This is a genomic window from Kitasatospora sp. NPDC058243 (assembly GCF_042882025.1).
In the GTDB taxonomy this organism is placed as follows: domain Bacteria; phylum Actinomycetota; class Actinomycetes; order Streptomycetales; family Streptomycetaceae; genus Kitasatospora.
Genome location: NZ_JBHVWW010000061.1, coordinates 1 through 51,773, shown reverse-complemented (window position 1 = coordinate 51,773; position 51,773 = coordinate 1). Strand labels below are relative to the sequence as shown.

Sequence of the window (51,773 nt, the reverse complement as noted above, 5' to 3'; positions counted from 1 at the left end):
CAGCCCCTCGGCCGGGCTGATCGCCGAGGCCACGCTGACCCTCGTCGGCGGTCTGGCCTTCGCCGCCCAGCGGCGCACCGCGCCCGCCCGGGCACTGCCCCAGCCCGGCGTGCGACGCGCCTCCGCGCTCGCCTCCCCCGGCGTCCGGCTGCTGGCCGGGGCCTTCCTCGGGGTGGGCGCCGTGTTCGGCGGCATGCAGGTCTCGGTGAACGCCTTCGCCGACTCGGTCGGGCAGCACGGCGCCGCCGGCACCGTGTACGGGATCTTCGCCGGCGGCTCGATGGTGGCCGGCGTGCTGTACGGCGTGATCGCCTGGCGGCGGTCCGTGCAGCAGCGGATGGTCATGAGCTACGCCCTGCTGGTGCTGGGCTGCTCGACGCTGTGGGCGATGCCCAACCTGGTCGCGCTCGCCGTCGCCGGACTGGTCTGCGGCCTGGCCATCGCGCCGACCCTGATCAGCGGCTACACCCTGGTCGAGACGCTCGTCGCGGACGGCGCCAAGACCGAGGCGTTCACCTGGCTGACCGGCGCCATCGGCCTCGGCCTGGCGGTCGGCCAGATGATCGCCGGGCAGCTGATCGACGGCCACGGGCCGTCCAGCGGGTTCCTGGTGCCGGTGGCCGGCGCCGGCCTGGGCCTGATCGCGCTGATATCACTGCGGCACCTGCTGACCGCGCCGGGCGGGCCTGGTCAGGTCGTCGCGGCCGCACCGGAGCGCGGCACCGCGGCGCAGCTGGTGGGCGCGGCCAAGGGCTGAGCGGGCACGCGGTGGCGCACCGCGCGAAGCCGTGGGCGGCGCGCGGTGGAAGCCGCGCGGAGCCGCGGTGGAGAAGTGTGCGCGGCTCGGCCACGGCTCATCTCACATCGGAGTCGCTGGACTGATTCAGCGGAATGCCGCATCATTGACCATCGTTAGCACTCATCAGGCGAGAGTGCCAGGAGGAAGACAAGTGCCCACGTACCAGTACCAGTGCACCGAGTGCGGCAACGGCCTGGAGGCGGTGCAGAAGTTCACCGACGAGGCGCTGACCACGTGCCCCGACTGCCAGGGACGGCTCCGCAAGGTCTTCTCGGCCGTGGGCGTCGTGTTCAAGGGCTCGGGCTTCTACCGCACCGACAGCCGCTCGTCCTCCAGCAGCACGGTGGGCGCAGGCTCCTCCGGTAGCTCCTCGGCGGCGTCGTCCGGCTCGACCCCGGCGTCGCCCTCGACGTCGTCGACGTCCTCGTCCTCCGGTTCTTCGAGCTCTTCCAGCTCCTCCAGCCCGGCTCCGGCCGCGAGCTGACCTCGGCGCCGGACGCCCGGCGCATCGACAGTACCCCCCCCCCCGCGAAGAACGCGGGGCGGCGGGCCTTTCGTCGTCCCGGTTCGCCGTCCCCGTTCACTGCCCCCGTGCGCTGTCCCGGCTCGTCGTCCCGGTTCGTCATCCCGGGCGGGCCGGATGCACTCGTGCGGGTGTACGAATTCATCCACAGGGCCCGAGTTGTCCACAGGCTGCGGATAACGGCTTTCCGGGGCGGCGCGCGGCGCACATCGTAGGGGTCGCCGGAGAACGACCGGCCCGCACAGGGGCGGCCCCCCACGACCTCGGTGGTGACCATGACGACCATGAGCCTCTCCGTACCGCTGCCCGCACCCACCGTGCCGCCCCGGCGGGAGGTGCCGCGCTTCCCCCCGATCCGGCGCGGGGCCGGCGGGTGGCACCGCTGGCGGCACGCCGTACGACGCCGGGCCGGGGTGCCCGCGCTGGTGCTGCTCGCGGTGGCCGCGGCGCTCGCGGTCGGGCCCGCACGGGCCGGGCTGCCGTCGCCGCCGGGCGGCCCGGTGGGCCGGACGGGTTGTCAATCCGGTCCGACGGAAGATCACCCGTAACCGGGCAACGACTTCGTCGTTCACGGCGGCATGAAAGGCTTCAAGCAATTCCTGCTGCGTGGAAACGTCGTCGAATTCGCCGTCGCCGTCGTCATCGGCGCGGCCTTCACCAACATCGTCAACGCCTTCGTCAAGGGCGTCATCAATCCGATCGTCGGCGTCTTCGGAACGAAGGACCTGGCGTCCTACAGTTCCTGCCTCAAGGGGCCCTGCGAGCTGAACGCCACCGGCGAGGTCACGTCCGGAATCCTCATCCTGTGGGGATCGGTGCTCAGCGCCCTGCTGCAGTTCCTGATCACGGCGGCCGTCGTCTACTTCGTCCTGATCGTGCCCATGAACAGGCTGGCCGCCAGGCGGAAGAGCACCGCCGAGACGCTGGCGGAGGCCGAGGCCAAGGAGGTCCAACTGCTCACCGAGATCCGCGACGCGCTGGTCGCCCCGCAGCGCTGAGCACCGCTCCTCAGTCCCCGTGGTGCGGCGGGCGCTGGCTCAGGTACCAGTCCAGTCCCCGCCCACCGCTCTCCCCCGCCCCGGGGCGCTCACCCCAGCCGGTGTCGGTGTCGTCCCGGGACTGCTGGTCCAGCGGGTCCCGGAAGACCAGCCGGGCCTTCGGCGCCGCCGGCCGCTGCTCCCGTCCCTGCTGCTCCCCCTGTCCCTGCTCCTGCTCCCGCGCCTGCCCCTGCTCGCTCACCCTGCTCACTTCCGCTTCCCGTCGACTGCCGTCCGGATCGTCCTGTCCCTCCAGCCTAAGAGCCCCGTGACACACCCCGGGCCCTGGTGCGGAGTGCTCCGCACCAGGGCCCGGGGCGGGGATGGAGCCGCAGGCAGTTGCTCGGGTTCTCAGGCGGCCTCGAAGCCCGCGTGGTCGGCGATCTTCTTCAGCTCGGCCAGCGCGTGCTTCTCGATCTGGCGGATCCGCTCGCGGGTGAGGCCGTGCTGCTTGCCCACCTCGGTGAGGGTGCGCTCGCGGCCGTCCTCCATCCCGTAGCGGGAGCGGATGATCGAGGCCGTGCGGTCGTCCAGCCGCCCGATCAGGCCGTCCAGCTCCTCGCGGCGGAGCATGACCATCACGGCGTCCTCGGGGGACGTCGCCCCGGTGTCCTCGACCAGGTCGCCGAACTGGGTCTCGCCCTCGTCGTCGACCGCCATGTTGAGGCTGACCGGGTCGCGGGCCCAATCCAGCACGTCCTTGATCCGGGCCTCGGTGGTGTCCAGCTCGGCCGCGATCTCGGCCGGCTCGGCCTCCCGGCCCAGCTCCTTGGACTTCTCCCGCTGCACCCGCCGGATCCGCCCCAGCTCCTCGACCAGGTGCACGGGCAGCCGGATGGTGCGGGACTGGTCGGCGATCGACCGGGTGATCGCCTGCCGGATCCACCAGGTGGCATAGGTGGAGAACTTGAAACCCTTGGCGTAGTCGAACTTCTCGACGGCGCGCACCAGGCCGGCGTTGCCCTCCTGGATGAGGTCCAGCAGCGGAAGGCCGCTGCGCGGGTACCGGCGGGCGACCGCCACCACGAGCCGGAGGTTCGAGCGGATGAAGACGTCCTTGGCGCGCTCGGCGTCCTCGGCTATCGCCTCCAGCTCCTCGCGCTTCACGCCGTCGGGGAACACGCCCTCCGCCAGCAGGTGCTGGGCGTACACGCCGGCCTCGATCCGCAGTGAGAGCTCGACCTCCTCGGCGGCATCGAGCAGGGGTGTCCTGGCGATCTCGTCGAGGTACATGCCGACCAGGTCGCGGTCGGCCTCAAGGTTGGTCGGGCGGGCCGCGCGAGTCCGGTCGGCCCTGTCGCGAACGACGGCACGGGTGGCCATGCTTGCTCCCTTTGCTGGAATTGCCGAGGTCTGCCTGCCTGCCCCCCTAGAGGGCAAGAAATGGGGGCCCCGCGGGGCTCACACGTAACGATCCAACGAACAGAATCCGGACAACATTCCCAAGTTACTCAGATTCTTCCCCGCGATGCAGTATCCTGCCGGTTTTCACCCCGGTTATGGACACCGGGTGACCGGTCGAGCACCTTAGGTGCCGTTTCCGCAACTGCTTCCGAGCGCTTCCGTCACGCCCCGCACACGCGCCCGCCGCCCCGCCGGCCGCCGTACAGGGTGAAACCCGCGAACGGGCACGCGCGTTCCCGCGCGCCCCCGCCTTCCGCCGGCGCCTTCCGCCGGCGCCCGCCCCCGGCGCACGCAGGTTCTCCCCACAAACGATGCCGAATCGCTATCACCCGTGGTCCTGATCGGCCCGGGACACTGGGAAGGTGTCAGCCATGCACCTGACCAACAGCTCGACCACCGTCACTGCGCGTCACCGCCGCCTCCTGCGGGATTCGGCGCTCGCGGTGGTCTGTGCCGCGCTGTTCGGCCTCCTGGCCGCCCTGGTGACCCGGCACTGGCATCCGCTGGAACAGCTCGACCAGAGCTGGATCGGCGAACTGCACACCTTCGCCCGGCAGCACCGGATCTGGACCGCCTCGGTGCAGACGCTCTCCGACATCGGCGGCACGGTCACGATGCGCACCCTGCTCGGCATCGCGGCCGTCTGGCTGTGGCTGATCGGCGCCCGGGTCCTGGCCGGCTGGGTGGCCGCCCAGACCCTGGTCGGCTGGGGCGGCCAGTGGGCGCTGAAGCTGGCCGTCGGCCGCCAACGCCCCTCCTTCGCCGACCCGGTCTCGCACGCCGGCGGCCCGGCCTTCCCCTCCGGGCACGCCATGGCCTCGGCGATCACCTGCGCGGTGCTGGTCGGCCTGGTCTGGTACCGGGTCCGTCGACGCGGACGGATCGCCGCCTGCGCGGTGGCGGCGGCGACGGTGCTGACCATCGGCTGGACCAGGATCGCCCTCGGGGTCCACTGGCCGAGCGACGTGGTCGCCGGCTGGCTGGCCGCCGGGTTCGTGCTGGGCGCCGTGACCGCCGTCGTCGAACTCTGGCGACCGGGCGCGCTGGCCCGCGACGTACGGCGGGTCAACTGGCGCACCCGGCCGAGGGTCCAGCGGATCACCGTGCCGTCGGTCCGGTCGCCGCGTGGCACCGACCCGCTGGGCGACGCCGCCACCGACCACCCGGACGAGGCCGTCCACTGAGACCACCGGCATCCGCGTGCGGTCGTCCGGGGCCGCCCAGGGCCGGTACAGGGCCGTCCGGGGCTGCCCGAAGCCGTCCGCTAGCGTGACGGCCATGTCTCCCGACCCGGTCCCCGCCGCCGCCGTCCGTCACCCCGAGCGCCCACTGCGGATCGCCACCGTCCAGGCCCAGGCCGTGGCCGGCGACATACCCGCCAACGCCGCCCAGGCCGCCGAGTTGGTCCGCGAGGCCGCCGCGGCCGGCGCCCGCCTGGTGCTGTTCGCCGAGAAGTTCCTCTCCGGCTACGAGCCCGAGCTGATCCGCACCGACCCGCTCAAGTGCGCCGTCCAGCCCGGCGATCCGCGCCTCGCGCCGATCGCCGAGGCCTGCCGCGAGACCGGCACCGCCGCGATCGTCGGCGCCGCCGCGCAGGTGGGCGACGAGCTGCGGGTCTCCGCCTTCGTCCTCGGCCCGGACGGCGGCCTCGTCACCCGCTACGACAAGCAGCACCTGTTCAAGGCCGAACGCGACTACTACCGCCCCGGGGCGGCCGGTTGCACCCTGGAGCTGGACGGCTGGCGGCTCGGCCTCGGCGTCTGCTACGACTCGGGCTTCCCCGAGCACGCCCGCGCCGCCGCGCTCGACGGCTGCCACGCCTACCTGGTCGGCGCGCTGTTCAGCGTCGGCCACGGCCACCACGAGTCCCGCACCTGGTTCCCCGCCCGCGCGCTCGACAACACCCTCTACACGGTGCTCGCCAACCACATCGGCCACACCGGCGGTTGGCACACCTGCGGTGGCAGCGCGGTGTGGGCCCCGGACGGCCGGCTGCTCGCCGAGGCGGGCGAGGACCGGCGCGAACTCGTCGTCGTCGACCTCGACCCGGCCGTCCTGCGCGCCGCCCGGGAGAGCGAGACCATGCTCGCCGACCTGGCCGCCGCCAGCGCCCGCCCGACTGCCCCGCGCGCGCTCTTCGCCCTGGCCTGAGCCGGTCGACCTCCGTGCCCGGCCGCTCCGGGCAGGCCGGGTGGCCCGGCCGCTCCGAGCCGGGTGCGCTGGCCGGTCAGGCGGTCCGCATCGCGTCCACCACGGTCATCCGGCCGACCCGACGGGCTGGCAGGACGGCGGCGGCGAGCCCGGTCAGGACGGTCAGCCCGAGTGCGGCCAGCACCAGCACCACCGGCGGGCCGCCGACCGTCCCCACCGTGGAGGTGAGCGAACGCGCGGCCGCCCAGCCGTAGCCGACGCCCAGTCCGGTGCCGGCCAACGCCCCGGCCAGCGACAGCAGCACCGCCTCCAGGGTGAGCATCCGGCGCAGCTGCCGCCGGGACATCCCGATGGCGCGCAGCATGCCGATCTCGCGGGCGCGTTCGCTGACGCTGAGCATCAGGGTGGCCGCGACGCCGAGCCCGGCGATGGCGACCGAGAAGGACAGCAGGGCCATGCTGACGGTCGTCATCCGGTCCAGCAGCAACCGCAGCGTCTCCGCCTGCGCGCCGGTGTCGGTGACGGCCACCTCCGGGTGATCGGCGAGCGCCCGGTCCAGCGCCCGGCGGGCGGTCGACCGGTCCTCGCCCGCGCCCGGGCTGATCCAGACCGTGGTGACGGCCGCGCCGGGGGCGAGCCGGTCCAGGGTCGCGGGGGTCACCAGCAGCGTCGCACCGGTCTGCAGGGTGAGCGGCAGGCTGCTGCGTCCGGGTTCGACCCGCAGGTCGGTGCCGGGCCCGCCCGCCGGGCCCCCGACCCGGCGCACCCCGCCGCCGCCGAGACCGCTCAGCGCGGCGCCGTCGGCGAGCGCCCCGGCCTGGTCGACGCCGTCCGCCGAGGGGTTGAGCCGGGCCAGGTCGGCGGCCGCGACCAGGGTGGGCCGGCCGTCGAGTTCGACGGTGGCCGAGCGGACCGGCGTGACGGCGAGCCCGCGCTGCGCACCGAGCGCGGTGACCGCCCCGGCGGGCAGCGCGCCGCCCCCGGTGACGACCGCCGAGAAGACCCCGGGCTGGCGCGCGGACACCGCCGGCACCAGGGAGTTGGAGGTGATCTCCAGCGCGGTGACCGCGCCGACCATCACGGTCACGCCGAGCAGCAGCGCCGAGCCGGTCGCCCCGGTGCGGCCCGGGTTGAGCCGCAGCTGCTGGGTGGCGAGCCGCCCGGCCGTCCCACCGAGCCGCCGGGCCGGGCCGCCCAGCACGCCGACGACGGCGGGCAGCAGCCGGTCGGCGAGCCGCAGCACGCCGAAGAAGCTGACGATCGCGCCGACGGTGACCGCGAGCAGCGACAGCGGCGGCGGGGCCACCGCGCCGGCCACCAGCAGCGCCGTCCCCGCGCACAGCAGCACCGCCGTCCACACCGCCGCCCGGGCCTTGGCCGCCCCGCCGACCGGCCCGTGCGTGCCGCCGAGCGCGGCCACCGGCGGCACCGCCGCCGCGGCCTTCGCCGGGCCGCGGACGGCCAGCAGGGTGAGCAGCACGCCGAACAGCCCGGCCAGCGCGCAGGTCAGCGGGGCCGGCGCCAGCGAGAGGTGCACCGGGCCGAGGTCGAGCGTGCCGACGACCACCGTCCCCGCCGCGCACAGGCCGACCCCCAGCAGCACGCCCGCCGCCGAGGCTCCCGTCCCGAGCAGCAGCCCCTGACGGCGGATCAGCTGGCGCAGCTGCCGCCGGTCGGCGCCCACGCAGCGCAGCAGGGCGAGTTGGCGGGTCCGCTGGGCCAGCACCACCGTGAAGGTGTTGCCGACCACCATCCGCGCCACCGCGAGCGCGATCAGCACGAAGGAGAGCGCGGCGATCAGCACCACCCCGTAGAGGGTCCGGCTCTGCCGGGTCGCCTCGGTGACGGAGGCGTCTCGGGTGCGCACCTCGACGCCGTCGCCGAGGACGGCGCGCAGCGCCTCGACGGTCCGGGCCCGCGAGGCGTCCGGCCGGACCCGGACGTCCAGCTGGGCGGTGGTGACGCCGGTCGCGTACTGGGCGACCGCACCGGCCGGGACGCCGACGATCGGGCGCCCGGCGAGGCTGGGCGCGCCCCGGCCGTCCAGGACGCCCGCCAGCCGGGCGGTGGCGGCGGAGCCGTCGGCCCGGGCCAGCCGCACCTCGGCCCCGGGGGCGGCGTCGAGCCGGTGCGCGGTGTCGGCGTCGAGCAGCACCTCGCCGGGCCCGGCCGGCCAGTGGCCGCCGGTGAGCAACTGCCAGCGCAGCGCCGGGTCGTCGGCGACCGCGCTGACCGCGGCGGTCTGGTCGAGCGGGCGCCCGTCGGCCGTCAGCACCGATCCCTTGCCGACCAGTCGCGGCGCCACCCCGGCCACCCCGGCCGTCCGCCGGGCCCGCTCGGCGGCGGCGTCCAGCCCACCGCCGGCGGCGGTCCTGGTCACCTGCACGTCGCCGGGCCCGACCTCGGCGGCCGCGGTCTGGCTGAAGGAGTCCACCAGCGCCCCGCTGCCGCTGACCGAGGCGATCAGGAAGGCCACCCCCAGCGCGATCGCGGCCCCGCTCAGGAGCAGCTGCCGCAGTTGCCCGCGCAGCTCGGCCACGGTGTATCGGTACGTCGTCATCGCTCCCCGGCTCGTCCGCCCTGACCAGGCACGACGCACTGGCAGGGGCCTCACCGAGCCTAGGGTCCGCACCCGCCCCGGCCCGTCAGCACGAGGTCTCCTCGATGATCACTCCGAGGACGGACGGCCGACCGCGCCCCCTCCTCCCCGAGAGGTACGCCGCCCCCGACCCGGCCCGGCCCCGGAAACGCCGTAGGCCCCCCGCCCTGGTGGGCGGGGGGCCTACGGCGACACACGCGTCTCTGGTGCCCCAGGCAGGATTCGAACCTGCGACACCGGCTTTAGGAGGACCGGGCTATCCGCCACCACCCATCGTGTCTGCCTGCGGTGATGGCCACTCAAGCGCGAACATGAAGATCGTTTGGGGGAAATTTCGGTGATCAACTCTGCGGGAGCTCCAGATTCACCGGAAGGCCCCACAGGGTCTCCTTCCCCAGACCCAGCATGGCCCTCACGAAGACCTCCTGCAAGCCATCCAACCGGTGCCGCCGCATCCTCACCGTCGGGTGCTGATACACCCCCTTGATGCCAGACGGCTTGTGACCGGCCTGCTCGTACGCCAGCGACGCCGCCACCATGATCTGTTCCTGCAACGTGTCGTGCGTGTGCCTGGCCCCACGCATCGTCAGGCCGGGCGCGAGCGGCTCCCAAGCGTCCCGCGCAGCCGCTCCCTGCCGCCGGGCTCGCGCCGGGCGCCCGTCCGCCGCCGGCCGCAAGGTCTTGCCCCAGTTCCCGCGGCGCCACCACGACCCGCTCTCCGTCGACAGCAGGTACTCGTGCACCCACACCTCGGCCCGGTACTGCCACAGCCCTGCCAGGAACGGCGGTAGGTCGACGTCGCGGATCCGGTGCTCGTTTTTGAGCGGCTCCAGGGCCAACACCGTACCGAGCTTCTCCCCGTCCGGGCCTCGCTGCTCGTACTCGGCTACCTCCTGAACGACTCGCAGTATCGGACAGGACCACGCCGAACCGTCATCGTCCAACTGGCGCCGCTCTAGGATGTGCATGCGATCCAGGCCCTGCCCCTCACCCCAGTTGACGCCAGTGAAGGCCGCGGACAGCAACTGGAAGCCGTCGGCCCAGCCAAGTCGCTCCGCGGTCTGGATAATCGCTGCCGGCGGGTGCCACTTCGACTCGTCGACACGCCGCGGCACCGCGCCGAGGACCATGACCGGTTTGGTCCGCCGGCGACCCATCAACGGGTTGACCAGGAGGTGCCGCGCGTCCACCGCGGCGGTGAGAATGGTCGACATCAGCGACACGACGTGCCCCTTGGTCACGTCGTCGACCTGCAGATCGTTGAGCTGCCAGGAGTCAACGGCGAACCAGTTGATGTCACGCAACGGCACATACTGCCACCGCGGGAAGATGTATCCCGTCAGCTGCTTCCAGCGGGTGTCGACAGTCTGGCCACGTTTCGGCCGCGCCTTCATGAACTCGGCGGCGAAGATCCCGAAGTGCGTGCCGCTCAACTTCGGGTCCACCCAACGACCGGCCCTGACGGCGGCTTCCTGCTCCTGCCCGTACTCCTTGGCCGTCTTCTCGGTGGCGAACCCCGATGCGCTGCCGTAGTTGATCCCGTCGGGCAGCAGGAACTTCGCCCTCCAGCTGAACTGTTTGGTCTTCTTGCCGTTGCGGACCTTATAGACCTTCTCGGCGTACGCCAAGGTGCACCCTCCCTTGTCTTGGCAGGCGGGGCCTGCCGTCCCGCATGCCCCGCCGTGCCAAGGATGGTGCTGCTACACGTCGGTCTCGCCAAGCGTCCAGAGAAGGTCGGGGTCCTCGCGGAGCCGCTGGCCGAGCCGGAGCGCCTGGGCCTCGGTGACGAGGCGGGCGTTCAGCAGGACCACCGGCGAGCCGGCCTTCAGTTGGACGGCAGCTAGGCCGCCGTGGGGGATGTCCGGTACGCGCAGGATCCGCATCGGCGGTCCCCCCTCTTACCTGGTTGGGTCGACCCCCCTCACAGGTAAGCGGAATCTTTGCACACCGTTGGCATATGCGCGCGGGTTTCGCGGGTGTGTCGTGTGATTTTCTGCTTACTCTGAGTCCTCAGAGAAGATCTCGTGAGCCGCGCGCTGCAACTTGGACCACTTTCGCCTCAGATCGCGCTGTTGCTCGGGCGTGAGGTTTTGACTCTCGCCGCGCTTCCAGATCAGGACCACGCTGCCGTCCTCCTCGGAGTCCAGCTCAATCGCGGTGGCGTCGGCGACCTTGCCCCCGAGGAGGGTCTCGCGGACTCGCTCAGTCAGGTCGTCAAGAAGATCGTCAACCTCGCTGGCTTCGATGTCGGTGCTGGGCTCGGCATCACCGGGCGAGGTTCGAACGGTCGGGCCGCCGCCACCCAGTACCGCCTCGATGCTGCCATCGGTCCAGTTGAACCTTCGACCGACCTCGCGATGGAGCGGCGTGACCTTCACGTACTGGTGCCCGCTCTCAAGTTTCTGAACCGATGAGCGCCCGACGCCTAGCGCGGATGCTAGCTCGGGCTGCGTCAGCCCAAGGTCGTCGCGCGCGGCAGCGATCGCGCGTGAGAGGCGGGCCCAGTCTCTGTCCATGGCACACATCATGCCGCATGCTCATGCAACCGAAGAGCCTGGATCCAGCCGTTTGACCTGCATTTAAAGCTGGCGCCGGTTGCATGGAGGGTGCCACGCAGGCTCGTCAGCTCGTAATTCACGCCTGAGACTGCACCGAAAGTGTGCCGAGACTGCTTGCATCTCAAGCCTGCACATGGTTGTCTTCTCTCGTGACGCCGAACGGAACCGCAATACGAACCCTCCGAACTGCTTGCAATGTAAGCCTTCGGGAGCTTGCTTTGCGGACCGGGCGTGACCGCAGCTTCCTGTCCCGCATAGAGCGCGGCCTAGCCGGCGCCAGCGACGAAACGATCCGAACGATCGCCAAGGCGCTGAACGTTCCGACTGCTGCCATAAACCGAGAGGAACAGCCGTGACCCCGAGCAAGGTCGCGACTCCCGACCTGACCGCCGAGGAGCGACTCCGGCTCTACACGCCGGAACAGGTCATCGAGATGGGGCTCTTGCCCTACACCGTGCGGACCCTGAAGATCGCCGCTCACCAGCGCCGGATCCCGCACACCACCACGAACCGAAAGATTCGGTTCCGCCTGGATCACATCCTTGCGATCCAGCAGGCCGGCGAGGTTGACCCGGCCACCCGCGGCCGTCGTCGCGCCGCCTGATCTTCCCCAGACATGGGTCGGGCCCTCGCCCGGCAGACACCCGGATTGCGCCCGGATGCCGCCCGCGAGAGCCCTGGACCCCACCCCACACAGAGAAGAGGTGGACGTCGTGTCCCCCATCATCCCCTACACGTTGCCGGAGACCGCCACTGCGGTCCGGGGCGTGAGCGAGTTGGAGTTGAACGCGCTGCTGGACGCCTTGCTCGCGGAGATCGCGATGCCGGCGGCGCTGCTGGTGTTCGACGACCCGTGGCTGGACGTGCTGTACGGCCCGCTGCCGGAGCTGCCGGCGTGGTCGCCGGAAACGGTGGCGCTGGTCGCCGAGTACTCGGCGCGGACGGGCGGTGCCCGATGAAGGCCTACACGTTCTGGTCGGAGCGTTCGCACGCCCGGACCATCGACAGCGACGGATCGCTGTACATCGAACCGAACGGTACCGGTGGTGACGAGGTCGTCATCTACCGGAATCGGGAGATGACGGACGACCAGATGCTGGCCATCGCTGACCGGGTCCTCGCCGACGTGCGTCGGTGGCGGAACAAGGTCGCCGAGAAGGCCAAGCAGACGCACACCGTGCGCGACGAGTTGGCCGCCGCGCAGGCCCGCATCGCGGAGCTGGAACGCGCCACCAAGGGCGGTTCCCGATGAGCGCGCTGGTTGATGTGTCGGTGCTGCGGTGGCTGCCGGCCGAGTCGGTCGATGTGGCCGAGGTGCGTACCGCGGTTGCCGGGCTGGTGGCCCGGACGCCGGGCGCCGGAGTCGAGTCGGTGGACATCAGCCCGAACGGCCGGGTGGTGTCGCTGCAGGTCGCGTCGGTGGTCTCGCTGTCGGCCTGGTACGACCTGGCAGGCCGGGCGTCGGGTGGTACCGCGTCCCGTGAGACCGGTGGTCTGTCCTGGTTCGTGAGGCTCCCGCCGTTCATCGAGCTGCCGGACGTGCGGGTCGAGCTGACCACGGTGTCCGGGGAGTTCGAGGTGTTGCCCAGGTCGGCGTTGGTGCGGGCGATGTGCCCGTGGATGTCGCGCCGGTGGGCGGTCCAGGATCGCGAGGCCGCTGCTGCGGCTGCCCGACTGAGGGTGGCGGCGTGATGGCGCTGGAGCTGCCGGTGCGTCGGCCGATGCGGGACGCGGCCACGCTGGAGCGCGACTTCGAGTTGATGTACGGCCCCCGGTCGGGCTGGGCCGACGACGTGTCCCACGCGTACGCGGCGGCTGTGGCTGGCCTGCGGGAGCGGTGGCTGCGGGGTGAGGTCTGGTGACCGTCGAGCCCAGCAGATGCGCGCACTGTGATGTCCCGCGCCGCGAGCACATGCAGCGGTGGGTGTCCGCCTTCGGCTGGCACGGATGGGTGCAGCCCTCGAACTCCCAGATCCTCGCGCGGATGCAGGCCCACCGGTCCGCCCGTGCCTCCAACTCCCCGAAGGGCGGTACCCGATGAACCAGGACGGGATGTTGCACGGCCGCATCGACCCGATGTGGATGCACGTGGTCCTGCGGGCCCGCGGGCCGCGGTACGACACGCTCCGGACGCTGGCTGAGGCGTGGGGTGAGTCGCGGCAGCGGGTGATCGATGCGCTGGATGCCCTGGCGGTGGTCGTTGACGAGGGCGGGCCGGCGTGGGACGCCGCGGTCGACGACGTCGAGGCGGACCTGCAGATGGACGAGGCCGAGGTCGAGCTGACGCACCTGGACGCCCGACGGCTCGCGGACGAGCTGCTCGTGGCGGCGTCGTTGACGATGTCGGCCCGGCGCGAGGCGGCCATGGCGCCCGAGGTCATTACGTTCCCGCACCAGCACGGCCGCGGGGAGGTGGCGTGATGCTCGCCTTCGTGATCGCCGTCTCCTCCGTGGGCTTCCTGCTGATGGCGTGGTTCGACTGGTCGGCGCGGCGCCGAGTCCGGGCGATCCGGGCCGCCGACGTGGAGCGCGTTCCGTACGCGACGTTCCACTCTGAGGAGGACGTCCAGTGATCCGCCGTCTCCGCGCCCTCGCTGCCCTGCGCGTCGTGCGCGTCACCTGGCCGTTCGCGGCCTTGGAGTTGGTCCGGCCCGACGGCCGCGGCTGGCTGATCTGCCGACTCCCCAAGAACTGATCAACCCCGGCCGGGGCTGCGACGCCCCGGCCGCTCTCCAACGGAGAACACGTTGAGCACTGACATCATGCGGTCCGGGGGCGCCCTCGCCATCCGGCCCGACCAGACCGACTGGACCCCCGAACAGTCCGCCGTCCTCCACCAGTCCGGCATCAGCAACGATGTGACCGCCGCCGAGCTGTCCGGGTTCCTGCACCTGTGCCAGCGCACCCAGCTCGACCCCTTCTCCCGGCAGATCTACCTGATCGGCCGCAAGGACAAGCGGGCCGGTCGCACCGTCTTCACCCCGCAGACCGGCATCGACGGGTACCGCGTCATCGCGCACCGCGTCGTCGCGGAGTCCCGGGAGAACTTCGGATACGAGGACACCCAGTGGTGTGACGGCGCCGGCCGTTGGCGGGACGTCTGGTTGTCCCCCGAGCCCCCTGCCGCAGCCAAGGTGACCGTCGTTCGCAACGGGCACCGCTTCCCCGCCATCGCGGTCTTCCGCGAGTACGTCCAAACCGGTTGGGAGAACAAGCCCGTCGGGCTGTGGGGCAAGATGCCGGCCGGCCAACTGGCGAAGTGCGCGGAAGCACTCGCGTTGCGCAAGGCGTTCCCGCACGACCTCGCGGGCGTTTACACCGCGGAGGAGATGGGGCAGGCGGATAACCCGGAACCGGAGGCCCGGCAGCAGCCGGAGCCGGTGACGCCGCAGCGTCCGGCGCGAAACTGGCTGGTGGAGGCGCGAGCGGCGGAGTCCGCCGACCAGGTACGCAATCTCTACCGCGAGGCGAGTGCGACCGGGGCCCGGGAGGTCCTGGAGGATCTGGCCGCGATCGGGCGCGAGAAGGCCGCAGAAGCCACGGTGGTTGAGGCCGAGGTCGTCGAGGACGACGAGCGCACGGCCGCCGTGGATGCCCTGCGGGGCGCCGCGCTCGCCGCCGGGGTTGCTGCCACCATCGGGCAGGACTTCCAGCAGTCGTACGGTGTGCCGATCTCCGAGGCGTCGGTCGAGCAGCTCGCCGAGATGGCTCAGCTGCTGGCGGGTGCGGCATGAGCCTCAAGGACACTGCTGGCCGCGCCGCCGTGCTGCAGGCCCTGTACGAGGAGATCGGCGAGCAGCTCAAGGCCGCGAAGGCCGAGCAGGCCGCAGGTATGAAGGCGGCCCGCCAGGAGAGCGGTACGACCCGGATCGAGGCGACGCTGCCGGACGGCACGGTCGTGGCGAAGGTGGCGTTGGTCGCTCCGCAGCCGGCCGCTGAGGTGGTCGACAACGCGGCGTTCCTGGAGTGGGTGCGGGACAACCGGCCCGACCAGATCAAGCGCGAGTTCGTCACCAGCGTTCGCGAGGCGTTCGTGAAGTCGCTGCTCAAGGAGCTGACTGCCGCGGGTGTGCCGCAGTGGGTGGATCAGGAGACCGGTGTGGTGCACGACGTGCCGGGGGTCCGGATGCAGCCGCGCGCCGCCCACACGCGGACGACGTGGGAGGCCGAGGGTCCCGGACGGGTTGCCGAGGCCTGGCGGTCCGGTGCGCTGGCTGCGCTGGTGCTGCCAGAGCTGACTTCGGGAGGTGCCGAATGAGGCCCTGGCACTACCAGCCGCTGGTCGGCTTCGACTTGGAGACCACGGGCGTCGACCCGTTGCGGGACCGGATCGTGACCGCCGCGGTGCTGCGGGTGGGCCCGCAGCGGTGGACGGCCCGCGAGGACAACGCCGGCCGCTGGCAGGCTCTCGATCGGTTCGGCTGGATCGCCGATCCGGGGGTGGAGATCCCCGAGGGCGCCGCCGCGGTACACGGCATCACGACCGAGCGGGCCCGCGAAGTGGGCCGTCCGGCCGCGCGGGTGGTGCAGGAGATCGGCATCGTCCTGGCTGAGCATGTCGCCGAGGGAACGCCGGTCGTCACGATGAACGCGCCGTTCGACTTCACGATGCTGGACCGGGAGTTGGAGCGTCACGGCTACCAGCCGCTCGCTGTGCAGGCCGGCCGCCCCGTGCTGGCGGTGGACCCGCTGGTCCTGGACCGGCAGGTCGACCGGTACCGGCGGGGGAAGCGCACCCTCGGCGCGCTCTGCGACCACTACGGGGTCCGCCTCGACGGTGCGCACGAGTCCGCGGCCGACGCGCTCGCCGCCGTGCAGGTGGCGTACGAGATCGCCGAGCGCCACCCCGCCATCGGCGAGGCCTCGCTGGCCGACCTCCACGCGGCACAGGTCGTGTGGGCTGGCGAACAGGCCGCCGGGCTGCGGCGGTACCTGACCGACCGGGGCCGCGACGCCGCTGGCGTTCACGGGCACTGGCCGCTGATCCCCCGGCAGGAGGTGGCGTCGTGATGACCGAGCAGCCTGGTGACACCGCCGAACGCCTGTTGCCGATTGCGGCCGGCCTGGCGTGCATCGTTCGGGGCGAAGGCGGCCCCCGCGAGATCGCCCACATCCTGGGCGAGTTGGGCGACCACGAGCGGGACGTGATGATCGTCGTCCTCGCCGGCCTCGTGGACCCCGACCGGCCGGTGGCCGAGGTACTCGGCTACCTGACGTGGGACGAGCACGGTCGGCCCACGTCGGCGCCGACGTTGGACAAGACGCTGCGGGAGATCGCGGTCATGCCGAACCTGCCGTCGCCGCTAATCAGCTGGCTCAAGGCTGAGCGACAGCAGGAAGCCCGCATGCGGTACCGCACTGGCGAGACGCAGGGCGAGATCGCCCAGTACATGGGTGTTGACGTGCAGACCGTCGGCCGCTGGATCCGCGCTGGAGTAGCGGCGTGACGGCCCGGAGGCGCCTGGACCCGGCGGATCGGGCGGAGGCGTACGGCGCCTCGCTGACGACCACTGTGGTACCCGAGGAGAACCAGGAGAGCGCCCGCCGGTATGTGGCCCAACGGGCCCGGGGTGAGGCGGACTTGTCCCTGCTGCTGGCCGCTCTTGGCCTCGACCAGCCGGCCGGATGACCTGCGGCCAGTGGCTGCCCGCGGTGCGCGAGTACTGCGGGCAGCCCGCCCGGCCCTACATCCAGGGCCCCCGATGCGCCAGCCACACCCCGGCTGCGTAGGCCGGGCACCCCGAACCGCCAGACCCGCAGGAGCTGAAGTGAACGACGACAAGACCGTCGCCTTGATCCAGCAGGCCATCGGCAGCGCCGCCCACGGTGACGCCGACACCGCTGCCCGCGCCCTCGAAGCCCTCGGCCAGAACTGCGACAACACCCGCATGTACGGGGTGTGCTGCGCGATCGCCGCCGCCGGGACTCACACGCTCCGGCTGCTGTACGGCTCGCAGGCCCCCACGGCCGACAACGGCGCGATGTGGGCAACCACCGAGTTCGTTCCCGGTGCGTTCGCGGCCGACCCGGCCGAGGCGTTCGCGATGCGCTTCCTCGTGGCCTACAGCAACGGCGACACGGATACCTGCCTGGCCCTGTTCGAGACCGCGTTGCGGGCGGAGGGCGAGCAGTACGTCGCCTCGGTCTGCGCGCTGCTGACGGCGGTCGGCCGGCTGGTCCGCCTTGCGCTGGACGAGAAGGCCGCCGGGCGTCTGCTGGCCTGATAGGCCCCACGTCTGCCTGGGGCGGGGTGACCGTCCCCCGCCCCAGGCCGCCAACCCTCACCCGCACCAACTGACCGGAGACCAGCACATGCCGTGGGTCAAGCTCGACGACCGCTTCCCCTCGCACCGCAAGGTCGTGCTGCTGTCCGACAAGGCATTCCGTCTGTACGTCTCCGCCCTGTGCTGGTCCTCGGAGAACCTCACCGAGGGACACGTCCTTGACCGGGAGCTGCCGGTCATCACCCGCATCCGCGGGGCAAAGTCCGCCGCCAAGGAGTTGGAGGAGGCCGGCCTGTGGGACCGAGCCGACGATGGCTGGGTCATCCACGATTACCTGATCTACAACCCGGATCGGGCCAAGGTGAAGGAGGAGCGGGCCGCCAACGCCGCGCGGCAGCAGGCGTGGCGGGACCGGAAGAAGGCGGAGAAGGAAGAACGTCGTAACGGTGACCGTAACGCCCTGCGTAACGGCGTTACGCCCAGCGCTGCGGAGACCGGAAACGACAGCTCGACGACGCCAACTCGACACGACGACGACATGACGACACGAGAAAGCGGTCCCGAAAACCGCGCATCGTCGCAGGTAGACGAGATTCGTAACGGCGTTAGTAACGCTGCCCCGTCCCGTCCCCATCCCCCTGTACCTCCTACGGAGGTACAGCTAGCTAGCCGCGACGACGCCCAGCAGTTGCCGACGATCGGTCCCCAGCCGCGGATCCCTGCGGCGTGCCAGCCCCTCGTCTCCGCCCTCACCAACGAGCAGATGGCGGTCGGATGGGACCTCGCCGCCAACGACTGGTTCCTCATTGAGGCGCTCATCAAGCGGTGTGGCATCCCGATGCTCGTCGACCACGCCCGCGGCCAGTGGCAGCACGCCAAAACGCGCCCCCGGGGCGGCAACTACTTCATCCCCGGCTGGCGCTCTCTCCCCGACGCCCCACAGGCCGGCCACATCCCCGCCACGATCCTTCCCAGCGGCCCCATGACCCGCAACCAGCAGAAGCGCAGCCTCTTCGACGAGGCCGCCGCCCGCATCGCCGGAGGCACCGCATGAACCCCGCCGAAATCGGCCCGTTCCTCAAGCGCGCCGCCCTCACCGACTCCCGCATCCTCCCCGACGACCTCGAAGAGGCCATCGCCGCCACCGCCCTGTGGGTCGTCGCCCTCGCCGAGGTCCCCTTCGAGTTCGCCGTCAACGCCATCGCCGAGCACTACGCCAAGAGCCCCTGGCAGATCCGGCCGTCGGACATCGCCGACCAATGGAAGATCCACGCCCGCCGGGCCGCCGAACACCACATCGACCCGATCCCGGACACCGGCGACCCGGCCGAGTACCAACGGCAGATCGCTGCCAGCCGGCGCCGAGCAGCCGCCGGTGAACCGGTGCCTGTCTCCCGCGCGATCGCCGCCATCGGTCCCGTCCCGGCGCCCGCCTGCGGCATGACCGACCTCACCGAAGACGACATCCGTGCGCTCCGCCAGCAGAAGGACCTCGCCCGGATGCTCAAGGAGGGCAACGCCCGCGCCCGCATTGACAGCGAGCGCCGCAAGCGCCTCGTCCTCGGCTACGAGGACCTGGCCGAGCAGCTCACCCAGCCGCCGCTCGCCTACGCCCGTCCGGACTGCTGGAACGGCGGCCTCGGCACCGACCAGATCCAGGACGGCCGCCCCAACCGCAGCCCCAGCTACCGGCAGCTGGCCGAGATCTGCGCCGAGGCCGAACGCCGAGCCGCCACCACCCAGCGTCACGCCGCCTGAACGGAGCCCAGCATGACCACCAGCCCGCTGCTGCTGTTCGTCGTCATCGACGGCGTCAACCACTCGCGGCCTGCCGCTGGGTCCGGTACGAGCCCAACGGCTGCGCCACCGGCTCCGCCCTCGGCACCGCGGCTACGAGCCCCGAGGATGCCGCCACCGAGTTTGAGCCCGTCCACCGGAACCGTGAACGCGACCACCGCCGCGGCGTCCGCTACCGCCTCGTCAACCCCGACCAGTGGCGCGACACCGTCAAGGCCTGCCTGCTCGGCGAATGCGTCCACCAGAACACCAACCGCCCCGCCGCCTGAGGAGACCCCAATGCCCAAGCGCTCCACCGACCCGACCGTCGCCGCCCGCACCGCCCGCGACGCCGTCGAGAAGCTCAACCACGCCACAGCCGAGACCGGCATCCCCGCGCCCGTCATCAGCGCCACCACCCAGACCGTCCTCAACCTGCTCCAGCACCTCCCGCAGGCCCTGGAACAGCTCACCTGGGAGATCGCCGCCCGCCAGCGCGCCAACGAGATCCGCATGGACGACGGCACCGACCCGGCCGACGCGGTCCGGGAAGTCGACGAGGCAATGCGCGCAACCGTTCGTGCCCTCCAGGTGGCCGCCACCCGCCTCCAGCGCGCCGCGACCCCGCTGTTCCACATGGCCACCCGCTAATCCGTCCTGCCACCTGAGGAGACGACCGTGACCACCCGCGAACTCCTGCTCGACGTCATCAGCTTCACCGAGTGCGCCAACAACGGCCGCACCCCGGAGGGACTCCTCGACGCCTACCGCAAGGAGGTACTTGCCGAGGCCGCCACCCAGCAGCGAGCCGCCTCGGACCGCCTCCCCGACCACCTCGCCGCCGCCCGCCCCCTGATCGGCACGGTCGCCGACCTGATCGACCCGGATGCCCTCGTCTGGTTCGCCCCTGCCCGCATCCGCGACGCCGCCTCCGAGCTGCTCGCCACCGAGGAGACCACCCGATGAGCCAGTTCATCTACCGCATCACCACCGCCGGGCGCCAGGTCCGCTACGGCACCAAGACCTGGACCGGCACCCCGCAGTCTCTCGCCGAACACCTCGCCGACGACACCCGCACATGCCGGCCCGACGTCGCCAGCCCGATCACCATCCACGTCTGGCCCCGCCGTGACGACGACCACTACCGCAGTCCGCACCCCGATGACGCCAGCACCTACAACTACCCGACCGCCACCCAGGAGCCCACCCGATGAGCACCTATCCGCACCGCCTGCGCCTCCACGGCGGCCGCAACACCCACGCCGCCAAGATCGCCTCCGGTCTCCCGGACAACCTCGTCACCGCCTGCGGCTACATCGAAGGCCCGCGCGACGAACGCAAGGACGACGACGCTCCGATCACCTGCCGCAACTGCACCCGCATCGAGGAGACCAGCCGATGAACCAGCCCCAGCCCGAGGCCGACCGCATCACCGCCTACCTCGACGCTCTCCCGCCCGTCACTGCCCAGCCGTTCATCCTCCGCCGCCACCACGACGTCACCGGCGTTTCCGGCACCGGCATCGTCGCGGACGGCGTCCTCTTCCCCGCCGCCGGCAAGTCCCGCGCCGTCGTCCGCTGGCGCGGCGAACGCGGCTCCACCGTCGTCTGGGACCACCTCGGCCACGTCAAGGAAATCCACGGCCACGACGGCGCCACCGTCATCGAACTCGTCCCCGTCGACGACCTGATCGCCGCGCTCAAGGCCGTCGCCGCGATCCCCGACATGACCGCCAACGAGGTCGGTGACGACGACCCCGAGTCCCGCGGCACCGTTGCGGGCTACACCGACGCCCTCTCCGACGTCCGCCACGCCATCACCGACGCCATCGAAGCCCTCCACAACCACGACGAGGACGACCGGTACGAGGGCGTCGACTTCTCCGGCACCACGATCACCGCCCAGGAGGCCTGACCATGACCCCGCCGCCCCTCGACCTCGACGCCATCCAGGCCCGGCTCGCTGCCGCCACCCCCGGACCGTGGCGCCGCGAACACTGCGGCCCGCTCGGCGAGGACACCCTCATCGGCCGCACCGGTGCCATCGTCGGCTCGCTCGTCTTCGGGGACGGCGAAGAAGCCGACGCTGACCTGGAGTTCGTCGTCAACGCCCACCAGGACATCGCCGTCCTCGTCGCCCGGGTCCGGGAGTTGGAGGACCGGCTCGACGAGCGCACCGCCGACGTTGCCGAGCATGCCCTGGAGAACGCCCAACTCCGCGCCGAGAACGAGCGACTTCGCACCGCCTGGCACTCCGCCAAGGCTCGCGCCAGCACCGCCCGCGAGCACCTCGACATCACCGAACACGGCCGCGACCGCGCCATCGAGGCCGTCGAACAGCTCCAGGCCGAGCTGGCGACCGAGCGCGCCGTCGCCGAGTCCAACCAGCGCGCCGCCCGCCTGCTCGCCGCCGACGTCCATCGCCTCACCGCCGAGCTGGCCGAGGCCCACGCCGCCACTGAGACCAACCGCGAAGTCGGCCGCGTCCTACTGACCGAACTCGCCACCCACCGGAAGCCCGCGACCTGACGGCCCCGTGCGCGGCCAGGACCGGACCCCTAACAGCCGCGCACGGCCACAGGCATCCCGAGTGCCACCCGACCGCCCACAGGCCCCAGAAGGGCCGCCACACACACCCACCACGGAGACCCGCGTGATCCTCGACGACCTCATCGCCACCCTCGAAACCGCCGACCCCGACCTCGTCATCACCGACGGCTTCACCAACCCGCACTCCTACCGCGGCTACTACGAGGACATCGCCTTCGAGCCCGCCGCCAACGTCCGCGTCGGCGACATGCTCGCCGAAGCCCGGGGAGCCCTCGGTAGCACCTACCAGGGCTGGAAAGGCGGCGACTTCACCATGCAGGGCTACGCCGACTGCTGGCTCGCGGAGCAGGGCAACCTCGGCGAGACCATCGGCGCCCTGCTGCTGAAGCTCATGCTCCAGCAGACGATCGCCCCCGCCGCCGGCGGTGCCCGGTGACCGGAACCCCGCCGCCCAACCTCCGCGAACGCCTGATCACCGCACTGGACGCCCTTGCCGCCGTCCGCCTGCTCCACCAGCCCCAGGACCACGCCGGCTGGCAGATCTGCACCGGATGCTCCCGCCGCGGCCACTACGTCGAACCGTGGCCCTGCGCCACCGCCACGGTCCTCGCCGCCACCCGCGACACGACCAACTGAGGACCCGCCACCATGCAGCTCCCCGAACGCCCCTGGAACGGCTACTGGCTCCTCGACGCCTACTGCTGCCAAGGCGGCGCCTCCATGGGCTACTACCTCGCCGGCTTCAACGTCGTTGGCGTCGACCTCCACCCCCAGCCCCGTTACCCGTTCCCCTTCGTCCAAGCCGACGCCGTCGAGTACATCGCCACCAACGGCGCCGACTTCGACGCCATCGCCGCCTCCCCGCCCTGCCAGCGTTACAGTGCCACCCAGCGCATCCAGGGCCGCGAGCATCCCGACCTCATCGGCCCTACCCGCCAGGCGCTGGAGTCCACCGGACGCCTGTGGGTGATCGAGAACGTCGAAGACGCCCGCCCCGAACTGATCGACCCGGTCACCCTGTGCGCCGCCACCTACGGCCTGCATACCTACCGGCACCGCCTGTTCGAGCCCGGCGGCGGCCTGCGGCTTGACCAGCCGATCCACCCGCAGCACACCGGTGCCACCGTCAAGATGGGGCGCCCCCTGCAGCCCGGCGACTTTTACCACGCGGTCGGCAACTTCTCGAACGTGCCTTACGTGCGCGCCGACATGGGCGTCGAGTGGATGAGCCGGGACGGCATCCGCGAGTGCATCCCCCCGGCCATGACCCGCTGGATCGGCCGACAGCTCGCCGAGCACCTCGCCGCCGTCCCCGCCGGAGCCGCCGCGTGAGCTTCTACATGATCCCGATCGTCCACTGCGACGTGCCCGGCTGCGAGAAGCCCGAGATCCACCACCACGCGGCGAGGACCGTCGCCGAGGTCCGTGCCTGGCGCAAGGCCGACGGCTGGCACCAGCGCCCCGGCGGCCGGGACATCTGCCCCGCCTGCTGGGAAGCCGGCCACCGCTGACACCCCGACGCCCGTCAACGCCGCCCGTAACCGCGGGCGGCCCACCCCCGGAGAGGCCACCACCGTGGACCACGACCAGCTCACCGAGGTCATCGAGACCGCCCTGAACGCCATCGAGGACGAGGTCGGCATCGACCAGATGGAGATCCCCGCCCTCGCCGAGGACCTGGCCAGCGCCATCGAGCGAGCCCAGTCCCGCTGACCCGCCCCGGCCTGCCGTCACCCGGCGGCAGGCCCAACTCCACTGCCAGGCTGGACATATGACCTACACGCCCGCCGAACTCACCCGCTGGGAACCCCGCTACACCGACCGCCTTGATGACGCCGGCGCGTCGCACATCATCCACCCAGACACAAGCAAGACCTGCTGTGAGGCCCCGGCCGGCCCTGAGCTGGCACCCGGAGTGCCACCGTGCCGCCCGATCTGCCGCATGTGCCGACTGCTGTTTTGCCAGCTCACGAACCGCGAGCGGCACGACGCGTACTGGTCCAACCAGACCCGCTGACTACCTACCCCGGCCTGTCGCCTACCGGCGGCAGGCCCAACCACCAGGAGGAACACACCGTGACCGACCTGCCCACCTGCCTCGCTGACGGCCCGAACCCCCTCGACGAACTCGCGACCACCGCATCAGCCCGGACCTCAGCGAACCCGTCGCCGCCCTGCTCGACGAGGCCGCCACGATGATCCGCAGCCTCACCTGGAACGACCCGGACCACGAGGTCCTGCACCGGGCCCTCGACGTGGCCCGCACGGTGCTCGGCCAGACCGGCGGCCAGCAGTGACCAGGGCCCTCACCACCTTCGAGGCGGACGTTCTCCGCCACCGCGCCCAGGGCTACAAGGACTACGAGATCGCCCGCGCCCTCAACCTCCCTGAGCGAGACGTCCGCAACGCCCGCCTCCGCGCCGTCCGCGCGCTCGGCGCCCACACCCTCGACCAGGCCATCCAGAACCTCAACCAGCCCCCCGGAGACCAGCCGTGACCGAACAACCCCGCCTCTTCACCCTCCAGCGCGACACCGACATCACCGGCATCAGCGGCACCGGCACCATCGCCCACGGCGTTCAGTGGCCCGATGGCGCCGTCACCATCCGCTGGACCGGCGACCGACCCTCCACCGTCCAGTGGACCGGCATCGACGACGTCATTGCCATCAACGGCCACGGCGGCCACACCCGCGTCATCTGGGACGACGCTCCAGGAGCCACTGGCGACGAACTGCCCCGTCTCCACGCCATCGCCGCCAACTGCTGCGGCATCAAGATCACCAACTTCGACATCCCCAGCCGAGCCCCCATCAAGATCGCCATCACCGCCACTCTCCTCGGCTGGACCCTGAGCCGAGACGGCGCGTGGACGTGCGTCGACCACACCACCGAACCCAACGCGTGACCCTCGACCCCCTACCGGTCCTGGCCGGCGCCCTCCTCGGCGCCGGCCTTGGGGCCGCCCTCCTCGCCCTCCACCCACACGGCCGCTCCCAACAACCACCCGAGACGACCGACCCCGTACGCCAGCAGGCCGAGACCAGCGGCCTCATCCCCAGGCAAGGAGCCAGCACATGATCAAGCCCCGCCAGATCTATACCGACTGCGACCCCCGAGGCGGAGCCACCATCCGCATCGTCGAATACACCCCTGGTAGCAACCGTGCTGACGTCGTCGACGCCACCACCGGAAAACGCCCCCGAAGCGTCCTCGCCAGCCGCCTCCACTCCAGCGCCGTTACCAAAGCCGGCAAGCCCCGCCGCGCCGGCTACGCGCTTGTCCAGGACACCGAGGAGCCGCAGCCGTGACCGTCCACGCCCGCCCCGGAGCCCCACTCACCGCCGCCGAGATCGAGGCTCTCGCCCTCGCCGCCGACGGCTACACCAGCGAGCAGACCGCCCGCCGTCTCGGCATCAGCCGTAAAGCGGTCCTCGACCGAACTTCCGCCTCGCGCCGGAAACTCGGCGCGCGCAGCACCACTCACGCCGTCGTCCTCGCCTACCGCACCGGCCAACTCAACCTCGACACGGCCACCCACCAGCCCAGGAGCGCAGCGTGACCGGCAACGACACCGGAACCATCCACATCGAACTGTGCCCCAACTGCCACCACCCCGCTCACCCGGCCGAGACCTGCGAGCAGGCCGCCCAACCGCAGGCCGGGCTGCAGGCCGCCCTCGCCGAATGCATCGCCCACATCCACCGCGAGCACACGCAGTCGTAACCCACATCGACAGCCACAGCCCACCTGAGGAGAAGCCCGTGACCACCGACCCGATCGACCGTGAACTCGGCATCGTCGCGGCCGAAATCGCCCGCACCGACACCAAAGCCTCCACCCTCCTGTCCGCCGGCGGAATCCTCGCCGCGGCTCTCGGCCTCACTACCAGCGGAGGCCACACCCACACGGCCTCCACCGTCATCGCCGCCGCCGTTCTCGGCGCGGCCCTGGTCCTCGCTGCCATGGTCATCCGCCCCCGCCTCGGCGGCGACACCAGCGGCAGCTACCTCCAGTGGGCAGACCTCCACCCCAACGACATCGCCGGGGAAGTGCAGCAAGACCGGCGCGCCGCCCGGTTGGTAGCTCTGTCCGGCCTGTGCGCCCAAAAGATGATCATTCTCCGCTGGGCTACCGACACGACCATCGCCGCCGTGATCGCCATAGCCATCGCTGCGGCACTCACCGCCGCCAACTGACCCACCACCAGACCAGCGCAGACCAGGAGACCGGATGCTCCCCGCCCCGCACCTCGACCGCCTCCGCACCCAGCTCGCCCAGCTGCCCGAGCTCATCGTGCGCGCTCACCTCGCCCTGCAGCCCGGTGCCGGCCGGCGCGGGGCCCGCGTCTCCGGCGCCACCCGCACCGCCCCGCTGCCCTGCAACGCTGCCACCCTCTCCCTGATCGGCCCCACCGCCCCCGAGGCCGTCCACGACGAATACGGCGACCAGGACCAGACACCCGGCCTGGACCTGCTCTCTTCCTGGGCCCGCACCGTCCTCAACGACCGGCAGCGCGCCAACGACTGGACCGCCTGGACCCGCCCCGCCGGCCACGACTGGGAGCGCACCGTCTCCGTCGCCGTGAAGACCCTGCAGCTGCACCTCGACTGGGCTGCCGCCCGCCCGTACGCCCGGGACATGGCCGCCGAGATCGGACGCCTCCACGGCATGCTCAACCGCGCCGCCGGCATGCCGATAGCGCCGCCAGCCCGCCGGCAGGTCTGCCCCCGCTGCCAGCTCCTGACTGTCGCGACCCGGCCGGACGGGATGCGCGAGTGCTCCGCCCTCGACTGCCGAGCCGTCCTCACCGTCGACGAGTACGCCGACCGCGCCGAGCGCACCCTCGCCGAACTCGCCGCGGCGTGACTGCCAACGATCGCCCGGCCAACCCCTGATACGCCGAGATGCGCGGCGGATGCGCTGCAGGTCAACGGCATGACAACGGCCCCACCCGAGACGTCGGGTGGGGCCGCGGTGCGCGGTGATGCGTCAGGCGGAAGGGGACCCCGGGGTGGCCGTCTTGGCGCTGACAACAGTGCGTTCGCGTAGGGGAGGGACGCCGCCGGCCTTGGCGATCCGGCCGACGTGCTGTCGCTCGTACGGAACGATGCGGGTCACTTCGGACGGACCGAGCATGCGGGCCTTGAGTACGACGACGATGCCGTCGTTGAGCGCCTCGCGGGCGGCTTCGAGCTTCGACTCGGCTTCGGCGTAGGCAGCACTGAGCTCGGCGAGCTGGTCGCGCGCTGCCTGCTGCGCTCTCTCGGTGCTGGTCATGCCCCGATGATGCCACGGTCGGGTGCGGCCCTGATAGATACGCTTCTTGCATCTCAATGATGCATCTTGACGTTGCAACTTCATGATGCAAGTATGGGTCGCGTAGGCACCAGCCGCCACCCCCAAGGGGAGGGAACCCATGCGCGTCACCATCAAGATCCGCGCCCGCAACACCACCCAGGCCCGTGACACCACCCGGGCCACCCAGTACGCCACCCTCAACGGCCGACTGCAGGCCGCCCTCGACCGCGGCGACCTCACCCGCACCGGCGACCACCTCACCCACCTCGGCATCCAGCTCCCCGACGGCCAGCAGTCCTGGTACGGCCGCCACGTCGCCAAGGCCCACCGCGCCACCACCGGCCACGACGCCCGCCGCGCCTGGGTCCAGCACCGCACCACCAGCCGCTGGATCGCCGTGTACGTCTACGCCCCCGACGCGCCCGCCCTCACCACCGGCCTCTGGTCCTACAAGGCCACCCGGGCCGCCGCCGAGCGCCTCTACGCGGAGGCCGCCTAGACCACCCAGGCCGCTGTCCTCCCGACCAACTGCCCCGCTTCCCCGGAGCTCACCACCATGACCACCACAGCCTCGCCCCCCGAGACCAGCGCCTACGGCTGGACCGCCGCCATGGCCCTCGTCCGCACCGCCGCCGCCCTCACCGCCGGCTGGTCCCTCTACGTCGTCGCCAGGCACTACCACGTCCCCCGCCCGCTCGCCCTCACCGCCGGCCTGGTTTTCGACGGCGTCGCCTACCTGTGCTTGCGATCCGCCAGCGAGGCCGTCCGCGCCGGACGCTCCGCCGCCGGACCCATCCTCGCCACCCTCGGCATGGCCGGCGTGTCGATCTACCTCAACTTGGTGCACGCCCAGTTCACCGACGGCGGCCGCCCCGCCGAAGTGCTGTACGCCGCTCCCGCCATCGGCCTCCTCGTCGTCTCCGCGCTCTCCTGGACCGCCGAACGAGCCACCGCCCGAGCGGCCCGCGGCGAGATTCCGATGCGCATGCCTGCCTTTGGCGCGCTCGGCTGGCTCCTTGCCGGCAGCAAGGCCTACGACGCCCTCAAGGGCCAGGCCGAAGCCCACGTGACCAGCAGCGCATCACCGGAGCATCAGACCGCAGCACCCCCCGCGGCCCGCACCGCCGAGGACATCATCGCCGCCGAGTTCGCCGAACTCGGACCCGCCACCGCCGTTCAGCGCGTCGCCGCCGCTACCCCCGGCGCCACTGTTGCCGAGATCGCCGACACCCTGGCCACCTACAAGGTCACCATTACTCCGGGGCAGGTCGCCCTGCTGCTGGAGCGCGCCGCAGTCCCCAGCGTCACCCTCGACCGGGTACCGCAGCCGCCAGCCGTCGACGAGCAACCCGCGCTCGACCCCGCCCGGGCGATGCGCGGCGATGCGCCCCAGGTCAACGGCATGAGCAAAGCCGATGCCGTGATGGAGATCGCCTGGTGGCTCGGCGGCTCGAAGCCGTCCCCCGCCACCATCGTGCAACACCTCGCACTTCAAGGCATGGCCACCGACACCGCGTACGTCCGCACTGCACTGCACCGCGCACGCAAAGCCGAAGAGGCCGCTGCAACGGCAATCGATGCCGAGGCCGAGCAGCAGCGCGCCGAGTACGAGCGCCGCCACGGCAACGGCGGATACGCCTGAAGGTACGCCTGAAGGACACCACCGCGGGTGCGGGCCCCGCCGAGCGACCCGCACCCCCAGCGCCCTCACGACCACCCTCCACGCCAGGAGATGACCATGGGCCTCTGGTCCAAGCTCACCGGCGGCCAGCCCGCCGAGTCCGGCCAGCAGCGTCGGGCCAAGGCGGTCCGCGACGCCGACCGCGCCGGACACGCCGCCATGAACGCCAAGACCCGCCGCAGCACCGCGCTCGACAACAACCCGCCGCCCCGCGCCTGGTGGCGCAACTCCTAACTTGGGAGACCTCCGTGCTGGACTGGCTCCTCACCATCGCCTGCCCCATCATCACCATCGCCGCCGGCCTCGCCGTCTGGCACCTCCGCAAGGGGGAGGAGCGGTGACCACCACGCCCCCGCCCCCGCCGCCGCCGACCGAGCCGCCCACCGCCGGTATGCCGACCCCCGAGCCGGTGGGCGAGTGGTGGCGCAAGTCCGGCCCCCGCATCCCGGCCCAGCCGGGCACCACCGTCTACACCCCGATCCCGGTCGGCGCCGCCCCCGCCGAACCGCCCTCGATGGAGGCCGCCGCCGAAGCATTCTGGGCCCCGGCCGGCAGGCTCTTCGCCGAGCAGGCCACGGCGATCGCCTCCCAAGTGGGGGAGCAGATCGGCCAGCTCCTGACCGAGACGCCCGCCCAGCGTGAAGCCCGCCAGCAGGTCGAGTACGAGACCAGGCTCGCCGCCGAGCGCGCCCGGATGGACGCGGCACTCGGCAAGGTCAAGGAGACCGCTCAGGAGCGAGCCGAGCGCCACCGCATCGAGGACATCCTCACCCCCACCTCGCCCGGCCGCCCGGACGACGTCGTCGGCATGCTCGACTACCTCGCCGACCGGATCACCGAAACCCCCGCCGACCGGGCGGAGCGCCTGGCTGCTGCCCGCGAGCTGGAGAAGCGGCGCGAGCGGGCCCGGGAGGACGCCGAGTGCGCCGCCGCAGGGGAGACGCCCCGTCAGCGCGCCTGGCGCCACCGCCGCCAGCAGCTCGCCGACCAGCGCGAGACCAGGGCGCGGGCCCGCCGCCAGCGCCGCCGCGCCGCCCGCCGCAGCGGCCCCGACGACCGGGTCCGGCGCTTCCGCCGCTGGTGCATCCTCACCGGGATCTCCGCCATCGGCGGCTACTCCACCGGCCTCATCCAGGTCATCACCCCCGGCGGCCCCTACGTCGGCCTGCTCCTCGCCGCCGGCGGATGGGCCATCGACCTCTACCTGCGCGAGCTCGGCCGCCTGCGTGTGAGCGAGGTCCGCGGCCCCGGCCCCCTGATGATCCTGATCGCCGTGCGCGTGCCCGTCGCCTCCGGCCTCGCCGTCGCCTTCGGCCTCGGCCCCCTTCTCGCCGCCCTCCCCCTCTACTAGCCCAGGAGCCACCATGACCTCCCTGCTCGGACCTATCACCGCCACCGGCCTGTGCCTCGTGATCATGGTGTGGCTGCTCGTCGGCCACCGGGGCAAGGGCACCTTGGCCGAACAGCACAAGGACCACCACACCGCCTGGTGGATGCTCCTGTTTGGCCTCTTCGCCCAGGGCGCCGGCCAGGCATTCGAAGCGCCGAAGGTGGTGGGCGACTCGCTCACCAACGCGATGAACCAGCAGTTCAACGCCGGGGCCGGGGCCACCGCCCTGATCCTCGTGATCGTCCTGTTCGGCACAAAGCCGCGCGTGTGGAAGGACGTGGTCGTCGGCGCGACGCTGCCCGCCGCCGCCCTGGCCTCCGGCTCGATCCTCTGCCTGCCGTTCACCGTCATCGGCAGCTTCCTCCACGGCCTGGTCGGTGCCTGAGATGTCCAACTACCTCCAGGACTCCCTCACCCTGCACGCCGAGACCCTCGCCGCGTGGAACGAGTCCCGTGCCAAGGCCCGCCAGATCAAGGATCCCAAGGAGCGTGCCGCCGCGCTCGAAGCCCTCAAGGGCCAGCGGCCCGTTCACCCGTACCTCGGCGGCATCTCGCTGGCCGCCCTCCGCTGGGGCAACCACCGCATGCTCTCCCCGCTGAAGACCCGCCACGCCGACGCCAAGGCGGAGCACGCCGAGACCCTCGCCGCGTGGAAGGAGCGACGCGCCAGGGCCCGGGAGATCAAGGACCCCGAGCAGCGCGCCAAGACCCTGGAAGACCTCAAGGGGGAGCGCCCCACCCACCCCGCCCTGATCGCCGCCGGGTGCGCGGTCGTCTCCGCCGTCCTGCTGGCCGGCGTCCCCGCCGCCCGCCACGCGGTCCACCACTACGGCGCCGTCAGCATCACCAGCGGCCTCACCCTCTGGGTGATCACCGCCCTCATCCTCGGCCAGAAGGCCACCCCCGACCACGCACAGCGGCCGCCCGCCAAGCAGGCCGGGAAGAACGCGCCCGAGGAGGCCGACCAGGAGGCCGAGGAGACCGTCCCGACTGCCGCCGAAACGCGCGTGCTGGCCGCCTCCCTGACGGCCGACGGGACCTCCGTTCTCCTCACCCGACTGGCGGCCGATCTGGCCTCCGCTCACCCCTTCTGGGAGACCTCCACCAAGGGCGTCCGGGCCCTCCTCTCCCAGGCCGGCGTACCGGTCCGCGAAGGAGTCCGCACCCCTCACGGCAACGGCCCCGGCGTTCACCACCAGGACGTGACCAAACTCCCATCCCCCTCCCAGGAGGGGGATGGGGCCCCCGTTGTTGCCAACGTTGGCGCAGGTCAGAGTGCCAACGCCAACGCCAACAACGCCGATGAGACCGAGCCCCAGCAGGAGTTCACCACCGTGCCCCACCCCACCGATCCGGCCCGCACGATCGTCGTCCACTCGGTCGGCGCCGCCTGACCGACCACCCCTCCGACCAGCCCATCACCCCGACCAAGGAGAGCCACATGGCCCCGACCATCCAGATCATCACCCTCGGCCTCGGCCACGCACCCGCCCCCGACACCGACCTGCCGCTCATCGACATGCGGCCCTACCTCGACCCCCACATCGACCCGAACATGCGCCAGCGCACCGCACTCGACCAGGACGTCGTCGACCACGTCCTCACCACCCCCGGAGTCCGCGAGCACCTCGACCGCGCCGTCGCCGACATCATCAACTACGCCACCGGCCCCGGTCGGAACCAGGCCAACATCACCGTGGCCACCGCGTGCACCGGCGGTCGCCACAGGGCACCCGCCGCCGGCATGCGCATCGCCGCCCTGCTCCTCAACCGCGGATGGACCGTCGACCTGCACCACCGCGACCTGAACCGGCCCGTCATCGAGCGCTGACCCACCGACCACCAATCCCTGAGGAGACCGGCATGACCAAGGATCAGCAAGCCACCCGTACCGCCATGATCGCCATCCTGCAGCGAACCTTCCGTCTCACCGACACCACCGCCAGTCGCCTCGTCGACATCGGCCTCGAAGCCGAGCGCAACGGCCAGCGACCCTGGCCCGCGATCAACGCCGCCGTCACCGAAGCCGCCGACCGCGGCGAGAACTGGGCCGTCGAGGCCCTGCACGCCAGCACCAACCTCTGACCTCGCCCCGGGGCGGCCGGCTTGCTGGCAGGCGGTGCGGCCGCCCCGGGCCCTCCACCCACCGCACAGCAGCAGAGGAGACCGCCATCATGGCGTACGCCAACGGCCCCGCCCAGCAGGACCCGCAGCAGCCTGAACCCATCGTTGTCGAACGCGGCAGCGGAGCCAGCGTCGTCTGGCCGCAGCCGAACCCGCAGCCGCCGACCAAGTAGGCCGACTACACCGTCCGCCCCGGTACTACCCGGGGCGGACGGACCCGCGAGAGGATAGACACATGACGCGCATCATCCGCAGTTGGATCCAGGCCCCCGGATTCGTGGAGGTCATGGCCAAGTCCGCATTCGCCGCAGCCATCTGGTGCAGCCTGATCGTCGCGCTGCGAGCGATCGGGTGACTGCTGACCTGGTGGCGTTCCTCGCCGCCCGCCTCGATGAGGACGAGCAGAATGCGCGCCAAGCGACTACCGGTCCGTGGCACGTACTCGGAGGCGGGAGCGACGAGTACGCCATCAGCACCACGCCGGACGGCAAGGTGCTGTCCGCCGAGGTTGCCGCGCCGGGCTACGACAGCGGCGGTATCTGGGAACGTGCTGATGCTGAGCACATTGCCCGCCACGACCCGGTCCGCGTGCTGGCCGAGGTCGACGCCAAGCGGCGGACAGCAGTGCGCTGCGAAGAGGCCCTGCTTTCGGCGAACGCCATGCTGGTGCACTTCGCACGACAGACATTGATCGAACTCGCCCTACCCTACGCCGACCACCCCGACTACCGGCCCGAGTGAGCGCCCGACGCCTGATCGGCGATGCCGCTTGCGGAGTGATCGCCTCCCGTTCTAACCTGATGTGCAGCAGGTAGCCCCTGCCCAGAAACATCCCTGAAGGCCCCGCAGCCGAGCAGCAGCCGCGGGGCCTTCGTGCTGCCCGGGGAGGCGCCATGGCCGTCCGTTACCCCAACCCGCCGCTCACCGACATCGACCCGGATGACATCGCCGACCGGACCCGCACCGCCGAGGCGTTCGGCGTCACCGAGTCGGGCGTGAAGTGGTGGGTCCACACCGGCCTGATCGAAGCCCTCCCCATCGGCGGCGGCCCGCACCTCTACCACCTGCCCACCGTCGCCCGCGCCGAGCACCACACCTGGCGCAACGGCGCCGACCGACCCGCACGCGGCGGCCGCCGGCCCGGATGGCGAGTCGGAGAAGTCGCGGCCTAACCCAGAGCGGCGGCGGCACGGCAACGCTGATGCAGTGTCCGGACAGCGCGGGATCACACACCCCGCCCGTGCCGCCGCCTGATCCCCGAGGAGGTGACCGTGCCCGGACGCAACCTCGGCCCCGTCACCGACGAGGTCCGCGCCGAGATCCTCCGCCTGCACGGCGAGGGCCTGTCCCGCAACGAGATCATGCGGCAGATCGACCGATCCGCCCGCGTCGTCACCAAAACCGTTCACGACGCCGGGCTCGGCTTCGAACGCTCCGGCCAGGTCCAACTTGCGACCGAAGCCCGCCGCATCGACCTCGAAGCCCGTCGAATCACGCTCGCCGAACAACTCCACGAGGACGCCGAACAACTCCGCGCCCAACTCTGGGAGCCCGCCATCGTGTATGCGTTCGGCGGCCGAGACGGCGAGTACAACGAGCACACCCTCGACGAGCCGCCACCGGCCGACAAGAAGGCCCTACTCGGCGCCGCCGGTATGGCCATTGACCGCTCGCTGAAGCTCGTTCCCCCGAAGGCCGCTGCTGGCGCCGACGACGCCCTGTCCATGCTCGGCTCCCTCGCGGCCGGCATCGCGCGCTATGCGGAGGAGGACAGCGAGGAGGGCTGATGCTCGACCAGCTCCCCCTCTCCCGCAAACAGCTCCGCTCGATCGCGCAGGCCACGGCCCGCATCAACATCTGGTCCGGGGCGATTCGTTCCGGCAAGACCATCGCGTCGTTGCTGGCGTTCCTCATTGCGATCTCGACCGCACCGACGACCGGCCTGATCGTCGTGGTCGGCCGCAGCCTGCAGACGATCGAGCGCAACGTCCTCGACCCCCTGCAGACGATCGAGCTGTTCGGCCCGCTCGCCCGCCAGGTCCACCACACCCGCGGTGCCACCACTGCCACGATCCTCGGTCGCACGATCCATCTGATCGGCGCCGCCGACGCTCGCGCCGAGGGCCGACTTCGCGGCCTCACCGCCTCGCTCGCCTACGTCGACGAGGCAACGCTCATCCCCGAGGGATTTTGGAACCAGCTCCTCGGGCGCCTTAGCGTCCCAGGCGCCCGACTGTTCGGCACGACGAACCCGGACGGCCCCGGCCACTGGCTGAAGAAACGATTCCTCGACCGCGCGAACGAACTCGACCTGCGGGCCTGGCACTTCACCCTCGACGACAACCCCTCATTGGCGCCCGCCTACGTCGCCGCTCTCAAAGCGGAGTACGTCGGGCTCTGGTACCGCCGGTTCATCGACGGCGCCTGGGTCCAGGCCGAGGGCGCCGTCTACGACATGTGGCAGCCCGACACCATGGTCGTCGACCTGCTGCCGCAGATGCAGCGGATCCTGGGCGTCGGCGTCGACTACGGCACCGTCAACGCGTTCTCCGCCCTGCTGCTCGGACTTGGTGTCGACGGCCGCCTGTACGTCGTCTCGGAGTACCGGCACGACTCCCGCATCACCCGCCGCCAACTCACTGACGCCCAGTACTCGCAGGGCCTACGTAACTGGCTGGAGGTCAACGACGCCCAGCCCGAGTGGCTGTTCATCGACCCCAGCGCTGCCAGCTTCATGACCCAGCTCTGGACGGACGGAGTACCCGGCGTTGCCAAGGCCGACAACGACGTTCTCGACGGGATCCGCTCCGTGGGTGTCGCGCTCGGCTCCGGCCGGCTCCTCGTCCACCGTTCCTGCCAGGGCCTGATCGACGAACTGCCGGGCTACTCCTGGGACGACTCGGCCGCGGCCAAAGGCATCGACAAGCCGCTCAAGGTCAACGATCACTCGTGTGACGCGCTCAGGTACGTGCTGCACTCCACCGCGCACGAGTGGCGCGGTCTCCTCCGAACCGACCTGCGACCAGCAGCATGACGCGAGGAGGCCAGCCCGATGCCGTTGCCCACCCAGGACATGGCGTGGCCGCCGACCGATCCCGCCGTACAGGAGGCGATGGCGGACTGGGACGCCTGGTACAGCAGCGACCCCGACCAACTCGTCGAGCGGTACCGCCTGCGCGGGGAACGCGGCTACCAGAACCGCCCATCGCAGCTGCGCGGCGGGGTGGTCGGCAGGTTCGCACGCTGGTGGTGGGGGCAGCCGACGGCGATCGGCGAGAAGCGGACGAAAATCCACATCCCGCTGGCAGCCGACATCGCCCGCACCTCATCCGACCTGCTGTTCTCTGAACCGCCCCGGGTCACCGCCGAGGCCGGCGGCCCCACCCAGGACCGCCTCGACCAGCTCATGGAGACCACCCTCTACCCGAGTCTCCTCGAAGGCGGCGAGGTCGGTGCCGCGCTCGGCGGCACCTTCTACCGAGTGTCCTGGGACACTGCCGTCGCCGACCGGCCGTGGATCACCACGGTCGCCGCCGACGGCGCCGCCCCCGAGTTCTCCTACGGACAGCTCACCGCAGTCACCTTCTGGCGCGTCGTCACCCGCGATGACCAGACCCTGTGGCGCCACCTGGAGCGCCACGAGAAGGGCGTCATTCTCCACGGCCTCTACAAGGGCACCCAGTACCGGCTCGGCAAGCAGATGCCCCTCACCGCCAACGACGCGACCAAGGACTTCCAGCCGACCGTCGAGACCGGCGCCCCCGGCCACCTGACCGCCTCGTACGCGCCGAACATGCGGCCCGCCCGCGGCTGGCGCAACACCCCGGCCGCCGCCTACCTCGGCCAGTCCGACTACCAGGGCGTCGAGGGTCTCTTCGACGCCCTCGACGAGACCTGGGCCAGCTGGATGCGGGACCTGCGGCTCGGCAAGGGCCGCATCATGATGTCCGGCCAGTACCTCACCAGCAACGGTCCCGGCATGGGTGTGACCGCCGACCTCGACCGCGAGGTCTACACCCCGCTCAACATCCCGCCCACGGCTGACGGCGGCATCACCGTCTCCCAGTTCCAGATCCGGGTAGCGGAGCACCGCGACACCGCGCAGGCCCTGCTGGAGCAAGCCGTTCGCCAGGCCGGCTACTCCGCCGCCTCGTTCGGCGCGGTCGGCGACGGCACCGCGGTGACCGCCACGGAGATCCGCGCCCGGCAGGGCCGCTCCATGACGACCCGCGCCCGCAAGGCCCGGTACCAGGCACAGCCGATCGCCGACATCCTCGCCGCGCTCCTCGCGGTCGAGGCCGGCCCGCTGTTCAACGTGCCGGGCCTCGACCTCGACCCGCCCCGCATCGATTTCCAGGACTCCATTCAGGAGGACCCGAAGACCGCCGCCGAAACCGTCAACCTGCTGCGGCAGGCCGAGGCCGCGTCCACCGACACCCTGATCCGGATGCTTCACCCGGACTGGGACGACGACCGGGTCGAGGCCGAGAAGGCCGCGATCCTCGCCGAGTCCGGCAGGGCCGTCACCGACCCCGCCGCACTCGGCGAGGGAGGCGACGGCCTCGAATCCCCAGGCGACGAGGCCGCGGAGAACGCGCCGTTCACCGGGGCGCCCACCGCAGGCTGACCAGGCAAGGGGGCCCGTGTGCCGGTCTCCCCAGCCGATGGCGAGGACTTCGCACGCGAGGTCGGAGCGCTCTACCAGGACGCCGAGGCCGGCTTGCTGGAACGCCTCGCCCGGGCCCTGGCCGACGGCATTGGCCTGCCGAACTGGGCAGAGCGCAAGCTCCGCGCCATTGGCAACCTTCGTACGGCCGTTGCCGAGACGACATCAGCCCTGCGACGGGATGCCGACGGTGCCATCCGCCACGCCGTCCAGCAGGCCTACCAGCGCGGCGACCAAGCGGCGGTCGCCGACCTCATGCTCCCGGAGGGCCTGCGCGCGGCAGCCCTCCGGGACCTGCCCAATGCCCGCGCCGTGGACCGTCTCGCCAACGCAGCCGTCGTCGAACAGGGACCCGTCTATCAGCGGATCCTGCGCGTCGTCCCGGACGCCTACCGTCGGATCGTCGCCCGCGTCTCGGGCAGTGTCCTGCTCGGTACGCAGACCCGCCAGCAGGTTGCCCAGCGGGCGCTCGACCAGTTCGCCGACCGCGGCATCACCGGCTTCGTGGACCGGTCCGGCCGAGCGTGGGACATGGCCAGCTATGCCGAGATGGCCACCCGGTCCGTCACCGGGCGGGCCGCTGTACAGGGCCACACAGACCGACTGGAGGCCATGGGCCAGCGGCTCGTTATCGTCTCTGATGCCCCGCTGGAGTGCCCACTGTGCCGCCCGTGGGAGGGCGCGATCCTGTCGTTGAGCGGCAACCCTGGCGACCGGACGGCCACCATGCCGCACGCCACCCGCGACGGCCACCCGGTCCGGGTCGACATCGCCGGCTCCCTGGAGGAGGCCCGCGCGGCCGGGCTCATGCATCCCAACTGCCGTCACAGCATCAGCCTCTACCTGCCAGGTGTCACCACCCCGGCCACCTCGCCGCCCCACCCGGGCGGTGCCACCTACGAGGACACCCAGCACCAGCGCTACCTCGAACGCCAAGTGCGGATGTGGAAGCGCCGACAGGCGGTGGCCATCGACGACCAGGCCACGCGCCTGGCCGGCCAGAAGGTCCGCGAGTACCAGAGGCGGATCCGTGAGCTGACCGCCGAGAAGCAGCTGCCGCGCAAGAGCGCGCGCGAGCAGATCGGCTTCGCTCGCTGAACCCTCAGGCCCGCCGGGAGCGGGCTCCTCTACGCGCCCCGGGAGGGCACGATGACGCACACCTCTTTCCGCCACCCGCTCGCCTCGCACCCGGCCGGCGCCATCCTCGGCTACCGACGCGACGGCCGCCCTATTCGTGTGATCGCGGGTGGCAACGGCGAGGGAGAAGGAGCTGGCTCCACGGCCACCGGTGACAGCGGCACCGTTCAGCAGGCCGACAGCGGCCAGCCGTCGGCCGCACCCGAGACACCGAAGCCCGGCCCTTCGGCCAAGGCTGATGACGACAGCGCGGCCACCATCGCCCGGTTGGAGCGCGACCTCGCCGCCGTCCGCAACGAGGCCGCGAAGGCGCGGGTCGCCAAGCAGACGGCGGCTGAGCAGGCCACCACCGACCTCACCCAGAAGCTCGCACGCGCGCTCGGCCTCGTCCAGGACGACACCCCGCCGGATCCTGCCGAGCTCACCAAGAAGATCGAGACGCAGACCGGCCGCATCGGCCAGCTGGAACAGGAGCTCCGCACCCGCCAGGTCGAGCTCGCCGTTCACGCCGCGGCCGTCAGGCAGCAGGCCAAGCCCGAGCTACTGCTCGACTCCCGCAGCTTCGCGAAGACGCTGACCGCCCTGGACCCGGCGGCCGCCGACTTCACCACCCAGCTCGACGCCGCCATCAAGGCCGCCGTCGACGCGAACCAGAACCTCCGCTCCGTGCCCCAGGCGGGCCGCAGCGGCGCCGACCTCACCGGCGGGACCGGCGAGGCCACCAAGACCCGCCCCACCACTCTCGGCGCCGCGATCCGCGGCCACTACGACACCTGACAAGGAGGCACCTCGTGCCCGTCACTCTCGCCCAGGCACAGCTCAACACGCTGCCGGACATCGACTGGACCGTCATCGACACCCTGCGCCGCAACTCGTGGGTGCTCGACAACATGGTGTGGGACGACACCGTTACGCCCGGTACCGGCGGCGGCTCCCTCACCTACGGCTACACCCGGCTCCTCGCCGCCGCCACGGCCAGCTTCCGCAACTTCAACGAGGAGTACCCCGCTAGCCAGGCAGCGAGGCAGCAGTTCCAGGTCCAGCTGCACCCCCTCGGCGGCTCGTTCACCGTGGACCGAACCCTCGCCACCCTCGGCAACGCGGCCACCAACGAGATCATGTTCCAGATGAGCCAGAAGCTCACCTCGGTCAAGACGCTGTTCCACCAGCAGCTCGTCCTCGGCGACACCGCCGTGGACGCCGCCGGATTCGACGGCCTCGACAAGTCCCTGACCGGCACGAACACCGAGTATCTGCCGATCAACGAGGGCAACACGACTGGCTACACCGACTGGTCCGCCGCCGCGATCACCACCGAGGACAAGGCCATGGCGGCCTTCGATTCGCTGGACGACTGGCTCTCGCGGATCCTCGCCTCCCAGGTCGGCTCCGGCGACGGCGGCTCCAGCGCCACCGGCTCCCTGCCGCCCGGCACCAAGGCCATCCTCGGCAACACCAAGTCCATCGCGCGCCTGCGCTCCCTCGCCCGCCGCGCCAGCCAGTTCACGTCCGTCAAGGACGACCTGGGCCGGCAGATCGACATGTACGGGCAGTGGGTCCTCGTCGACATGGGCGACCGGGTCGACGGCTCCGCGCCGATCATCCCGGTCCAGCCGCGCGACCCCGACGGTGGCGGCCCGGGCGGCAACATCACTGGCCTCACCGACCTCTACGCCGTGTCGTTCGGCCTGGACGCGATGCACGGCGCCAGCGTCACCGGCAAGCCCCTCATCCAGACCTGGCTCCCGGACTACTCCATCCCGGGCGCCGTCAAGAGCGGCGAGGTCGAGATGGGCCCGCTCGCCATGGTCCTGCGCAACACCCGCACCTGCGGCGTGTTCCGGAACGTGAAGGTGAGCTGATGAAGTACCTCGTGTCCGCGCCGCGGCCGGACTTCCAAGGAGCCATCGTCGGCGTCCACTTCCGCGACGGCGCCGCAACCGTAGACCCGACAGCTGACAACATCCAGCGGGCCGCGCTGCAGTACTTCCAGCGCGCCAACTACAGCATGGTCGCCGTCGAGGAGACGCCCGCCGAGCCGGAGCCCGGGTCTTCGCCCGAAAGCACCGAGGACCTCTTCGACCCCAACACGCGATCCGTCGAAGAGGTGCTCGCTCACCTTGCCGACGCCGACGCCGACGAGCAGGCCCGCGTCCTCGCCGCCGAGGCCGCGGGCAAGGCCCGGACGACCATCACCAGTAAGGGAGACCAGTCGTGACCGTTCAGGGCCGATTCCTCGGCGTCGTCCGGGATGAGCTGGCGCTCGCCTCCGACCAGGCGCGCCAGTCGCTGGCGGGCGCCGGGGAAGGCGGAGCGTTCTACCGCTCGAACATGCCCCGGCTGCTGGCCGGTGCGGACACCGGCGCGCTGACCACGCAGGTCATGACCAGCGTGCCGATCTACCTGCGCAAGGGCGACGTCGTGTCGGCGCTGACCTTCCGCTCCGGCGCGACGGCAGCGGCGACCCCGACGAACCAGTGGGCCGCCCTGTACAGCTCGGCCGCGACCCCCGTCCTGCTCGCGCAGAGCCCGGACGCCGGGGCAGCAGCGTGGGCCGCCACCACCAACAAGACCTTCACTCTCGCTGCTCCGGTGGCCATCACGGCGGACGGCTGGTACTGGGCCGCACTCATGGTCAAGGCCGCCACCGCTCCGACCCTGATCGGCATCTCCACCACCGCCTCGGCTGGCATTGCCGCGGGAGAGCGCAACCTCGCCCAGACCAGCGGCAGCGCGCTCGTCGCGACCGCGCCGGCCACGATCACCTCGCCGACCGCGGCGGCCACCGTGCCGCTCGTCATCGTCACCTGAGAGGAGCGGGACCGTGCCCCGTCTCGACATCACCGCCGTCCAGGCCGTCACCACCGCCGGCCTGAACCCGACCTTTGACAATGCCAACGCCTCCGGCGGCCAGCAGTTCGCGAACAACGGCCGCCGGATCCTGCGCGTGACGAACACCAGCGCTTCGGCGGTCACCGTCACGGTGAACATCCCGGCGACCCTGGACGGCGTTGCGCCCGCCAACGGCGGCAAGCAGATCACGATCCCGGCGACCACCGGCGACACCCTGATCGGACCGTTCCCGGCGACCACGTACAACCAGGCCGACGGCAAGGTCTACGTGGACTTCTCCGCGGCCGCGAGCGTGAAGTTGGCGGTGCTGGAGGTCCAGCCAGCATGAGCCGGGTGTACGCCACCACGGCGGACTACCAGGCCTACACCGGGCAGGCGCCGGACACGGACACCGCGAGGCTGATCGTCCGGGCCTCGCAGATGCTCGATGCCCAGCTGTTCCGCCTGTGCTGGTACGTCGCCGATCCAGCCACCGGCCTGCCGACCGACGCCCTGGTGGCCGCTGCCTTCCGCGACGCCGTCTGTGCTCAGGTGCAGTGGTGGACCGAACTCGGGGATCCGCTCGGCGTCGTGGGAGTCGGCTGGGGCACCGCACACATCGGGACCGTGCACCTGCAACGGTCGGTGACAGCCGTCTCCGGCGCGGACTCGCCATCACGGCAACTCGCCCCGCAGGTCTGGGACGTACTCACCGCGCCCGACCTGACTCCCGAGCGGTTCCGGATCGGATCGGTGACGCTCCAGTGAGCCGTATCCCCGGTTGGCTGCTGCGGCACCGCATCACGATCTTGCCCTACCTCGGCGACTCCGCCTACGGACCCAAGTACGGACCGCCGCAGCCCGGCGTCCGCTGCCTGCTCGACGACCAGACCCGGCTCGTACGGGCCGCCGACGGCCGCGAGGTCACGTCCACCAGCACCGCGTACTGCCTGCCCGGCACCACGTGCCCGGCAGGCAGCCGGGTCACGCTGCCATCCGGCCGACAGACCACCGTCATCGCGGCCCTCGCGCGGGACGGCGGCGGCCTTCCGACCCCCGACCATGTCGAGGTCCAACTCACCTAGGAGGCAGCGATGGCGGTCAACGCCGGCCGGTTCGAGTGGCGGGGCAGCGAGTATCTGAGGCGGGCCCGGGCCGAGGCCGCCGACGGGCTGGAGGCCGGCATGGAGCTCGTGCTGGCCGAGTCCCGCCAGGTAGTGCCGCTGGAGGAGGGCACCCTGGAACGCTCCGGCGCGGCCCACGTCGACCGGGCCGCGCTGCGGGGTGCCGTCTCCTACGACACCCCGTACGCGGTCCGCCAGCACGAGGAACTCGACTACAAGCACGCCCCGGGCCGCACCGCCAAGTACCTGGAGACGCCGTTCCACGCGTCGAAGCTGACGGTGTTGGCGCTGATCGCCGCCGCGATCCGCAGGGCCGACCACCGTGCCTGACCTCCTCGACGGCATCGCCCGCTATCTCCAGGCTCAGGGCCTGGTCACGTACGACCCGGACGGCACCGGCGGCGACTGCTTCATCGACACGCTGGCGCCCGTTCCGGACGGCGCCGTGGCGCTCGGCGCGTACGGCCTCGGCGAGCCGGACCCGCTGAGCGGCGACGACGAGGTCGGCCTCCAGGTGCGGGTACGCGGCGGTCCGGACCCCCGGCTGTCCCGCCGGCGGGCACTGGCCATCTACAGCGCCCTCCACGGCCTCGCCGGTATCGCCCTGCCAGACGGCACCTGGCTGATCCTCGCCGTGGCTCTCCAGACGCCCACCCCGCTCGGCACCGACGGCAACGGCCGCCACGAGCACGTCGTGAACTTCCGCTTGAACATCGTCAACCCGACCGCAAACCGCGGGTAAGGAGGTGGCCGAATGGCCACAAGCAAGATCGCCGCGAGGAACTACCTGTTCCAGGTCGCGGTCGGCGCCACCCCGACCTGGAACAGCATCGCCGGCCTCAAGTCGTTCAGCCACAACCCGGGCGACCACGACAGCCACACCGAGTCGACCGATTTCGACAGCCAGGGCCAGTACGAGGAGATCGTGCTGCAGCGCGGCGGCAGCCTCAAGTTGGAGGGCTTGCGCCGAATCGACAAGGTCACCGGCCTCGCCGATCCCGGGCAGGCCGCCCTCGACGCCCTCGCCCAGGGTCTCGTCGATGCCTCGATCGGGCAGATCCGGTTCAGGCACCAGAGCGAGACCCAGTGGCGGGTGTGGAACTGCACCGCCAAGTCGGCCGAGCTCGGTGGCGACACCAACGCCCTGGGCAAATGGGGCATGGAGCTGACCCGCACCGGTGCCGAGACCTACATGGCGGCGCCGTGACCGAGCACACCACCGACTCGGACGACCTGCACGACCTGCTCAACGACGCACGCGAGTCTCTGGACGAGGTGTTCGCGGACGCGGACGCGTTCTTCGCGGCCGAGGTCGAACAGGTCCGCTCCGCGACGATCCGCCTGTACGGCGTCGACTACGAGCTGCCCGCCCGAGTCCCGCTGACGTTCAACATGCTGCTTGCCCGACACGCCGAGGACGAGTCGATGGACGCGTTCGCCCGTGTCCTGGCGCCGCTGTTCGGGGCCAGCGCCCTGCAGCACTGGCTCGACTCAGGCATCGACGACCGGCAGCTCGGCATCGTCCTGGCCTGGTCGATCGCCAACATCAAGGCCCCCGGCGTCATCAGCCTGCGGCAGGCCGCCGAGGCCTATGACAAGCAGCAGACCGAGCGGGCCGAGGGAAAAGCGCCGACCGCGTCGGCGACCTCTGGCGCGGCGTCCTCCAAAACTGGGCCCTCCTCGAAGCGGACTTCCGGCGGGAGTACGGGCTCACGCCGCAAGCGCTCGCGGCGCTGAGCGACCGCGAGTTCCTCGTCTACCTCTCCGGGCTTAGCCCGGAGTCCCGTTGGCGTGAGGCGTACGCACAGATGCCCCGCCGCGCCGACACCCCTGCCGACATTGCCAGCGTGTTCGGTACTTACCTCGGCCCCGAGGCAGACAGCACCACCACCGGCGGTGACCCCGCCTCATAACTGAATAGCGGTCGGGGGTGGCGCCATGCAGGTTGGCGAACTCGTCGCCACCTTCGACATCGACGCCTCCGGCGGCGAGCGGGGCCTCGCTCGGGCAGAGCTGGCGATGGCCGGCCTTCAGCGCTCCAGCGACGGCAGATTGCGCGACCTGCGCGGGCGGTTCGCCTCCGAGTCACTGCTGCTCGGCCAGTCCATCGCCGACGGCGTCGAGGCCGGCACCCGGGCCGTGGCCGAGCACGCCGAGGAAGCCGGGCAGGCTGTCGCGACCAGCCTTGGCGAGGGTGCCCAGGAAGGCGCCCAGCGTCTCGTCGGCTCGCTCAGCGACGCCGAGTTGGCCGTGCACGGGTTCACCCGATCCGCCGACGGCCGCATCCGTGACCTCCGCGGCCGGTTCGTTAGCGAGTCGCAGACCATCGGCGAGGCCCTCGCCGAGCACGTCGGCGGCGGCGCCGAACACGCCGCCGAGCGGGTCGAGGAGTCCGGACGCCGGGTCTCCCACGAACTCGGCCGCGGCGGCGACGACGGCAACCGGCTCGGCCGGATCCTGTCCGGCATCGGCGACGCCGCCGGCCCGATCGGCGCGGTCGCCGGCCGGATCGGCATGGTCGCCGGTGCCGTGGGCTCCGCAATCCCACTGGTGGCGGGCCTGTCTGCCGCACTCGCGGCGATGGCCCCGGCCGCTGGAGTCGCGGCGACCGGCCTGCTGATGGTGGCCTCGGCGGGTGCCGCCATCAAGATCGGCTCGTCGGGGGTCGGGTCCGCGATCAAGGCCGCGTTCGCCGACGCCCCTGCCGCTGCCGGCGCGGCCAGCAACTCCGCCCGCCAGGTCGCCTCCGCCCAGCGCGCGGTTCAGGACGCCAGCGAGAACGCGGCCTACGCCAACAAGCAGTCCGCCCAGCGGGTGGTTGACGCCCAACGCTCGGTCGGCGATGCCGTCCAGGCCGCGGCTGATGCGCAGGAGCAGGCCGCCCGCCAGGTACAGTCCGCTCAGCGTTCCGTACAGGACGCGGTCCAGGCCGCATCGGACGCCCAGGTGCAGGGCGCCCGGCAGGTCGCGGGCGCCGAGCGGTCGCTCGCCGACGTCCAGAAGGTCAGCCTCCAGGCCCAGCAGGACCTGAACGACGCGCGCGCCGAGGCCGCCCGCGACCTGCAAGACCTGTCCAACCAGGTCGAGGACGCATCGCTCGGCCAGAGGTCGGCGATCCTGCGGCTGCAGCAGGCCAAGAGTGACCTCGACCGGGTCATGGCGAACCCGATCGCCGACGCCTACAGTCGGGCTCAGGCCCAGCTGGCATTCGACGAGGCCCAGCAGCACCTCAAGGAGCAGGAGCTTTCCTACCAGCGGCTGCAGGCCAAGGCCGCCGAGGCGAACCGCGACGGGGTCGACGGGTCCGCCAAGGTCGGCGCCGCGCAGGACCGTCTCACTGCCGCTCAACGTACGGCCGCCGACCAGGCCCAGGCCCTCGCCGACGTCCAGGTCAACGCACAGAAGCGCGTCGAGGCCGCCGAGCGGGATCTGGGCGACCGCCGTCAGGCACTGGCCGACGCGCAGATCGCCGCACAGAAGCGCGTCGGCCAGGCCGATCGGGAGATTGAGGACCGCACCCGGTCCCTCGCCGACGCACAGGAACAGCAGGCGCGTACGGCCAAGCAGGGCGCCGAATCCGTCGAGAAGGCCTTGGAGGCCCTGCAGCAGGCAGGCCAGTCAGCCGGTGGCGGTGGTGTCGATCCGCTGGCCCAGGCGCTGGCCAAACTCTCGCCGAACGCTCGCGCGTTCGTTGAGGAGATCATTCGGCTCCGGCCCGCATTGGAGAGCCTCAAGTTCGATGTTCAGCAGGCTCTTTTTGAGGGTCTTGCAGAAACGTTTCGCCTTACTGCTGTAACGACCCTTCCGGTACTACATACCGCGCTGACGGCCAGCGCGGGCCATCTGAGCACGATGGCCAAGGAAACCCTGGCCACCGCCGGGCACCTGTCCGAGAACGGCACGCTCGGCCAGGCATTGGCCTCGGCAAACGCCGGCCTCGGCTCCATGTCGCGCCTGCCGGCCACGATCGTACAGGGACTGATCCAGGTCGGCGCCGCCGCGGGCCCCGCGTTCGAGCGGATCAACGCTGCGGCTGGCGGCGGGATTGCCCGACTGTCCGAGCGCATGAATGCCGCGTTCTCCGACGGCACCATGCGGGCGGCGATCGAACAGGCCGTCGACCTGGTCGGCCAGTTCGGCCGGATACTCGGCAACGTCGGCAAAATCGTCGGCGAGGTGTTCGGCGCCGCCCAGCAGACCGGCGCAGGCTTCCTCGGCACGCTGGAGAAGTTGACCTCCGCCATCGCGGCGGCGTTCGCAACGCCTGCCGTACAGCAGGGCCTCACGGCCCTGTTCCGGACGATGAGCCTGCTCGCCTCCACGGTGGCGCCGCTACTGGGGCAGGCTCTCCAGGCTCTCGGCCCGGTCTTGAGTGCGCTCGCTCCGGGTGTACAGGCGCTGATCACCGCGTTCGGCCCCGCGCTGTCGCAGGTCATCGGTGCGCTGGGCCCGGTACTGCAGTCCGCGGCACAGGCGGTGTCGGCGCTCGCGGTCGCGTTGGCGCCGGTGCTCGGGCTGATCGGCACGCTGGTGGCCGCTCTGCTGCCGGTACTGACGCCACTGCTGGACGGCATCACCACGATCGCCCAGCAGTTGGCTCCGGTCATCGGGGCTCTGGCCACAGTGATCGGCGCCGTCCTGTCGCCAGTGCTCGCCGCGTTGCCACTCCTGATCACCCCGTTCGTGGCGTTGCTGACGACGTTGACAGGCGCTCTGCTGCCGCCGCTGACCCAGCTGCTGCAGGGCCTGCCCCTTGGGCAGTTGGCCCAGTCGTTCCTCCAGATCGCAACGGCCCTGGCACCGGTGCTCACTCAACTCGCCCAGCTGGTGGGGCAGCTGCTGACAGCGTTGATGCCGGTTCTCACCCCGGTCATCAATTTGGCGGTGAGGCTCGCGGGGGTGTTCGCTGGCGAGCTCGGCCAGGCCATCACGTCCGTGCTCGTGCCGGCTCTGCGGATGATCGGCCAACTCCTCTCCGGCGACTTCTCCGGGGCGATCGGCTCGGCGAAGCAGTTGCTCAGCGGCCTGGTGTCCACCGTGGTCGGGCTGTTCACGTCGTTGCCAGGTCAGGTCATGAGCGCCCTGGGAGACTTCGGTTCCCAGCTCTGGACCGCCGGATCCAAGATCATCTCCAGCCTGGTCGACGGCATCAAGTCGAAGGCCAGCGCGGTCAAGGACGGCATCAAGGACATCCTGAGCTCGGCCCGAAACCTGCTGCCGTTCAGCCCCGCCAAGGAGGGCCCGTTCTCCGGCAGCGGCTGGACGCTCTACTCCGGCCAGTCCATCAGCCAGGCTCTCGCCCAGGGCATCCTCGGCGGCCAGGGTCAGGTTCGCGCGGCTGCGGCAAGCCTCATGTCCGCCGCGCACGGCCCGCTCAGCGGCGGCCTCGGTGGCGGCTTCGGCAGCCCGCAACTGGCCATGGCCGGTGGCGGGTTCGCGGGAGGCGGCGGCAGCGGCTTCGGCGGCGGACTCCAGATCCAGAACTACTACGAGTCCGAGACCGGTTCCGCGCGGGCGACCGCCGAGGAGCTGGCGTGGATGGCCAAGGGCAGGGGGTGATCCAGTGGCTGGTGAGCTGGTTACCGGGCCCGGCCTCATCCAGTGGGGCGGTCTCCTCCTCGGCCGCCGCCAGGCCACCGGCACGATCACCCCGTACCGGTGGCGCACAATCAGTGGCTGGGAGGAAACCCCGGGCCTGGACTCCGGCACGGTCACCCGCTCGCAGCAGGACGGCGCGTGGCCTGGGCGCCTGCTGGCCCAGCCCCGCACCGTCACCGTCGACGGGGTGATGGTGCGGGCGCCGGCCGGGCAGATCGGCGCCGCCGTCCGCACCCTCAACTCGGCCTGCACGATCGGGCAGGACGAGCAGCCCCTGGTCATCCAGACCGACGACCGCGGGCCCATGCTCCTCAACGCCCGGCTCCTGCGCCGGAGCCTGCCGGTCGACCCCGCCTGGCAGCTGGGGTGGGCGGCCGGCGGTGCACTGCAGTGGCAGGCGACCGACCCGCGCCGCTACCAGCTCACCCAGCAGTCGGCCAGCACCGCCCTGCCCGCGCCCGAGTCCGGGCTGTCCTGGGGCAGCCCGACGGAGACCGGCCTGTCCTGGGGCAGCCCCTTGGAGACGGGCCTCAACTGGGGCTCGCCCGGCTCGACGGGCGACATCCTCGCCGTCAACGCGGGCGACGCCCCCGTGCACCCGGTGATCGAGATCCGGGGCCCGATCGACTCCCCGGCGATCACCATGCCGTCCACGGGCTTGGTGCTTGAGTACCAGATCAGCCTCGCTGCCAGCGACGTCCTGACGATCGACACCTGGGCCGGCACGGTCCTGCTGGCCGGCCAGTCCCGCATCGGCACCGCGTCACTCAGGGCCGCACCCGAGGGCTCGTTCACCCTGCCGCCCGGGTCGACCACGCTCTCGTTCCGGGCCGCCCCCGGATTCGTCAACCCGGCCGCCAGCGCCACCGTGCGCTGGCGCTCCGCCTACTGGTGATCAGGAGGACTACCCCATGACCGTGCGCTCCGCCTGGCACCTCAACCCAGGCCAGTCCCGCCAGGACACCAGGCTCTCCCCGGTCGGCACGATGGTGCCGCTCGACGCCACCCAGACCCGCTCCGGAGTTCTGCCCGGCGGCACCCCGCTGGCGCTCACCATGTCCGCGATGACGGCCACCATCGCCACCGGACGGGCCGTCGTCCAGGGCACCGCCACCCAGGGCGCCTACCCAGTGGTCGTGTCCGCCGCCGAGACCGTCACCATCGCCCCCGGGCACGCCTCCCTGGACCGGATCGACACCCTCTGGATCGTCGCGTACGACCAGCTGTACGACACCTCCGGGCTGACCGCCGCCGCTATCGCCTACACCCAGGGCACCCCGTCCTCGACACCGACGGCTCCGACTGCACCGGCCACCGGCACCGCCTACCTCCGGCTGTGGGACGTCCGCGTCCCGGCCGGCGCCTCCGCCGGAGCCCCGCCGAACTGGGTGGGTGCCGGCCTGCTGACCGACCGCCGGGTCTACACGGCCTCGCTCGGCGGCATCACCCCCGACGGCGGCACCATGGGTGCCTACGCCGGTCAGTACCGGGACGGTGGCACAGCCACCGGCCTGGAGCGTTATACCGGTACCGCGTGGGAGAGCAGGGTCTACCTGGGCCCGGCGGGCCAGGTCGTGATCGGCACGGACGTCAACCTCTATCGCAACGCGGCGAACCAGCTGAAGACTGACGACGACCTCGCAGTCGGCGGCGCGTTCCTCGGCGCCACCAACCTCAACACCGGGGGTTGGACGTCGTTCGTTCCAACCTGGACGTGCCTGGGCGCCGGTGCCCAGCCCAGCCTCGGCAACGGCACGCTCACCTCGAAGTGGTGCCGGATCGGCCGCACCATCCACTGGGCCGGGCAGCTGCTGATCGGCTCCTCCACCGGCACCGGCAGCGGCCTGTGGTTCATGTCCCTACCGACGCCGCAGGCCAACGACTTCACCAGGGTCGGATCCATGAACCTGGTCGCCGCCGGTAACAACTACATCGGTGAGGCGAGCGCAAATCCGGCCGACACGCAGGGCTGTGCGTTCGTCGTCAAGACCCCCGCCACTTCGGCCTCTGGCGCCAACGTCGGACCAGGCGATCCGCTCACCATCGCCGCCGGTCACCGAATGCTCTGGAGCCTGACGTACGAGGCAGCCTCGTGACCTACCAACTGCTGGTGTGCGACCTGCGTTCGGACAGGCTGATGGACCGCCTCCCCATCACCGGCGTGACCTGCGACGACTACATCGGCAAAACCGGCACTCTCTCCGGCACCATCCCGGTGCCGGACCAGTACATGGCCCGACGCGTACAGGACGCACTGATCTCGGGCCGCACCGCGTTGTGGCTGGTCCGCGACCAGACGGTCGTGTGGTCCGGAATCCAGTGGACAGACGTACAGATCAGCGTCGACCGCGGGTCCGCGTCCGCCCAGGTTCAGGGCGCCACTGCGGAGAGTTATTTCCGGGACCACCGAGAGATCGTTGACACCCTGATCGCCACCGGTGAGGACCAGCTCGACATCGCCCGGGATCTGATCACCTACGCGCAGGCCAAGCCGGGCGGGCACATCGGCATCGAGGTACCGCCGACTCCGCTGTCCGGGGTCCTGCGGGACCGTACGTACGTCGTGTGGGACCTTGCCAACGTCGGCAAGCGGATCGACGAGCTCGCCGCGACGGCGAACGGGTTCGAGTGGCGGATCAACTGCTACCGCGACGCAAGCGGCGCCCGGCACCGGGTCCTCCAGCTCGGCTACCCGCGGATCCTCGTGGGTAGCTCGGACACCGTGCTGAGCATGCCCGGACAGATCATCTCTTACAAGAAAAGCCGTGACGCGAGCGTGCAGGCGAACGCCTGGATCGCACGCGGCGCCACCCCGAACTCCAATCTCGCCGCGGCGAGTTACCCGCTCCTGTCCACGCCGCTCACCACCCCGGCCGACTACGCGGCCGGCTGGCCGCGCCTCGACGGCAGCTCGGACTACTCCTCCGTCACCGATCCGGCCACGCTGCAGCAGCACGCCGCTGCCGATCTGGCCCGCCAGGTGCGGCCGGTCGTGATTCCGCAGGTCACCATCCGCACCAGCGACGAGGGCCTGCCTGCGATCGGCAGCACCGTACGCCTGCGGATCGTGGACCTGTACAACCCCACCGGGATCACCTCCAGGTACAGGGTCGTCGGCTGGCGGCTCACCCCCGAGGAACGGGGCCGACCCGAGCAGGCCGACTTGTACCTGGAGGTGATCTGAATGCCGCAGGTCCCTTACGACATCCTCGACCGGATCCGCGACATGGAACAGCAAGTGCGGGACCTGTACGGACGTATTGGGCAACGCCCGGCCATGAACCAGATTCAGGCCGGCGACGTGGTCGTCGGGCAGGGAGGCACGTTCAAGGTCAACGACACCAACGGTTCGCCGCTGTTCTACGTCGGCAAGATCAGCCCAGACCAGCCCAACGGTGCCGAGCAACGCGGTGTCCAGATCACCCGGCAGGACGGCACCCAGGCGATCTACCTGGCCCGGGCCACCCTCAGCCAGTCCGACCCGCAGGCCGTCATCATCAAAGACGCCCGCGGGCAAACCATTTACGCCGAGGACGTCCGTGCCGGCGGTCTCGCCGCCCCGGTCTTTGGCGCCGACGCCTGGCTCGGCGCCACCGAGGTCCCCCAGTGGACGACTACCTCGTCGGGCTGGTCCACGTGCATGAGCCTGCCCTGGCGCAAGCAGCATCCGCAGGTACAGGCCCACTACCTGGCCCGCTGCTCCGACGGATCAACAGCCGGAGACATCCGGATCATCGACGGGGCCGGCCTTGAGGTCGCCCGTGCCAACCTCGGCGCTGGGTCGTACGTGGTCAGCTACATGACCGGACCCGTCTCGGGGGCGCATCTCGGCGTTCAGTACCTGGAGTTGCAGGCCCGGGTGACTGCCGGGTCCGGCAACGTGGGCGTCCGCGGGCTCAGCACCTTCGGGGTCGGCAGTTAGGGGTGCGCCGGGTACGGGTCGCCCGGCGTGGGCTCGTTTGAGGGCGCGATCCGGGTCGGGTACGGCCCGTTGTCGACGGTGCCGCGGCCGGGTGTGGTGCTCGGGGTCGGCTCTGTGGCCGGTGTGTTGGCAGGTGCGGGCGGCTCGGGTGCCGTGGTGGCGGCCTGCGGCGGCGGGGCGACCTGCTGATTCTGCTGCGGCTGCTGCACGGTCGAGGACTCCTTCGTCTTGCTGGGCTTCGGCGTCGGCGCCGAAGGGCTCTGCGCGGCGCGCGGGCTCTGGGTCACGGTTGATGGTGTCTGCAGGCCGGTGGGCGCCGTCGTCTCCGTGCTGGAGTCCAGTTCGGACAGCGCCAGCCCAACCGCGGCCGCGGTTGGGC

Annotated in this window: 82 protein-coding genes and 1 pseudogene (1 of these 83 running past the window's edge); 73 read left to right on the top strand and 10 right to left on the bottom strand. The window is 71.4% G+C overall.

The annotated features are described in order from the left end of the window. The 4 genes from ACFVX9_RS30700 to mscL all read left to right on the top strand — a co-directional run. Positions 1-757, top strand: the 3' portion of a protein-coding gene (locus ACFVX9_RS30700) for an MFS transporter (protein ID WP_380485844.1). 635 nt of this gene lie to the left of the window's left edge; 757 of the gene's 1,392 nt are visible here — the last part of the coding sequence; the start codon falls outside the window, past its left edge; its stop codon occupies positions 755-757. Positions 758-950: 193 nt separating this feature from the next. After that, positions 951-1,283 carry an FmdB family zinc ribbon protein gene (locus ACFVX9_RS30695; protein ID WP_380372765.1) on the top strand — a complete coding sequence of 111 codons (333 nt, stop codon included), beginning with the start codon at positions 951-953 and terminating at the stop codon, positions 1,281-1,283. A gap of 323 nt (positions 1,284-1,606) precedes the next feature. Next, positions 1,607-1,870 carry a hypothetical protein gene (locus ACFVX9_RS30690; RefSeq protein ID WP_380485847.1) on the top strand — a complete coding sequence of 88 codons (264 nt, stop codon included), beginning with the start codon at positions 1,607-1,609 and terminating at the stop codon, positions 1,868-1,870. A 30-nt stretch (positions 1,871-1,900) separates the two neighbouring features. Beyond that, positions 1,901-2,320, top strand: a complete 420-nt coding sequence (gene mscL / locus ACFVX9_RS30685; RefSeq protein ID WP_380372762.1) for a large conductance mechanosensitive channel protein MscL — start codon at positions 1,901-1,903, stop codon at positions 2,318-2,320. A 10-nt stretch (positions 2,321-2,330) separates the two neighbouring features. On the opposite strand, the gene ACFVX9_RS30680 is transcribed toward mscL, so the two are convergent. Together ACFVX9_RS30680 and ACFVX9_RS30675 are read right to left on the bottom strand one after the other, a co-directional pair. Beyond that, complete coding sequence (locus ACFVX9_RS30680) at positions 2,331-2,570, bottom strand: hypothetical protein (protein WP_380372760.1); 240 nt, start codon at positions 2,568-2,570, stop codon at positions 2,331-2,333. Positions 2,571-2,710: 140 nt separating this feature from the next. Continuing rightward, positions 2,711-3,682 carry a sigma-70 family RNA polymerase sigma factor gene (locus tag ACFVX9_RS30675; protein WP_380372757.1) on the bottom strand — a complete coding sequence of 324 codons (972 nt, stop codon included), beginning with the start codon at positions 3,680-3,682 and terminating at the stop codon, positions 2,711-2,713. Positions 3,683-4,134: 452 nt separating this feature from the next. Between ACFVX9_RS30675 and ACFVX9_RS30670 the strand changes: the two genes are divergently transcribed. Further along, positions 4,135-4,947, top strand: a complete 813-nt coding sequence (locus ACFVX9_RS30670; RefSeq protein WP_380560623.1) for a phosphatase PAP2 family protein — start codon at positions 4,135-4,137, stop codon at positions 4,945-4,947. A 94-nt stretch (positions 4,948-5,041) separates the two neighbouring features. Next, complete coding sequence (locus ACFVX9_RS30665) at positions 5,042-5,914, top strand: carbon-nitrogen hydrolase family protein (protein WP_387984649.1); 873 nt, start codon at positions 5,042-5,044, stop codon at positions 5,912-5,914. 76 nt (positions 5,915-5,990) lie between these two features. Here ACFVX9_RS30665 and ACFVX9_RS30660 read toward each other — a convergent pair whose 3' ends face one another. The 4 genes from ACFVX9_RS30660 to ACFVX9_RS30645 all read right to left on the bottom strand — a co-directional run bounded on the left by ACFVX9_RS30660 (position 5,991) and on the right by ACFVX9_RS30645 (position 11,029). Next, positions 5,991-8,474, bottom strand: coding sequence for an ABC transporter permease (locus tag ACFVX9_RS30660; RefSeq protein WP_380372750.1), 2,484 nt, complete (start codon positions 8,472-8,474; stop codon positions 5,991-5,993). Positions 8,475-8,854: 380 nt separating this feature from the next. Beyond that, the gene (locus ACFVX9_RS30655; protein WP_387984647.1) at positions 8,855-10,141 is read right to left on the bottom strand and encodes a hypothetical protein; all 1,287 of its coding nucleotides are present in this window, start codon (positions 10,139-10,141) and stop codon (positions 8,855-8,857) included. 72 nt (positions 10,142-10,213) lie between these two features. Next, positions 10,214-10,396 carry a hypothetical protein gene (locus ACFVX9_RS30650; RefSeq protein WP_387984646.1) on the bottom strand — a complete coding sequence of 61 codons (183 nt, stop codon included), beginning with the start codon at positions 10,394-10,396 and terminating at the stop codon, positions 10,214-10,216. A gap of 114 nt (positions 10,397-10,510) precedes the next feature. Continuing rightward, complete coding sequence (locus tag ACFVX9_RS30645; protein ID WP_387984644.1) at positions 10,511-11,029, bottom strand: helix-turn-helix domain-containing protein; 519 nt, start codon at positions 11,027-11,029, stop codon at positions 10,511-10,513. A gap of 143 nt (positions 11,030-11,172) precedes the next feature. Between ACFVX9_RS30645 and ACFVX9_RS30640 the strand changes: the two genes are divergently transcribed. From ACFVX9_RS30640 to ACFVX9_RS30560, 17 genes are all read left to right on the top strand, one after another. Continuing rightward, positions 11,173-11,427: a helix-turn-helix domain-containing protein gene (locus tag ACFVX9_RS30640; protein WP_387984642.1), complete on the top strand. Its 255-nt coding sequence runs from the start codon at positions 11,173-11,175 to the stop codon at positions 11,425-11,427. Next, a complete protein-coding gene (locus ACFVX9_RS30635) occupies positions 11,424-11,675 on the top strand; it encodes a hypothetical protein (protein WP_387984640.1) in 252 nt (83 codons plus the stop codon). The genes ACFVX9_RS30640 and ACFVX9_RS30635 overlap by 4 nt, the downstream gene beginning before the upstream one ends. 109 nt (positions 11,676-11,784) lie before the next feature. After that, positions 11,785-12,030 (top strand): hypothetical protein, encoded by a 246-nt coding sequence (locus tag ACFVX9_RS30630; protein WP_387984638.1) that lies wholly within the window; start codon positions 11,785-11,787, stop codon positions 12,028-12,030. Beyond that, positions 12,027-12,323, top strand: coding sequence for a hypothetical protein (locus tag ACFVX9_RS30625; protein WP_387984636.1), 297 nt, complete (start codon positions 12,027-12,029; stop codon positions 12,321-12,323). Before ACFVX9_RS30630 ends, ACFVX9_RS30625 begins: the two co-directional genes overlap by 4 nt. Further along, positions 12,320-12,763, top strand: coding sequence for a hypothetical protein (locus tag ACFVX9_RS30620; RefSeq protein ID WP_380480524.1), 444 nt, complete (start codon positions 12,320-12,322; stop codon positions 12,761-12,763). Before ACFVX9_RS30625 ends, ACFVX9_RS30620 begins: the two co-directional genes overlap by 4 nt. Next, positions 12,760-12,933 carry a hypothetical protein gene (locus ACFVX9_RS30615; protein WP_380480522.1) on the top strand — a complete coding sequence of 58 codons (174 nt, stop codon included), beginning with the start codon at positions 12,760-12,762 and terminating at the stop codon, positions 12,931-12,933. The genes ACFVX9_RS30620 and ACFVX9_RS30615 overlap by 4 nt, the downstream gene beginning before the upstream one ends. A gap of 175 nt (positions 12,934-13,108) precedes the next feature. Continuing rightward, a complete protein-coding gene (locus ACFVX9_RS30610) occupies positions 13,109-13,492 on the top strand; it encodes a hypothetical protein (RefSeq protein ID WP_380480520.1) in 384 nt (127 codons plus the stop codon). Next, on the top strand, positions 13,492-13,644 hold the full coding sequence (locus ACFVX9_RS30605; protein ID WP_380480518.1) for a hypothetical protein: 153 nt from the start codon (positions 13,492-13,494) through the stop codon (positions 13,642-13,644). The genes ACFVX9_RS30610 and ACFVX9_RS30605 overlap by 1 nt, the downstream gene beginning before the upstream one ends. Next, entirely contained in the window at positions 13,641-13,766 is a 126-nt protein-coding gene (locus ACFVX9_RS30600; protein ID WP_380480516.1) for a hypothetical protein, read from the top strand. The genes ACFVX9_RS30605 and ACFVX9_RS30600 overlap by 4 nt, the downstream gene beginning before the upstream one ends. Before the next feature lie 52 nt (positions 13,767-13,818). Continuing rightward, the gene (bet, locus tag ACFVX9_RS30595) at positions 13,819-14,805 is read left to right on the top strand and encodes a phage recombination protein Bet (RefSeq protein WP_380480514.1); all 987 of its coding nucleotides are present in this window, start codon (positions 13,819-13,821) and stop codon (positions 14,803-14,805) included. Continuing rightward, a complete protein-coding gene (locus ACFVX9_RS30590; RefSeq protein ID WP_380480512.1) occupies positions 14,802-15,329 on the top strand; it encodes a hypothetical protein in 528 nt (175 codons plus the stop codon). The genes bet and ACFVX9_RS30590 overlap by 4 nt, the downstream gene beginning before the upstream one ends. Then, positions 15,326-16,081: a 3'-5' exonuclease gene (locus ACFVX9_RS30585; protein WP_380480510.1), complete on the top strand. Its 756-nt coding sequence runs from the start codon at positions 15,326-15,328 to the stop codon at positions 16,079-16,081. Before ACFVX9_RS30590 ends, ACFVX9_RS30585 begins: the two co-directional genes overlap by 4 nt. Then, positions 16,078-16,518 carry a hypothetical protein gene (locus tag ACFVX9_RS30580; protein WP_380480508.1) on the top strand — a complete coding sequence of 147 codons (441 nt, stop codon included), beginning with the start codon at positions 16,078-16,080 and terminating at the stop codon, positions 16,516-16,518. The genes ACFVX9_RS30585 and ACFVX9_RS30580 overlap by 4 nt, the downstream gene beginning before the upstream one ends. Then, entirely contained in the window at positions 16,515-16,700 is a 186-nt protein-coding gene (locus ACFVX9_RS30575) for a hypothetical protein (protein ID WP_387984633.1), read from the top strand. Before ACFVX9_RS30580 ends, ACFVX9_RS30575 begins: the two co-directional genes overlap by 4 nt. Before the next feature lie 139 nt (positions 16,701-16,839). Beyond that, positions 16,840-17,295, top strand: a complete 456-nt coding sequence (locus tag ACFVX9_RS30570) for a hypothetical protein (RefSeq protein ID WP_387984632.1) — start codon at positions 16,840-16,842, stop codon at positions 17,293-17,295. Positions 17,296-17,383: 88 nt separating this feature from the next. Continuing rightward, positions 17,384-18,349, top strand: a complete 966-nt coding sequence (locus tag ACFVX9_RS30565) for a hypothetical protein (protein WP_387984630.1) — start codon at positions 17,384-17,386, stop codon at positions 18,347-18,349. Next, on the top strand, positions 18,346-19,053 hold the full coding sequence (locus tag ACFVX9_RS30560) for a hypothetical protein (RefSeq protein ID WP_387984628.1): 708 nt from the start codon (positions 18,346-18,348) through the stop codon (positions 19,051-19,053). The genes ACFVX9_RS30565 and ACFVX9_RS30560 overlap by 4 nt, the downstream gene beginning before the upstream one ends. Here the strand turns inward: ACFVX9_RS30560 and ACFVX9_RS30555 are convergent. After that, positions 19,041-19,334 carry a hypothetical protein gene (locus ACFVX9_RS30555; RefSeq protein ID WP_387984627.1) on the bottom strand — a complete coding sequence of 98 codons (294 nt, stop codon included), beginning with the start codon at positions 19,332-19,334 and terminating at the stop codon, positions 19,041-19,043. The genes ACFVX9_RS30560 and ACFVX9_RS30555 overlap by 13 nt on opposite strands. 37 nt (positions 19,335-19,371) lie before the next feature. Between ACFVX9_RS30555 and ACFVX9_RS30550 the strand changes: the two genes are divergently transcribed. From ACFVX9_RS30550 to ACFVX9_RS30485, 14 genes are all read left to right on the top strand, one after another. Then, positions 19,372-19,722, top strand: a complete 351-nt coding sequence (locus ACFVX9_RS30550; RefSeq protein ID WP_380480494.1) for a hypothetical protein — start codon at positions 19,372-19,374, stop codon at positions 19,720-19,722. A 27-nt stretch (positions 19,723-19,749) separates the two neighbouring features. Continuing rightward, on the top strand, positions 19,750-20,037 hold the full coding sequence (locus ACFVX9_RS30545) for a hypothetical protein (protein WP_387984626.1): 288 nt from the start codon (positions 19,750-19,752) through the stop codon (positions 20,035-20,037). After that, complete coding sequence (locus ACFVX9_RS30540) at positions 20,034-20,285, top strand: hypothetical protein (protein ID WP_387984624.1); 252 nt, start codon at positions 20,034-20,036, stop codon at positions 20,283-20,285. The genes ACFVX9_RS30545 and ACFVX9_RS30540 overlap by 4 nt, the downstream gene beginning before the upstream one ends. Then, on the top strand, positions 20,282-20,473 hold the full coding sequence (locus ACFVX9_RS30535; RefSeq protein ID WP_387984623.1) for a hypothetical protein: 192 nt from the start codon (positions 20,282-20,284) through the stop codon (positions 20,471-20,473). The genes ACFVX9_RS30540 and ACFVX9_RS30535 overlap by 4 nt, the downstream gene beginning before the upstream one ends. Next, positions 20,470-20,985, top strand: a complete 516-nt coding sequence (locus ACFVX9_RS30530; protein ID WP_387984621.1) for a hypothetical protein — start codon at positions 20,470-20,472, stop codon at positions 20,983-20,985. Before ACFVX9_RS30535 ends, ACFVX9_RS30530 begins: the two co-directional genes overlap by 4 nt. Positions 20,986-20,987: 2 nt before the next feature. Beyond that, positions 20,988-21,599 carry a hypothetical protein gene (locus ACFVX9_RS30525; protein ID WP_387984620.1) on the top strand — a complete coding sequence of 204 codons (612 nt, stop codon included), beginning with the start codon at positions 20,988-20,990 and terminating at the stop codon, positions 21,597-21,599. A 124-nt stretch (positions 21,600-21,723) separates the two neighbouring features. Next, a complete protein-coding gene (locus ACFVX9_RS30520; RefSeq protein WP_387984618.1) occupies positions 21,724-22,056 on the top strand; it encodes a hypothetical protein in 333 nt (110 codons plus the stop codon). Continuing rightward, positions 22,053-22,256: a hypothetical protein gene (locus ACFVX9_RS30515; RefSeq protein WP_387984616.1), complete on the top strand. Its 204-nt coding sequence runs from the start codon at positions 22,053-22,055 to the stop codon at positions 22,254-22,256. Before ACFVX9_RS30520 ends, ACFVX9_RS30515 begins: the two co-directional genes overlap by 4 nt. Positions 22,257-22,268: 12 nt before the next feature. Further along, positions 22,269-22,952, top strand: coding sequence for an SAM-dependent methyltransferase (locus tag ACFVX9_RS30510; RefSeq protein WP_387984615.1), 684 nt, complete (start codon positions 22,269-22,271; stop codon positions 22,950-22,952). Next, entirely contained in the window at positions 22,949-23,131 is a 183-nt protein-coding gene (locus ACFVX9_RS30505) for a hypothetical protein (RefSeq protein ID WP_387984613.1), read from the top strand. The genes ACFVX9_RS30510 and ACFVX9_RS30505 overlap by 4 nt, the downstream gene beginning before the upstream one ends. 64 nt (positions 23,132-23,195) lie before the next feature. Beyond that, on the top strand, positions 23,196-23,333 hold the full coding sequence (locus tag ACFVX9_RS30500) for a hypothetical protein (RefSeq protein WP_387984611.1): 138 nt from the start codon (positions 23,196-23,198) through the stop codon (positions 23,331-23,333). Positions 23,334-23,391: 58 nt separating this feature from the next. Beyond that, on the top strand, positions 23,392-23,637 hold the full coding sequence (locus tag ACFVX9_RS30495; protein ID WP_380480474.1) for a hypothetical protein: 246 nt from the start codon (positions 23,392-23,394) through the stop codon (positions 23,635-23,637). Between the two features lie 276 nt (positions 23,638-23,913). Next, complete coding sequence (locus ACFVX9_RS30490) at positions 23,914-24,117, top strand: LuxR C-terminal-related transcriptional regulator (RefSeq protein WP_387984609.1); 204 nt, start codon at positions 23,914-23,916, stop codon at positions 24,115-24,117. Further along, positions 24,114-24,527 (top strand): hypothetical protein, encoded by a 414-nt coding sequence (locus ACFVX9_RS30485; protein WP_380480468.1) that lies wholly within the window; start codon positions 24,114-24,116, stop codon positions 24,525-24,527. Before ACFVX9_RS30490 ends, ACFVX9_RS30485 begins: the two co-directional genes overlap by 4 nt. A gap of 11 nt (positions 24,528-24,538) precedes the next feature. On the opposite strand, the gene ACFVX9_RS30480 is transcribed toward ACFVX9_RS30485, so the two are convergent. Next, positions 24,539-24,685: a hypothetical protein gene (locus ACFVX9_RS30480; protein WP_387984608.1), complete on the bottom strand. Its 147-nt coding sequence runs from the start codon at positions 24,683-24,685 to the stop codon at positions 24,539-24,541. 11 nt (positions 24,686-24,696) lie between these two features. Between ACFVX9_RS30480 and ACFVX9_RS30475 the strand changes: the two genes are divergently transcribed. The 5 genes from ACFVX9_RS30475 to ACFVX9_RS30455 are packed head-to-tail and all read left to right on the top strand — an operon-like array spanning position 24,697 to position 26,488. After that, entirely contained in the window at positions 24,697-24,930 is a 234-nt protein-coding gene (locus tag ACFVX9_RS30475) for a hypothetical protein (RefSeq protein WP_387984606.1), read from the top strand. Next, positions 24,927-25,181: a LuxR C-terminal-related transcriptional regulator gene (locus ACFVX9_RS30470; RefSeq protein WP_387984605.1), complete on the top strand. Its 255-nt coding sequence runs from the start codon at positions 24,927-24,929 to the stop codon at positions 25,179-25,181. The genes ACFVX9_RS30475 and ACFVX9_RS30470 overlap by 4 nt, the downstream gene beginning before the upstream one ends. Further along, on the top strand, positions 25,178-25,345 hold the full coding sequence (locus ACFVX9_RS30465) for a hypothetical protein (RefSeq protein ID WP_387984603.1): 168 nt from the start codon (positions 25,178-25,180) through the stop codon (positions 25,343-25,345). Before ACFVX9_RS30470 ends, ACFVX9_RS30465 begins: the two co-directional genes overlap by 4 nt. A 38-nt stretch (positions 25,346-25,383) precedes the next feature. Further along, entirely contained in the window at positions 25,384-25,818 is a 435-nt protein-coding gene (locus ACFVX9_RS30460; RefSeq protein WP_387984601.1) for a Pycsar system effector family protein, read from the top strand. 34 nt (positions 25,819-25,852) lie between these two features. After that, positions 25,853-26,488, top strand: coding sequence for a hypothetical protein (locus tag ACFVX9_RS30455; protein WP_387984599.1), 636 nt, complete (start codon positions 25,853-25,855; stop codon positions 26,486-26,488). Positions 26,489-26,611: 123 nt separating this feature from the next. Here the strand turns inward: ACFVX9_RS30455 and ACFVX9_RS30450 are convergent, their stop codons facing one another. Continuing rightward, a complete protein-coding gene (locus ACFVX9_RS30450) occupies positions 26,612-26,899 on the bottom strand; it encodes a hypothetical protein (RefSeq protein ID WP_387984598.1) in 288 nt (95 codons plus the stop codon). Between the two features lie 139 nt (positions 26,900-27,038). Between ACFVX9_RS30450 and ACFVX9_RS30445 the strand changes: the two genes are divergently transcribed. From ACFVX9_RS30445 to ACFVX9_RS30295, 31 genes are all read left to right on the top strand, one after another. Then, positions 27,039-27,419 (top strand): hypothetical protein, encoded by a 381-nt coding sequence (locus ACFVX9_RS30445; RefSeq protein WP_380480452.1) that lies wholly within the window; start codon positions 27,039-27,041, stop codon positions 27,417-27,419. Between the two features lie 57 nt (positions 27,420-27,476). Further along, positions 27,477-28,562 carry a hypothetical protein gene (locus tag ACFVX9_RS30440; RefSeq protein ID WP_387984596.1) on the top strand — a complete coding sequence of 362 codons (1,086 nt, stop codon included), beginning with the start codon at positions 27,477-27,479 and terminating at the stop codon, positions 28,560-28,562. A 96-nt stretch (positions 28,563-28,658) separates the two neighbouring features. After that, positions 28,659-28,835, top strand: coding sequence for a hypothetical protein (locus tag ACFVX9_RS30435; protein WP_387984594.1), 177 nt, complete (start codon positions 28,659-28,661; stop codon positions 28,833-28,835). Between the two features lie 103 nt (positions 28,836-28,938). Then, a complete protein-coding gene (locus ACFVX9_RS30430) occupies positions 28,939-29,952 on the top strand; it encodes a hypothetical protein (protein ID WP_387984592.1) in 1,014 nt (337 codons plus the stop codon). Between the two features lie 13 nt (positions 29,953-29,965). Beyond that, the gene (locus ACFVX9_RS30425) at positions 29,966-30,376 is read left to right on the top strand and encodes a hypothetical protein (protein ID WP_387984590.1); all 411 of its coding nucleotides are present in this window, start codon (positions 29,966-29,968) and stop codon (positions 30,374-30,376) included. Beyond that, complete coding sequence (locus ACFVX9_RS30420; RefSeq protein ID WP_387984588.1) at positions 30,369-31,385, top strand: hypothetical protein; 1,017 nt, start codon at positions 30,369-30,371, stop codon at positions 31,383-31,385. The genes ACFVX9_RS30425 and ACFVX9_RS30420 overlap by 8 nt, the downstream gene beginning before the upstream one ends. A gap of 47 nt (positions 31,386-31,432) precedes the next feature. Next, the gene (locus tag ACFVX9_RS30415) at positions 31,433-31,822 is read left to right on the top strand and encodes an ATPase (RefSeq protein ID WP_387984586.1); all 390 of its coding nucleotides are present in this window, start codon (positions 31,433-31,435) and stop codon (positions 31,820-31,822) included. 32 nt (positions 31,823-31,854) lie between these two features. Then, positions 31,855-32,076 (top strand): hypothetical protein, encoded by a 222-nt coding sequence (locus ACFVX9_RS30410; protein ID WP_387984584.1) that lies wholly within the window; start codon positions 31,855-31,857, stop codon positions 32,074-32,076. Between the two features lie 89 nt (positions 32,077-32,165). Then, positions 32,166-32,288: a hypothetical protein gene (locus ACFVX9_RS30405; protein WP_387984582.1), complete on the top strand. Its 123-nt coding sequence runs from the start codon at positions 32,166-32,168 to the stop codon at positions 32,286-32,288. A 178-nt stretch (positions 32,289-32,466) separates the two neighbouring features. Next, positions 32,467-32,856, top strand: a complete 390-nt coding sequence (locus ACFVX9_RS30400; RefSeq protein WP_387984580.1) for a DUF6221 family protein — start codon at positions 32,467-32,469, stop codon at positions 32,854-32,856. A 152-nt stretch (positions 32,857-33,008) separates the two neighbouring features. Continuing rightward, entirely contained in the window at positions 33,009-33,287 is a 279-nt protein-coding gene (locus tag ACFVX9_RS30395; protein ID WP_387984578.1) for a hypothetical protein, read from the top strand. Positions 33,288-33,386: 99 nt separating this feature from the next. Beyond that, a complete protein-coding gene (locus ACFVX9_RS30390; RefSeq protein ID WP_387984576.1) occupies positions 33,387-33,902 on the top strand; it encodes a helix-turn-helix domain-containing protein in 516 nt (171 codons plus the stop codon). Then, a complete protein-coding gene (locus tag ACFVX9_RS30385) occupies positions 33,902-35,149 on the top strand; it encodes a PBSX family phage terminase large subunit (protein WP_387984574.1) in 1,248 nt (415 codons plus the stop codon). The genes ACFVX9_RS30390 and ACFVX9_RS30385 overlap by 1 nt, the downstream gene beginning before the upstream one ends. A gap of 18 nt (positions 35,150-35,167) precedes the next feature. After that, positions 35,168-36,742 carry a capsid protein gene (locus ACFVX9_RS30380; protein ID WP_387984572.1) on the top strand — a complete coding sequence of 525 codons (1,575 nt, stop codon included), beginning with the start codon at positions 35,168-35,170 and terminating at the stop codon, positions 36,740-36,742. A gap of 18 nt (positions 36,743-36,760) precedes the next feature. Then, a complete protein-coding gene (locus ACFVX9_RS30375) occupies positions 36,761-37,879 on the top strand; it encodes a phage minor capsid protein (protein ID WP_387984571.1) in 1,119 nt (372 codons plus the stop codon). Between the two features lie 51 nt (positions 37,880-37,930). After that, a complete protein-coding gene (locus ACFVX9_RS30370; protein WP_387984570.1) occupies positions 37,931-38,695 on the top strand; it encodes a hypothetical protein in 765 nt (254 codons plus the stop codon). Between the two features lie 14 nt (positions 38,696-38,709). Continuing rightward, complete coding sequence (locus ACFVX9_RS30365; RefSeq protein WP_387984568.1) at positions 38,710-39,780, top strand: major capsid protein; 1,071 nt, start codon at positions 38,710-38,712, stop codon at positions 39,778-39,780. After that, the gene (locus tag ACFVX9_RS30360) at positions 39,780-40,136 is read left to right on the top strand and encodes a hypothetical protein (RefSeq protein WP_387984567.1); all 357 of its coding nucleotides are present in this window, start codon (positions 39,780-39,782) and stop codon (positions 40,134-40,136) included. The genes ACFVX9_RS30365 and ACFVX9_RS30360 overlap by 1 nt, the downstream gene beginning before the upstream one ends. Continuing rightward, complete coding sequence (locus ACFVX9_RS30355; protein ID WP_387984565.1) at positions 40,133-40,729, top strand: hypothetical protein; 597 nt, start codon at positions 40,133-40,135, stop codon at positions 40,727-40,729. Before ACFVX9_RS30360 ends, ACFVX9_RS30355 begins: the two co-directional genes overlap by 4 nt. Before the next feature lie 13 nt (positions 40,730-40,742). Beyond that, complete coding sequence (locus tag ACFVX9_RS30350) at positions 40,743-41,099, top strand: hypothetical protein (protein ID WP_387984564.1); 357 nt, start codon at positions 40,743-40,745, stop codon at positions 41,097-41,099. Further along, on the top strand, positions 41,096-41,518 hold the full coding sequence (locus tag ACFVX9_RS30345; protein ID WP_387984562.1) for a hypothetical protein: 423 nt from the start codon (positions 41,096-41,098) through the stop codon (positions 41,516-41,518). Before ACFVX9_RS30350 ends, ACFVX9_RS30345 begins: the two co-directional genes overlap by 4 nt. Next, positions 41,515-41,835: a hypothetical protein gene (locus tag ACFVX9_RS30340; protein WP_387984560.1), complete on the top strand. Its 321-nt coding sequence runs from the start codon at positions 41,515-41,517 to the stop codon at positions 41,833-41,835. Before ACFVX9_RS30345 ends, ACFVX9_RS30340 begins: the two co-directional genes overlap by 4 nt. A gap of 9 nt (positions 41,836-41,844) precedes the next feature. Beyond that, a complete protein-coding gene (locus ACFVX9_RS30335; RefSeq protein ID WP_387984559.1) occupies positions 41,845-42,204 on the top strand; it encodes a hypothetical protein in 360 nt (119 codons plus the stop codon). After that, the gene (locus ACFVX9_RS30330) at positions 42,197-42,616 is read left to right on the top strand and encodes a minor capsid protein (RefSeq protein ID WP_387984558.1); all 420 of its coding nucleotides are present in this window, start codon (positions 42,197-42,199) and stop codon (positions 42,614-42,616) included. The genes ACFVX9_RS30335 and ACFVX9_RS30330 overlap by 8 nt, the downstream gene beginning before the upstream one ends. A 12-nt stretch (positions 42,617-42,628) precedes the next feature. After that, complete coding sequence (locus tag ACFVX9_RS30325; RefSeq protein WP_387984556.1) at positions 42,629-43,081, top strand: phage tail tube protein; 453 nt, start codon at positions 42,629-42,631, stop codon at positions 43,079-43,081. Next, positions 43,078-43,611 (top strand): hypothetical protein, encoded by a 534-nt coding sequence (locus tag ACFVX9_RS30320; RefSeq protein ID WP_387984554.1) that lies wholly within the window; start codon positions 43,078-43,080, stop codon positions 43,609-43,611. Before ACFVX9_RS30325 ends, ACFVX9_RS30320 begins: the two co-directional genes overlap by 4 nt. Positions 43,612-43,812: 201 nt before the next feature. Further along, entirely contained in the window at positions 43,813-47,433 is a 3,621-nt protein-coding gene (locus tag ACFVX9_RS30315) for a hypothetical protein (RefSeq protein ID WP_387984553.1), read from the top strand. A gap of 4 nt (positions 47,434-47,437) precedes the next feature. Continuing rightward, positions 47,438-48,367, top strand: a complete 930-nt coding sequence (locus ACFVX9_RS30310) for a phage distal tail protein (RefSeq protein ID WP_387984552.1) — start codon at positions 47,438-47,440, stop codon at positions 48,365-48,367. 16 nt (positions 48,368-48,383) lie between these two features. Then, on the top strand, positions 48,384-49,568 hold the full coding sequence (locus ACFVX9_RS30305) for a hypothetical protein (protein WP_387984551.1): 1,185 nt from the start codon (positions 48,384-48,386) through the stop codon (positions 49,566-49,568). After that, positions 49,565-50,656 (top strand): hypothetical protein, encoded by a 1,092-nt coding sequence (locus ACFVX9_RS30300; RefSeq protein ID WP_387984549.1) that lies wholly within the window; start codon positions 49,565-49,567, stop codon positions 50,654-50,656. The genes ACFVX9_RS30305 and ACFVX9_RS30300 overlap by 4 nt, the downstream gene beginning before the upstream one ends. After that, positions 50,657-51,394, top strand: a complete 738-nt coding sequence (locus ACFVX9_RS30295) for a hypothetical protein (RefSeq protein ID WP_387984547.1) — start codon at positions 50,657-50,659, stop codon at positions 51,392-51,394. It begins immediately after the preceding gene. Here ACFVX9_RS30295 and ACFVX9_RS30290 read toward each other — a convergent pair. Beyond that, positions 51,391-51,773: pseudogene (locus ACFVX9_RS30290) on the bottom strand (hypothetical protein); the annotation flags it as partial. The gene ACFVX9_RS30295 and the pseudogene ACFVX9_RS30290 overlap by 4 nt on opposite strands.

Bases quoted from the DNA above. Each gene is read 5' to 3' on its own strand.
- ACFVX9_RS30690 (WP_380485847.1), top strand. From the start codon at position 1,607: ATGAGCCTCTCCGTACCGCTGCCCGCACCCACCGTGCCGCCCCGGCGG.
- mscL (WP_380372762.1), top strand. From the start codon at position 1,901: ATGAAAGGCTTCAAGCAATTCCTGCTGCGTGGAAACGTCGTCGAATTC.
- ACFVX9_RS30675 (WP_380372757.1), bottom strand. From the start codon at position 3,682: ATGGCCACCCGTGCCGTCGTTCGCGACAGGGCCGACCGGACTCGCGCG.
- ACFVX9_RS30670 (WP_380560623.1), top strand. From the start codon at position 4,135: ATGCACCTGACCAACAGCTCGACCACCGTCACTGCGCGTCACCGCCGC.
- ACFVX9_RS30665 (WP_387984649.1), top strand. From the start codon at position 5,042: ATGTCTCCCGACCCGGTCCCCGCCGCCGCCGTCCGTCACCCCGAGCGC.
- ACFVX9_RS30660 (WP_380372750.1), bottom strand. From the start codon at position 8,474: ATGACGACGTACCGATACACCGTGGCCGAGCTGCGCGGGCAACTGCGG.
- ACFVX9_RS30650 (WP_387984646.1), bottom strand. From the start codon at position 10,396: ATGCGGATCCTGCGCGTACCGGACATCCCCCACGGCGGCCTAGCTGCC.
- ACFVX9_RS30645 (WP_387984644.1), bottom strand. From the start codon at position 11,029: ATGGACAGAGACTGGGCCCGCCTCTCACGCGCGATCGCTGCCGCGCGC.
- ACFVX9_RS30625 (WP_387984636.1), top strand. From the start codon at position 12,027: ATGAAGGCCTACACGTTCTGGTCGGAGCGTTCGCACGCCCGGACCATC.
- ACFVX9_RS30620 (WP_380480524.1), top strand. From the start codon at position 12,320: ATGAGCGCGCTGGTTGATGTGTCGGTGCTGCGGTGGCTGCCGGCCGAG.
- ACFVX9_RS30610 (WP_380480520.1), top strand. From the start codon at position 13,109: ATGAACCAGGACGGGATGTTGCACGGCCGCATCGACCCGATGTGGATG.
- ACFVX9_RS30605 (WP_380480518.1), top strand. From the start codon at position 13,492: ATGCTCGCCTTCGTGATCGCCGTCTCCTCCGTGGGCTTCCTGCTGATG.
- ACFVX9_RS30590 (WP_380480512.1), top strand. From the start codon at position 14,802: ATGAGCCTCAAGGACACTGCTGGCCGCGCCGCCGTGCTGCAGGCCCTG.
- ACFVX9_RS30585 (WP_380480510.1), top strand. From the start codon at position 15,326: ATGAGGCCCTGGCACTACCAGCCGCTGGTCGGCTTCGACTTGGAGACC.
- ACFVX9_RS30565 (WP_387984630.1), top strand. From the start codon at position 17,384: ATGCCGTGGGTCAAGCTCGACGACCGCTTCCCCTCGCACCGCAAGGTC.
- ACFVX9_RS30560 (WP_387984628.1), top strand. From the start codon at position 18,346: ATGAACCCCGCCGAAATCGGCCCGTTCCTCAAGCGCGCCGCCCTCACC.
- ACFVX9_RS30550 (WP_380480494.1), top strand. From the start codon at position 19,372: ATGCCCAAGCGCTCCACCGACCCGACCGTCGCCGCCCGCACCGCCCGC.
- ACFVX9_RS30540 (WP_387984624.1), top strand. From the start codon at position 20,034: ATGAGCCAGTTCATCTACCGCATCACCACCGCCGGGCGCCAGGTCCGC.
- ACFVX9_RS30535 (WP_387984623.1), top strand. From the start codon at position 20,282: ATGAGCACCTATCCGCACCGCCTGCGCCTCCACGGCGGCCGCAACACC.
- ACFVX9_RS30530 (WP_387984621.1), top strand. From the start codon at position 20,470: ATGAACCAGCCCCAGCCCGAGGCCGACCGCATCACCGCCTACCTCGAC.
- ACFVX9_RS30525 (WP_387984620.1), top strand. From the start codon at position 20,988: ATGACCCCGCCGCCCCTCGACCTCGACGCCATCCAGGCCCGGCTCGCT.
- ACFVX9_RS30510 (WP_387984615.1), top strand. From the start codon at position 22,269: ATGCAGCTCCCCGAACGCCCCTGGAACGGCTACTGGCTCCTCGACGCC.
- ACFVX9_RS30495 (WP_380480474.1), top strand. From the start codon at position 23,392: ATGACCTACACGCCCGCCGAACTCACCCGCTGGGAACCCCGCTACACC.
- ACFVX9_RS30475 (WP_387984606.1), top strand. From the start codon at position 24,697: ATGATCAAGCCCCGCCAGATCTATACCGACTGCGACCCCCGAGGCGGA.
- ACFVX9_RS30455 (WP_387984599.1), top strand. From the start codon at position 25,853: ATGCTCCCCGCCCCGCACCTCGACCGCCTCCGCACCCAGCTCGCCCAG.
- ACFVX9_RS30450 (WP_387984598.1), bottom strand. From the start codon at position 26,899: ATGACCAGCACCGAGAGAGCGCAGCAGGCAGCGCGCGACCAGCTCGCC.
- ACFVX9_RS30445 (WP_380480452.1), top strand. From the start codon at position 27,039: ATGCGCGTCACCATCAAGATCCGCGCCCGCAACACCACCCAGGCCCGT.
- ACFVX9_RS30440 (WP_387984596.1), top strand. From the start codon at position 27,477: ATGACCACCACAGCCTCGCCCCCCGAGACCAGCGCCTACGGCTGGACC.
- ACFVX9_RS30435 (WP_387984594.1), top strand. From the start codon at position 28,659: ATGGGCCTCTGGTCCAAGCTCACCGGCGGCCAGCCCGCCGAGTCCGGC.
- ACFVX9_RS30425 (WP_387984590.1), top strand. From the start codon at position 29,966: ATGACCTCCCTGCTCGGACCTATCACCGCCACCGGCCTGTGCCTCGTG.
- ACFVX9_RS30415 (WP_387984586.1), top strand. From the start codon at position 31,433: ATGGCCCCGACCATCCAGATCATCACCCTCGGCCTCGGCCACGCACCC.
- ACFVX9_RS30410 (WP_387984584.1), top strand. From the start codon at position 31,855: ATGACCAAGGATCAGCAAGCCACCCGTACCGCCATGATCGCCATCCTG.
- ACFVX9_RS30405 (WP_387984582.1), top strand. From the start codon at position 32,166: ATGGCGTACGCCAACGGCCCCGCCCAGCAGGACCCGCAGCAGCCTGAA.
- ACFVX9_RS30395 (WP_387984578.1), top strand. From the start codon at position 33,009: ATGGCCGTCCGTTACCCCAACCCGCCGCTCACCGACATCGACCCGGAT.
- ACFVX9_RS30385 (WP_387984574.1), top strand. From the start codon at position 33,902: ATGCTCGACCAGCTCCCCCTCTCCCGCAAACAGCTCCGCTCGATCGCG.
- ACFVX9_RS30380 (WP_387984572.1), top strand. From the start codon at position 35,168: ATGCCGTTGCCCACCCAGGACATGGCGTGGCCGCCGACCGATCCCGCC.
- ACFVX9_RS30370 (WP_387984570.1), top strand. From the start codon at position 37,931: ATGACGCACACCTCTTTCCGCCACCCGCTCGCCTCGCACCCGGCCGGC.
- ACFVX9_RS30360 (WP_387984567.1), top strand. From the start codon at position 39,780: ATGAAGTACCTCGTGTCCGCGCCGCGGCCGGACTTCCAAGGAGCCATC.
- ACFVX9_RS30345 (WP_387984562.1), top strand. From the start codon at position 41,096: ATGAGCCGGGTGTACGCCACCACGGCGGACTACCAGGCCTACACCGGG.
- ACFVX9_RS30335 (WP_387984559.1), top strand. From the start codon at position 41,845: ATGGCGGTCAACGCCGGCCGGTTCGAGTGGCGGGGCAGCGAGTATCTG.
- ACFVX9_RS30325 (WP_387984556.1), top strand. From the start codon at position 42,629: ATGGCCACAAGCAAGATCGCCGCGAGGAACTACCTGTTCCAGGTCGCG.
- ACFVX9_RS30315 (WP_387984553.1), top strand. From the start codon at position 43,813: ATGCAGGTTGGCGAACTCGTCGCCACCTTCGACATCGACGCCTCCGGC.
- ACFVX9_RS30305 (WP_387984551.1), top strand. From the start codon at position 48,384: ATGACCGTGCGCTCCGCCTGGCACCTCAACCCAGGCCAGTCCCGCCAG.
- ACFVX9_RS30295 (WP_387984547.1), top strand. From the start codon at position 50,657: ATGCCGCAGGTCCCTTACGACATCCTCGACCGGATCCGCGACATGGAA.